The 53,588-nt window shown below is 65.9% G+C and carries 54 protein-coding genes, 3 pseudogenes and 1 riboswitch (2 of these 58 only partly in view); of the genes and pseudogenes, 36 read left to right on the top strand and 21 right to left on the bottom strand.

Features of this window, described 5'->3' with window-relative positions; translation table 11 throughout:
• Nucleotides 1–989, top strand: partial view of a ferrochelatase gene (locus ACYVD0_RS01610; RefSeq protein ID WP_460425161.1) — the 3' portion only. Its footprint begins 28 nt before the window's first position; only the last 989 of its 1,017 coding nucleotides appear in the window; the start codon falls outside the window, past its left edge; it ends in the stop codon at nucleotides 987–989.
• Between the two features lie 3 nt (nucleotides 990–992).
• Here the strand turns inward: ACYVD0_RS01610 and upp are convergent, their stop codons facing one another.
• Nucleotides 993–1,631, bottom strand: coding sequence for a uracil phosphoribosyltransferase (gene upp / locus ACYVD0_RS01605; protein ID WP_460425160.1), 639 nt, complete (start codon nucleotides 1,629–1,631; stop codon nucleotides 993–995).
• Nucleotides 1,632–1,823: 192 nt separating this feature from the next.
• On the opposite strand from upp, the gene ACYVD0_RS01600 reads away from it, so the two are divergent.
• Both ACYVD0_RS01600 and ACYVD0_RS01595 read left to right on the top strand, forming a co-directional pair.
• Nucleotides 1,824–2,381: a hypoxanthine-guanine phosphoribosyltransferase gene (locus ACYVD0_RS01600; protein ID WP_460425159.1), complete on the top strand. Its 558-nt coding sequence runs from the start codon at nucleotides 1,824–1,826 to the stop codon at nucleotides 2,379–2,381.
• A 77-nt stretch (nucleotides 2,382–2,458) separates the two neighbouring features.
• Nucleotides 2,459–2,749, top strand: a complete 291-nt coding sequence (locus ACYVD0_RS01595) for a PA4642 family protein (RefSeq protein ID WP_460425158.1) — start codon at nucleotides 2,459–2,461, stop codon at nucleotides 2,747–2,749.
• A gap of 67 nt (nucleotides 2,750–2,816) precedes the next feature.
• Here the strand turns inward: ACYVD0_RS01595 and mqo are convergent, their stop codons facing one another.
• The gene (gene mqo, locus ACYVD0_RS01590; protein WP_460425157.1) at nucleotides 2,817–4,361 is read right to left on the bottom strand and encodes a malate dehydrogenase (quinone); all 1,545 of its coding nucleotides are present in this window, start codon (nucleotides 4,359–4,361) and stop codon (nucleotides 2,817–2,819) included.
• Nucleotides 4,362–5,128: 767 nt separating this feature from the next.
• Here mqo and ACYVD0_RS01585 point away from each other — a divergent pair.
• The gene (locus tag ACYVD0_RS01585; protein WP_460425156.1) at nucleotides 5,129–5,716 is read left to right on the top strand and encodes a YajG family lipoprotein; all 588 of its coding nucleotides are present in this window, start codon (nucleotides 5,129–5,131) and stop codon (nucleotides 5,714–5,716) included.
• 120 nt (nucleotides 5,717–5,836) lie between these two features.
• Here ACYVD0_RS01585 and ACYVD0_RS01580 read toward each other — a convergent pair whose 3' ends face one another.
• Entirely contained in the window at nucleotides 5,837–6,019 is a 183-nt protein-coding gene (locus ACYVD0_RS01580; RefSeq protein WP_460425155.1) for a hypothetical protein, read from the bottom strand.
• Nucleotides 6,020–6,393: 374 nt separating this feature from the next.
• On the opposite strand from ACYVD0_RS01580, the gene ACYVD0_RS01575 reads away from it, so the two are divergent.
• Nucleotides 6,394–6,675, top strand: coding sequence for a hypothetical protein (locus ACYVD0_RS01575; protein WP_460425154.1), 282 nt, complete (start codon nucleotides 6,394–6,396; stop codon nucleotides 6,673–6,675).
• A gap of 21 nt (nucleotides 6,676–6,696) precedes the next feature.
• On the opposite strand, the gene ACYVD0_RS01570 is transcribed toward ACYVD0_RS01575, so the two are convergent.
• Nucleotides 6,697–7,860 carry a 1-acyl-sn-glycerol-3-phosphate acyltransferase gene (locus ACYVD0_RS01570; RefSeq protein ID WP_460425153.1) on the bottom strand — a complete coding sequence of 388 codons (1,164 nt, stop codon included), beginning with the start codon at nucleotides 7,858–7,860 and terminating at the stop codon, nucleotides 6,697–6,699.
• A gap of 116 nt (nucleotides 7,861–7,976) precedes the next feature.
• Between ACYVD0_RS01570 and ACYVD0_RS01565 the strand changes: the two genes are divergently transcribed.
• The 3 genes from ACYVD0_RS01565 to ACYVD0_RS01555 all read left to right on the top strand — a co-directional run bounded on the left by ACYVD0_RS01565 (nucleotide 7,977) and on the right by ACYVD0_RS01555 (nucleotide 9,840).
• Nucleotides 7,977–8,159 (top strand): CPXCG motif-containing cysteine-rich protein, encoded by a 183-nt coding sequence (locus ACYVD0_RS01565; protein ID WP_460425152.1) that lies wholly within the window; start codon nucleotides 7,977–7,979, stop codon nucleotides 8,157–8,159.
• Between the two features lie 86 nt (nucleotides 8,160–8,245).
• Nucleotides 8,246–8,863: an SOS response-associated peptidase gene (locus ACYVD0_RS01560; RefSeq protein WP_460425151.1), complete on the top strand. Its 618-nt coding sequence runs from the start codon at nucleotides 8,246–8,248 to the stop codon at nucleotides 8,861–8,863.
• Between the two features lie 155 nt (nucleotides 8,864–9,018).
• The gene (locus ACYVD0_RS01555; protein WP_460425150.1) at nucleotides 9,019–9,840 is read left to right on the top strand and encodes a M48 family metallopeptidase; all 822 of its coding nucleotides are present in this window, start codon (nucleotides 9,019–9,021) and stop codon (nucleotides 9,838–9,840) included.
• Between the two features lie 39 nt (nucleotides 9,841–9,879).
• On the opposite strand, the gene ACYVD0_RS01550 is transcribed toward ACYVD0_RS01555, so the two are convergent.
• From ACYVD0_RS01550 to ACYVD0_RS01535, 4 genes are all read right to left on the bottom strand, one after another.
• Nucleotides 9,880–10,464: a TMEM165/GDT1 family protein gene (locus ACYVD0_RS01550; RefSeq protein WP_460425149.1), complete on the bottom strand. Its 585-nt coding sequence runs from the start codon at nucleotides 10,462–10,464 to the stop codon at nucleotides 9,880–9,882.
• Between the two features lie 232 nt (nucleotides 10,465–10,696).
• Complete coding sequence (locus tag ACYVD0_RS01545) at nucleotides 10,697–11,278, bottom strand: TMEM165/GDT1 family protein (RefSeq protein WP_460425148.1); 582 nt, start codon at nucleotides 11,276–11,278, stop codon at nucleotides 10,697–10,699.
• An 89-nt stretch (nucleotides 11,279–11,367) separates the two neighbouring features.
• A riboswitch (yybP-ykoY riboswitch) is annotated at nucleotides 11,368–11,474 on the bottom strand.
• A gap of 32 nt (nucleotides 11,475–11,506) precedes the next feature.
• The gene (locus ACYVD0_RS01540) at nucleotides 11,507–12,508 is read right to left on the bottom strand and encodes a methyltransferase (RefSeq protein WP_460425147.1); all 1,002 of its coding nucleotides are present in this window, start codon (nucleotides 12,506–12,508) and stop codon (nucleotides 11,507–11,509) included.
• Nucleotides 12,509–12,555: 47 nt separating this feature from the next.
• On the bottom strand, nucleotides 12,556–13,518 hold the full coding sequence (locus ACYVD0_RS01535; protein ID WP_460425146.1) for a Rossmann-fold NAD(P)-binding domain-containing protein: 963 nt from the start codon (nucleotides 13,516–13,518) through the stop codon (nucleotides 12,556–12,558).
• A gap of 191 nt (nucleotides 13,519–13,709) precedes the next feature.
• On the opposite strand from ACYVD0_RS01535, the gene ACYVD0_RS01530 reads away from it, so the two are divergent.
• Nucleotides 13,710–15,599, top strand: a complete 1,890-nt coding sequence (locus ACYVD0_RS01530) for a DUF1302 domain-containing protein (RefSeq protein ID WP_460425145.1) — start codon at nucleotides 13,710–13,712, stop codon at nucleotides 15,597–15,599.
• Nucleotides 15,600–15,624: 25 nt separating this feature from the next.
• On the opposite strand, the gene ACYVD0_RS01525 is transcribed toward ACYVD0_RS01530, so the two are convergent.
• A complete protein-coding gene (locus tag ACYVD0_RS01525; protein WP_460425144.1) occupies nucleotides 15,625–17,238 on the bottom strand; it encodes a L,D-transpeptidase family protein in 1,614 nt (537 codons plus the stop codon).
• Nucleotides 17,239–17,387: 149 nt separating this feature from the next.
• On the opposite strand from ACYVD0_RS01525, the gene ACYVD0_RS01520 reads away from it, so the two are divergent.
• The 3 genes from ACYVD0_RS01520 (at nucleotide 17,388) to ACYVD0_RS01510 (ending at nucleotide 19,766) form a co-directional block, all read left to right on the top strand.
• On the top strand, nucleotides 17,388–18,098 hold the full coding sequence (locus tag ACYVD0_RS01520) for a murein L,D-transpeptidase catalytic domain family protein (protein ID WP_460425143.1): 711 nt from the start codon (nucleotides 17,388–17,390) through the stop codon (nucleotides 18,096–18,098).
• A 145-nt stretch (nucleotides 18,099–18,243) separates the two neighbouring features.
• Nucleotides 18,244–18,885: an MBL fold metallo-hydrolase gene (locus ACYVD0_RS01515; protein WP_460425142.1), complete on the top strand. Its 642-nt coding sequence runs from the start codon at nucleotides 18,244–18,246 to the stop codon at nucleotides 18,883–18,885.
• Between the two features lie 182 nt (nucleotides 18,886–19,067).
• On the top strand, nucleotides 19,068–19,766 hold the full coding sequence (locus ACYVD0_RS01510) for an OmpA family protein (RefSeq protein ID WP_460425141.1): 699 nt from the start codon (nucleotides 19,068–19,070) through the stop codon (nucleotides 19,764–19,766).
• Nucleotides 19,767–19,822: 56 nt separating this feature from the next.
• Here the strand turns inward: ACYVD0_RS01510 and pta are convergent, their stop codons facing one another.
• The 3 genes and pseudogenes from pta to ACYVD0_RS01495 form a co-directional block, all read right to left on the bottom strand.
• Entirely contained in the window at nucleotides 19,823–21,904 is a 2,082-nt protein-coding gene (gene pta, locus ACYVD0_RS01505; RefSeq protein ID WP_460425140.1) for a phosphate acetyltransferase, read from the bottom strand.
• 18 nt (nucleotides 21,905–21,922) lie between these two features.
• Nucleotides 21,923–23,122, bottom strand: a complete 1,200-nt coding sequence (locus tag ACYVD0_RS01500; protein ID WP_460425139.1) for an acetate kinase — start codon at nucleotides 23,120–23,122, stop codon at nucleotides 21,923–21,925.
• Nucleotides 23,122–23,384, bottom strand: a pseudogene (locus tag ACYVD0_RS01495) (DUF3565 domain-containing protein). The gene ACYVD0_RS01500 and the pseudogene ACYVD0_RS01495 overlap by 1 nt, the downstream one beginning before the upstream one ends.
• Between ACYVD0_RS01495 and ACYVD0_RS01490 the strand changes: the two are divergent.
• Nucleotides 23,383–23,868, top strand: coding sequence for an FKBP-type peptidyl-prolyl cis-trans isomerase (locus ACYVD0_RS01490; protein WP_460425138.1), 486 nt, complete (start codon nucleotides 23,383–23,385; stop codon nucleotides 23,866–23,868). The pseudogene ACYVD0_RS01495 and the gene ACYVD0_RS01490 sit on opposite strands and share 2 nt — an antisense overlap.
• An 82-nt stretch (nucleotides 23,869–23,950) precedes the next feature.
• Nucleotides 23,951–24,433 carry a glutathione peroxidase gene (locus ACYVD0_RS01485; protein WP_460425137.1) on the top strand — a complete coding sequence of 161 codons (483 nt, stop codon included), beginning with the start codon at nucleotides 23,951–23,953 and terminating at the stop codon, nucleotides 24,431–24,433.
• A 6-nt stretch (nucleotides 24,434–24,439) separates the two neighbouring features.
• Here ACYVD0_RS01485 and mscL read toward each other — a convergent pair whose 3' ends face one another.
• Nucleotides 24,440–24,850, bottom strand: a complete 411-nt coding sequence (mscL, locus tag ACYVD0_RS01480) for a large-conductance mechanosensitive channel protein MscL (protein ID WP_460425136.1) — start codon at nucleotides 24,848–24,850, stop codon at nucleotides 24,440–24,442.
• Between the two features lie 403 nt (nucleotides 24,851–25,253).
• On the opposite strand from mscL, the gene ACYVD0_RS01475 reads away from it, so the two are divergent.
• The 3 genes from ACYVD0_RS01475 to ACYVD0_RS01465 all read left to right on the top strand — a co-directional run bounded on the left by ACYVD0_RS01475 (nucleotide 25,254) and on the right by ACYVD0_RS01465 (nucleotide 27,506).
• The gene (locus tag ACYVD0_RS01475) at nucleotides 25,254–25,514 is read left to right on the top strand and encodes a YdcH family protein (protein WP_460425135.1); all 261 of its coding nucleotides are present in this window, start codon (nucleotides 25,254–25,256) and stop codon (nucleotides 25,512–25,514) included.
• 69 nt (nucleotides 25,515–25,583) lie between these two features.
• Nucleotides 25,584–26,945, top strand: coding sequence for a DNA repair protein RadA (gene radA / locus ACYVD0_RS01470; RefSeq protein ID WP_460425134.1), 1,362 nt, complete (start codon nucleotides 25,584–25,586; stop codon nucleotides 26,943–26,945).
• 99 nt (nucleotides 26,946–27,044) lie between these two features.
• Nucleotides 27,045–27,506 carry a methyltransferase family protein gene (locus ACYVD0_RS01465; RefSeq protein ID WP_460425133.1) on the top strand — a complete coding sequence of 154 codons (462 nt, stop codon included), beginning with the start codon at nucleotides 27,045–27,047 and terminating at the stop codon, nucleotides 27,504–27,506.
• 14 nt (nucleotides 27,507–27,520) lie between these two features.
• Here the strand turns inward: ACYVD0_RS01465 and ACYVD0_RS01460 are convergent, their stop codons facing one another.
• Nucleotides 27,521–28,147, bottom strand: a complete 627-nt coding sequence (locus ACYVD0_RS01460; RefSeq protein ID WP_460425132.1) for a response regulator transcription factor — start codon at nucleotides 28,145–28,147, stop codon at nucleotides 27,521–27,523.
• A gap of 53 nt (nucleotides 28,148–28,200) precedes the next feature.
• Complete coding sequence (locus ACYVD0_RS01455) at nucleotides 28,201–29,550, bottom strand: cache domain-containing protein (protein WP_460425131.1); 1,350 nt, start codon at nucleotides 29,548–29,550, stop codon at nucleotides 28,201–28,203.
• Between the two features lie 356 nt (nucleotides 29,551–29,906).
• Here ACYVD0_RS01455 and ACYVD0_RS01450 point away from each other — a divergent pair.
• Together ACYVD0_RS01450 and ACYVD0_RS01445 are read left to right on the top strand one after the other, a co-directional pair.
• Nucleotides 29,907–30,260 (top strand): annotated as a pseudogene (locus ACYVD0_RS01450) (carbon starvation CstA family protein); the annotation flags it as partial.
• A 17-nt stretch (nucleotides 30,261–30,277) separates the two neighbouring features.
• Nucleotides 30,278–31,705, top strand: coding sequence for a carbon starvation CstA family protein (locus ACYVD0_RS01445; RefSeq protein WP_460425130.1), 1,428 nt, complete (start codon nucleotides 30,278–30,280; stop codon nucleotides 31,703–31,705).
• Between the two features lie 61 nt (nucleotides 31,706–31,766).
• Here ACYVD0_RS01445 and ACYVD0_RS01440 read toward each other — a convergent pair.
• Nucleotides 31,767–31,910, bottom strand: a pseudogene (locus tag ACYVD0_RS01440) (cache domain-containing protein); the annotation flags it as partial.
• Between the two features lie 401 nt (nucleotides 31,911–32,311).
• On the opposite strand from ACYVD0_RS01440, the gene ACYVD0_RS01435 reads away from it, so the two are divergent.
• The 3 genes from ACYVD0_RS01435 (at nucleotide 32,312) to yjiA (ending at nucleotide 35,741) form a co-directional block, all read left to right on the top strand.
• A complete protein-coding gene (locus tag ACYVD0_RS01435) occupies nucleotides 32,312–34,369 on the top strand; it encodes a carbon starvation CstA family protein (RefSeq protein WP_460425129.1) in 2,058 nt (685 codons plus the stop codon).
• A 54-nt stretch (nucleotides 34,370–34,423) separates the two neighbouring features.
• Complete coding sequence (locus ACYVD0_RS01430; RefSeq protein ID WP_012702608.1) at nucleotides 34,424–34,627, top strand: YbdD/YjiX family protein; 204 nt, start codon at nucleotides 34,424–34,426, stop codon at nucleotides 34,625–34,627.
• Nucleotides 34,628–34,769: 142 nt separating this feature from the next.
• Nucleotides 34,770–35,741: a GTPase gene (gene yjiA, locus ACYVD0_RS01425; RefSeq protein ID WP_460425128.1), complete on the top strand. Its 972-nt coding sequence runs from the start codon at nucleotides 34,770–34,772 to the stop codon at nucleotides 35,739–35,741.
• A 113-nt stretch (nucleotides 35,742–35,854) separates the two neighbouring features.
• On the opposite strand, the gene glyA is transcribed toward yjiA, so the two are convergent.
• A complete protein-coding gene (gene glyA, locus ACYVD0_RS01420) occupies nucleotides 35,855–37,108 on the bottom strand; it encodes a serine hydroxymethyltransferase (RefSeq protein WP_460425127.1) in 1,254 nt (417 codons plus the stop codon).
• Nucleotides 37,109–37,425: 317 nt separating this feature from the next.
• Between glyA and ettA the strand changes: the two genes are divergently transcribed.
• Entirely contained in the window at nucleotides 37,426–39,090 is a 1,665-nt protein-coding gene (ettA, locus tag ACYVD0_RS01415; RefSeq protein ID WP_460425126.1) for an ABC transporter ATP-binding protein, read from the top strand.
• 130 nt (nucleotides 39,091–39,220) lie between these two features.
• Here the strand turns inward: ettA and ACYVD0_RS01410 are convergent, their stop codons facing one another.
• A complete protein-coding gene (locus ACYVD0_RS01410; protein ID WP_460425125.1) occupies nucleotides 39,221–39,520 on the bottom strand; it encodes a DUF6156 family protein in 300 nt (99 codons plus the stop codon).
• A 175-nt stretch (nucleotides 39,521–39,695) separates the two neighbouring features.
• Here ACYVD0_RS01410 and ACYVD0_RS01405 point away from each other — a divergent pair, with 175 nt between their 5' ends.
• The 4 genes from ACYVD0_RS01405 (at nucleotide 39,696) to ACYVD0_RS01390 (ending at nucleotide 41,950) form a co-directional block, all read left to right on the top strand.
• Entirely contained in the window at nucleotides 39,696–40,013 is a 318-nt protein-coding gene (locus ACYVD0_RS01405) for a hypothetical protein (RefSeq protein ID WP_460425124.1), read from the top strand.
• Nucleotides 40,014–40,234: 221 nt separating this feature from the next.
• On the top strand, nucleotides 40,235–40,795 hold the full coding sequence (locus tag ACYVD0_RS01400) for an OsmC family protein (protein ID WP_460425123.1): 561 nt from the start codon (nucleotides 40,235–40,237) through the stop codon (nucleotides 40,793–40,795).
• A 109-nt stretch (nucleotides 40,796–40,904) separates the two neighbouring features.
• On the top strand, nucleotides 40,905–41,342 hold the full coding sequence (locus tag ACYVD0_RS01395; RefSeq protein WP_460425122.1) for a hypothetical protein: 438 nt from the start codon (nucleotides 40,905–40,907) through the stop codon (nucleotides 41,340–41,342).
• A gap of 86 nt (nucleotides 41,343–41,428) precedes the next feature.
• The gene (locus tag ACYVD0_RS01390) at nucleotides 41,429–41,950 is read left to right on the top strand and encodes a hypothetical protein (protein ID WP_460425121.1); all 522 of its coding nucleotides are present in this window, start codon (nucleotides 41,429–41,431) and stop codon (nucleotides 41,948–41,950) included.
• 66 nt (nucleotides 41,951–42,016) lie between these two features.
• Here the strand turns inward: ACYVD0_RS01390 and ACYVD0_RS01385 are convergent, their stop codons facing one another.
• A complete protein-coding gene (locus ACYVD0_RS01385; RefSeq protein WP_460425120.1) occupies nucleotides 42,017–43,879 on the bottom strand; it encodes an Lnb N-terminal periplasmic domain-containing protein in 1,863 nt (620 codons plus the stop codon).
• A gap of 79 nt (nucleotides 43,880–43,958) precedes the next feature.
• Entirely contained in the window at nucleotides 43,959–44,447 is a 489-nt protein-coding gene (locus ACYVD0_RS01380) for a DUF3015 domain-containing protein (protein ID WP_460425119.1), read from the bottom strand.
• Nucleotides 44,448–44,636: 189 nt separating this feature from the next.
• On the opposite strand from ACYVD0_RS01380, the gene ACYVD0_RS01375 reads away from it, so the two are divergent.
• The 5 genes from ACYVD0_RS01375 to ACYVD0_RS01355 all read left to right on the top strand — a co-directional run bounded on the left by ACYVD0_RS01375 (nucleotide 44,637) and on the right by ACYVD0_RS01355 (nucleotide 49,490).
• Nucleotides 44,637–44,963 (top strand): TraR/DksA family transcriptional regulator, encoded by a 327-nt coding sequence (locus ACYVD0_RS01375; protein WP_460425118.1) that lies wholly within the window; start codon nucleotides 44,637–44,639, stop codon nucleotides 44,961–44,963.
• Between the two features lie 141 nt (nucleotides 44,964–45,104).
• Entirely contained in the window at nucleotides 45,105–47,525 is a 2,421-nt protein-coding gene (locus ACYVD0_RS01370; RefSeq protein WP_460425117.1) for a Lon protease family protein, read from the top strand.
• Between the two features lie 177 nt (nucleotides 47,526–47,702).
• Nucleotides 47,703–48,044: a PA4575 family protein gene (locus tag ACYVD0_RS01365; RefSeq protein ID WP_460425116.1), complete on the top strand. Its 342-nt coding sequence runs from the start codon at nucleotides 47,703–47,705 to the stop codon at nucleotides 48,042–48,044.
• Between the two features lie 200 nt (nucleotides 48,045–48,244).
• A complete protein-coding gene (locus ACYVD0_RS01360; RefSeq protein WP_460425115.1) occupies nucleotides 48,245–48,739 on the top strand; it encodes a YqhA family protein in 495 nt (164 codons plus the stop codon).
• A gap of 133 nt (nucleotides 48,740–48,872) precedes the next feature.
• Nucleotides 48,873–49,490: a peptidylprolyl isomerase gene (locus ACYVD0_RS01355; protein ID WP_460425114.1), complete on the top strand. Its 618-nt coding sequence runs from the start codon at nucleotides 48,873–48,875 to the stop codon at nucleotides 49,488–49,490.
• Between the two features lie 91 nt (nucleotides 49,491–49,581).
• Here the strand turns inward: ACYVD0_RS01355 and ACYVD0_RS01350 are convergent, their stop codons facing one another.
• A complete protein-coding gene (locus ACYVD0_RS01350; protein WP_460425113.1) occupies nucleotides 49,582–50,550 on the bottom strand; it encodes a polyprenyl synthetase family protein in 969 nt (322 codons plus the stop codon).
• Nucleotides 50,551–50,792: 242 nt separating this feature from the next.
• Between ACYVD0_RS01350 and rplU the strand changes: the two genes are divergently transcribed.
• The 4 genes from rplU to proB all read left to right on the top strand — a co-directional run.
• Entirely contained in the window at nucleotides 50,793–51,104 is a 312-nt protein-coding gene (gene rplU / locus ACYVD0_RS01345; RefSeq protein WP_460425112.1) for a large ribosomal subunit protein bL21, read from the top strand.
• A 43-nt stretch (nucleotides 51,105–51,147) separates the two neighbouring features.
• On the top strand, nucleotides 51,148–51,405 hold the full coding sequence (gene rpmA, locus ACYVD0_RS01340; RefSeq protein WP_460425111.1) for a bL27 family ribosomal protein: 258 nt from the start codon (nucleotides 51,148–51,150) through the stop codon (nucleotides 51,403–51,405).
• A gap of 106 nt (nucleotides 51,406–51,511) precedes the next feature.
• Nucleotides 51,512–52,729 (top strand): Obg family GTPase CgtA, encoded by a 1,218-nt coding sequence (gene cgtA / locus ACYVD0_RS01335; RefSeq protein ID WP_460425110.1) that lies wholly within the window; start codon nucleotides 51,512–51,514, stop codon nucleotides 52,727–52,729.
• A gap of 83 nt (nucleotides 52,730–52,812) precedes the next feature.
• Nucleotides 52,813–53,588 carry the 5' portion of a glutamate 5-kinase gene (gene proB / locus ACYVD0_RS01330; protein WP_460425182.1) on the top strand. It continues 343 nt past the right edge of the window, so only the first 776 of its 1,119 coding nucleotides appear in the window; it begins with the start codon at nucleotides 52,813–52,815; its stop codon lies beyond the right edge, outside the window.

The raw sequence follows: 53,588 nt of genomic DNA, 5'->3' as shown, positions 1-53,588 counted from the left end.
ATCTGGGCTCGCCCGATTCCCCCGAGGTGGCCGACGTGCGCCGCTACCTTGACCAGTTCCTCATGGACCCCTACGTGATCGACCTGCCCTGGCCACTGCGGCGTTTACTGGTCTCGCTGATCCTGCGCAAGCGGCCGGAGCAGTCGGCGCATGCCTATGCCTCGATCTGGTGGCCGGAGGGCTCGCCGCTGATCGTCCTCAGCCGCCGCCTGCAGCTGGCGGTGCAGGCCCGCTGGCATGAGGGGCCGGTGGAGCTGGCGATGCGCTACGGCGGACTGTCCATCGAGGCGGCGCTGAGTCGGCTGGCGGAGGGGGGCGTCCGCCGGGTGACTTTGGCGCCGCTCTACCCGCAGTTCGCCGACAGCACCGTGACCACCGTGGTGGAGGAGACGCGGCGGGTGCTACACGCCCGCGGCCTGGAGCTGGAGCTGGAGGTACTGGCGCCCTTCTTCGAACGGCCGGAGTACCTCGCGGCCCTGGTGCAGAGTGCTAGGCCCCACCTGCAGCAAGGCTTCGACCATCTGTTGCTGAGCTTTCACGGCCTGCCGGAGCGGCATCTGCGCAAGGCCGATCCGAGCGGCGGGCACTGCCTGGGCAGTGCCGACTGCTGCCGCCAGGCACCGCCGGAGGTGCTTGCGTGCTGCTACCGGGCGCAGTGCCTGCGCAGCGCCGAGGGCTTCGCCCGGCAGATGGGACTGGGCGAGGCGCAGTGGTCGGTATCCTTCCAGTCGCGTCTCGGCCGGGCCCGCTGGATCGGGCCCTACACCGAGGAGCATCTCGAGTCGCTGGCCGCGCAGGGGGTGAAGAAGCTGCTGGTGATGTGCCCGGCCTTCGTCACCGACTGCATCGAGACCCTGGAGGAGATCGGCCAGCGTGGTCGCGAGCAGTTCCAGGCGGCCGGCGGCGAGGACCTGCAGCTGGTGCCCTGCCTCAACGACCACCCGGCGTGGGCGTCCGCGCTGGCGCAGCTGTGCCGCACGCCGGCCTGAGACTCAGTTCGGCTTCTGCTTGGTGCCGAAGACCTTGTCGCCGGCATCGCCGAGGCCGGGGATGATGTAGCCGTTCTCGTTGAGGCATTGGTCAATGGCCGCGGTGTAGACGGTCACGTCGGGGTGGGTCTGCTCCAGCAGGCGGATGCCCTCCGGCGCGGCGACCAGCACAAGGGCGCGGATCTCCTTGCAGCCGGCCTTCTTCAGCATGTCGATGGTGGCGACCATGGAGCCGCCGGTGGCGAGCATGGGGTCGATGATCAGCGCCAGGCGCTGATCGATCTCGCCTACCAGCTTCTCCACGTAGGTGTGTGCGACCAGGGTTTCCTCGTCCCGCGACAGGCCGACGACGCTGACCTTGGCACTCGGAATCAGCCGCAGCACGCCGTCCAGCATGCCGATGCCGGCGCGCAGGATGGGCACCACGGTGATCTTCTTGCCGGCGATCTTCTCCACCTCCACCGGACCGCACCAGCCCTCGATCTGGCAGCTCTCCAGGGGCAGATCTTGGGTGGCCTCGTAGGTGAGCAGGGCGCCGACCTCCTGGGCCAGTTCGCGGAAGCTCTTGGTGCTGATGTCGGCGCGGCGCATCAGGCCGAGCTTGTGGCGGATCAGCGGGTGGCGGATTTCGTGGATGGGCATGAAGGACTCCGGCGCTCTGGGATATTGCCTGAATTAAAACACCGGCTCGGCGGAGAATGAATGGGGAACTGTCTGCTGCCAGGCTGTGGGACTTGCCCGCGGCGGGGGCGCTGGGTAACGTTCCCGCTCCGATTGCCGGGGCCGAACCGCTGTAGCGGGCTTTCAGCGCTCCATCCACCCGAGGAAAATGCCATGTCCGTTGATCTCGCCCATATCCGTCAAGTCATGGCGGAGGCCGACTGCCTGTTCAACCATACCGAAGTCGAGGCGGCGATCGGGCGCGTTGCCGCGGCGATCAATGCCGAGCTGGCCGAGCGCAATCCGGTGGTGTTCTGCGTGATGAACGGCGGGCTGGTCTTCGCTGGCAAGCTGTTGCCCCTGCTGGGTTTCCCGCTGGAGCTGTCCTATCTGCATGCCACCCGCTACCGCAACGAGACCCGCGGCGGCGATCTGTTCTGGAAGGCCAAGCCGGAAGTCTCCTTCATCGACCGTGACGTGCTGATTATCGATGACATCCTCGATGAGGGGCACACCCTGGCGGCGATCATCGACTTCTGCCGCCACGAGGGCGCCAGTGCTGTGCATTCCGCGGTGCTGGTCGACAAGCGGCACCAGCGCAAGGCCACGCCCGACCTCAAGGCCGACTATGTCGGACTGAGCTGCGAGGACCGCTATGTCTTCGGCTACGGTATGGACTACAAGGGCTACTGGCGCAACGCCGCCGGCATCTATGCGGTCAAGGGACTGTGAGGCGCGCGTTGAGCGCGGCCGGTGGCGAGGCTAAACTTCCGCCTCTTCGAAATCGGTCAGTGTCCGTGGAGCGCAACATGGGTAAAAAAGACAAGAAGCAGGTGATTGGTGAGGAAATCAGCGAGGAGAAGATCCGCCTATTCCTCGATATCGAGCCGGCGGACGCCACGCCGCCCGCCCTGCACAAGCTGATCAAGGCCTACCGGGGGCTGCGGGTGGACGATTTCGAGCGCTTCGTGGGCTTCTTCGTCGAGGCCGGCTATGACCTCTCGGCGCAGGACGTTCAGGGCCGCGACTTTATCGCGCTGATCCAGGACCAGCGTCTCGCCAAGCCCTACATCGACATCGTGCGGGCTGCCCGGCACTGACTCCGGCGATCCCCCGGAAACGAAAAAACCGCCTGTACAGGCGGTTTTTTCATGGCCGGCAGTCCGATCAGCTATCAGCGCTGACTGCAGCGGGCGCAGCCTTGGTCGGGGCGGCGGAAACCAGACCCAGACGTTGGTTCGAGGATGCCTGGATGCTGCGGTACAGCTCGGCGTCGTTCTCCAGTTCCTTGGCGGAGGCTTTGAAGATCTCCTTGAGGTGGGCGCTCCACTGTTCGGACTGCATCCGCTCGGCGAAGCAGCGCTGCAGCAAGTCGAGCATGGCCGACACGGAAACCGAGGCACCCGGGGAGGCGCCCAGCAGTGCGGCGATGGTGCCGTCCGCGGCCGCGACGATCTCGGTACCGAACTCCAGCTTGCCGCCGCGCTCGGCATCCTTCTTGATGATCTGCACACGCTGGCCGGCGATTTCCAGGCGCCAGTCCTGGGGATTGAGTTCGGGGTAGAAGCCACGCAGGGTTTCCAGGCGATCGCCCATGGACTGCTTCACTTCCTTGATCAGGTAGCGGGTCAGGTCCATGTTGTCGCGGGCCACCGCCAGCATCGGGCCGATGTTGCTCGGGCGGATCGACAGGGGCAGGTCGAGGAAAGAGCCATGCTTGAGGAACTTGGTGGTGAAGCCGGCGTAGGGGCCGAACAGCAGGGACTTCTTGCCGTCAACCACGCGGGTGTCGAGGTGCGGCACCGACATCGGCGGCGCGCCGACTGCGGCCAGGCTGTAGACCTTGGCCTGGTGACGCTCGACCACCTCGGGGTTGTCGCAACGCAGCCACTGGCCGCTGACCGGGAAGCCGCCATAGCCGTGGCCTTCCGGAATGTCGGACATCTGCAGGAGGGGCAGGGCGCCGCCGCCGGCGCCGAGGAACACGAAGCCGGCCTGGATGTGACGTTTCTCGCCGGTCTTGCGGTCCTTGACTGTGACTTTCCAGCCGCTGTCGTTGCGCTCGAGGCCGGTGACCTTGTGGTCGTAGCTCAGAGTGACGTCGGGCTTGCTACCCAGGTGCTGCAGCAGCTGGCCGGTCAGGGCGCCGAAGTTGACGTCGGTGCCGCCCTGGGAGCGGGTCGCGGCCAGGCGCTCGTTCGGGTCGCGGCCGGCCATCATCAGCGGCATCCACTCATTGAGGATTGCCTTGTCCTCGGAGTATTCCATGTCGGCGAAGCAGTGATGCTTCTTCAGCACCTCGAAGCGAGTCTTGAGGTAGCCGATGTCCTTCTCGCCACGTACGAAGCTCAGGTGCGGAACGGGACTGATGAAGGACTGCGCCGAACCGAAGGAGCCCTGCTCCAGCAGGTAGGCCCAGAGCTGCTTGGAGACCTCGAACTTGGCGTTGATCTCGATGGCCTTCTGCGCCTTGACCGAGCCATCGGCCGCCTGCGGGGTGTAGTTCAGCTCGCACAGGCCAGCGTGCCCGGTGCCGGCATTGTTCCAGGGGTTGGAACTTTCCAGGGCATCGGAGTCCTGCATTTCGATGATTTCCAGCTTGATGCCGGGGTCGAATTCTTTCAGCAGCACGCCCAATGTCGCGCTCATGATGCCGGCACCGACCAGCACCACATCGACTTCGTAGTTTTTCTGCGCCATTAACGCCTCCAAATCTGCAACATCAAATTGGCAGTACGACCTTGCGCCTGTTCCTCAGGCATCTGGCTGCGCCGTTGCACCGCGAAGATGCTCCGGCCGCCCGGTCGGCCTGTTATCCGTTGTTCTTTGATGGGCACCTGCCGAACGATCGGCCGTGCTCATACGGGATACCTGAGCGGCTGCCGGGAAAGTGGACGGGTTCCCGATCCGGCAATCAGCGACTCTCGTCGCGGCATCCATTCGGCCGGCCCCTAGCGGGTAGACCCCGATCTCTCGGTCAGTGGATTATCGATGGGCGAAGGAGGATCAATGTTCGCTCGGGACGCATCGTCGTTCATTGCTCGGCACACTCTTTTGAAGTAGTGAAAAAACCGCATCGTCACGCTCTTTTTGGGAGACATGAGCCTTGCTCGTCGTTGTCTGCGGCACGCCGATACCCCGAGGCGTAACGAGACACGCCGCGTCCTTGCAAGCGAAAGTGTTCTGCGCGATGGGCGGAAAGTAAAACCGGTGCTACCTTGCTGGCAGCGGATGGGCGACTCTCTGGGGGAGGTCCTGCCAAGCTGCACGGCTGTGCATGACGATGCCCGATCAGGAGGCGACCTTTATAATCGGGGGTCGAGTATACCGTCAAATCGGAAAGTTTGGCCTTTTGGCTTTAGTTTTATTCAGGGGGGCTCGGTGCGGGCCGAAGCTGTGCTCCAGAGCCGTGGCGTCGGCTGCGGGCGGGAGCCGCTGTCGCTATACTGCGCTTCCTTCGCGCACTTGGAGAGTCGAGCATGCTGCATCGTCTGTTGCTTGGTCTGGTCGCCGTCGCCAGCCTGGGCGTGGCCGGCTGTGCCCTCAGCCCGCAACAAATCATCCCTGAGCCCAAGCTCAACGCGCCGCTCACCGCGGTCGGCAGTGGCCAGCCCGTCGTCGTGCGGGTGGTCGACGGGCGCTCCTCGCCGAGCCTGGGCACCCGCGGCGGGCTGTATCCGGAAACCAGTGCGATCGTCGTGCGCGGGCAGGATGTGCTGCCCCGGCTGCAGACGCAGGCCGAGACGGCGGTGCGCCTGCTCGGCTTCACCCCGTCGCCCAATGCCTACAATGCACCGCAGCTGACGCTGACCCTGGCCGAGCTGAAATACCAGTCGCCGAAGAAGGGGATATATGTCACCGAGGCCGATATCGGTGCGACGTTCCGGGTCGATGTGCAAAACAGCGGGCGTCGCTACAGTGGCCGCTATGGCGCTTCGCTGAACCAGCGCTTCGGCATGGCGCCGAACCAGCAGACCAACACCAAGCTGATCGGCGACGTGCTCAGCAGCGCCCTGACCCGTGCGTTCAAGGATCCGGCCATCGGCCAGTTGCTGCTGGGGCGCTGAAGCGGGAACTCGTGCAGCCCGGTCCGCTTGCCGGAGCCGGGCTTGCTTTCAGGGGCTGGAGCCAATTGCGGCAGCCGCCCCGGCGGCGCTTGTGCCAAGTGCTTTGCTCGCTCCGCTCTATCAGGCAGCCTTGTCGTAGCGCCTTGTGGGCCGTTCGGCAGTAGGCAGTTCGTAGTGCTCGTGGCCGCCCAGTCGGCAGTAGTCCAGCCAGTGCTGGTCGTGGACGCAGAAGTCCAATCCGATTCGGTCCTCCAGGTCGTCCTGCAAATCGGTCGAGCGTTCGAGGGACTCAGGGTGCTGCATGTCGGTTCCTCCGTGGTTGATCAGGTGCCTTGCCCGATGGGCAGGGCTGCAGACTTTAGGGCAGTCGGATGATCGTTTCCCGATGGAATCAGAACTTCGGGGATTCGTTCGGCATTTAGTCGAAAGCAGCGCTTATACGGCGCTTGCTTGCGTAGAATGTGTCCGCGTCTTCTCTGCCTGCGCCAAGGCTTCATGCAAGGTGCTGGCCAGCCGCCACTGCGAGGCGCACGGAGGTCGCCAAGCCGCTCTGCGATCGGGGGGTTCCCGTCCGCAGCAGCGAACGCTGGCGTTTTCGTCCCGCCGGAGAGCGGTCCGTTTTTCCCTTTTGTGGTGCGCGCGGCTCCTGCGTGCACCTCTCCGATGCGGAGGTTTCGATGTTATTGCCGGCCCTTGGATCCCCGTTGCCGCTCCCCCCGTCACTGTTGCTGAATGCCGTGGCCCTGCTCTTCGCCCTCACCGGGAGCTGGCTGCTGCTTGCCACCCGCATCCGCGAGCAGCGTGCCTTGGCGCGTCTGGCCGGCGAAGGGGAGCTGGGCGAGGAGGAGACCTGGGCGCTGGATGCTGCGACCGGGCGGGTCAACCGGTTCTTCTACCGCTTCGGCGCCTGCACCCTGTTGCTGGCGCTGCTCCTCTCCTGGAGCAGCACCCAGCTCTGACCAGATTCGGTGCCATCGCACCTACAGTGGCAGGCCAGCCCTGACCCGATACTGGTTGCGCACCGGGTTGGCGTATTGCAGGACCAGATAGGGCCGCTGCTCCTCCGGACAGGCGGCCAGGCGCTTCTGCCACTCCGCTTCGGCGCGGGCGACTTCCTCGGCAGGAAATAGCTGCGCCGCTTCTGGCACCTGCAGTTCGGGATCGCGCTCGGCATAGATGGCGTAGGCCAGGTAGTGGACCGGGAACAGCCGGTAGTTGCCGAGGATCTGCCGATCGATCTCCGTGGCGAGTTGCTTGGCATCCTCCGGAAGTTTCTCCAGCGGCGTGCCAAAGTGGATGTGCACCCGTCCCTTGTAGCCGGTGATGCCGAGGGCGATGCTGCTGTCGTCCTCGCCCGGCGCCTTGGCGTAGCTGCCGGTGCTGGCGCGGATGTACAGCTCGGAGGCCTTGGCTTGGTCGCAGGGGTCGTATTCGTAGCTGATCGACACCGGCGTCAGGTTGAGGGCCCTGACCGCCTCGGCGAAGGGCTCGTCCTTGCAGCTCATATGAAGCATCTTGAGGATCGCCGAGTCGGTGCGGTCGTCGCCGTCCTTGGCGCGGCCTTCGGCCTGGGCGATCCAGACCGACTCGCTTTCCACCCGGATCGAATGGTTGATGTAGGCGGAGAGCAGCCGGTAGGCAGCGAGCTTCTCCCGGCGTCCGCTCAGCGAGCGATGCACAATGAAGCTCTTGTTCAGGCGCATCAGGTCGCCGACGAAGGGCCGCTGCAGCAGGTTGTCGCCGATGGCGATGCGCGGCGTGCGCATGCCGGCATGGTAGATCGCATAATTGACGAAGGCCGGGTCCATCACGATGTCGCGGTGGTTGGCGAGAAAGAGGTAGGCCTTGCCGGGCCTGAACTGTTCGATGCCGCTGTAGGTCACGCCATCCGTGGCTCGCTCGATGGTGCGGTCGACATAGGCTTCGATCTTCGCCTGCAGGGCCGCGACGCTGTCGATGCGAGCGAACTCGGCGCGCAGGTGCCGGGCGATGAGCGGCTTGAGCAGCCAGCCGAGCGGCCTGGCCAGGCGTGGAAAGCGAAAGTGGGTAAGAATGTCGAGAAAGTCGGCGTCGGCAATCAGCCGTTGCAGGACGGCAGGGACTTCGGCGTCGGCATAGGGTCGGATGGCATCGAATTCGCCCATCATGTGCTCTTGATCTGGACTGGGAGGATAAAAAGGGGGCGGAGGCGCGGGCCTGCGCCTCCTGTCGCGGGGAAAAATCGGCCGGGCATTATAGCGGCAACTCGGGAGACTCCACGATGCTGGAAACGCAGAGCTATCAATGTCCCTGTTGCGGTGAAACGGTCGAGGCGGTGCTGGATCTCTCCGCCGGCGATCGACAGTACATCGAGGACTGCCCGGTGTGCTGCCGTCCGCTGCTGTTCGAGCTGCATACCGATGGCGTCGATTGGACCCTGGAGGCCCGTCGCGAGGACGACTGAAGCGTGGCTGTCTCGTCCACAGGACGGGCGGCGCCGCTACAATGGCCTCTGCCTTTCCCGACATCCTGCTCCGAGTTCTTGCCCGCATGAGTGGACGTTACGCCCTGTTTCGCTGGCCGCCGGCCCTGGCGGCTCTGCCCGGATTTCCCGCGGATCTGGCGCCGCACTGGAGCATCGCCCCGGCTGCCCGGGTGCTGATGCTGCGCGGCGCGGCCGGCGCCCAGGAGGCAGCGCTGGCGCGCTGGGGGCTGACCCCGGCCTGGCTGACCGACCTGTCGCGCACCCCGGCCCATGCCCGGGCGGAAACCCTGGCCGAGCAGCCGATGTTCCGCGAGGCCTTCCGCGCGCGCCGCTGCCTGCTGCCGGCCAACGGCTTTTACGAGTGGCGCGGCGGTGTGCGCAAGCGTCCCTACTGGATGACCGGCGAGGCGCCGCTGCTACACTTCGCGGCGATCTGGGAGGCCTATCCGGTCGGCGGGAAAGTCTACCTGAGTGTCGCCATGATCACCCTGGCGGCGGCCAGCCAGCGCCGTCCGCTGATTCTCGACGAGGCTGACCAGGCGCTCTGGCTGGGCGCAGCCAGCCCGCTGACATCGCTGCAGGCACTGCTGCTCCGGCCCGTCCCGGCACTGCGCGAAAGGGCCTTGGCGGAGCTGGTCAACGACCCGCAGCTGGATGCCCCGGAATGCCTGACGCCCGCCTGAGCCGTCGGCGCCGCGGGAACTTTCCAGCCTGCCGGAGTTCTCTTTCGGGCTCCGCTTGTGCGGATGGCTTATTGCCATAATTCATTCCTCGGCCCCGGTTGCCGCCCCTGTGCCGGCGACCTAGCATACGGGCCGTGTTCGTCAGGAGTACCCATATGGGCAAGTCGTCTTATCTCACCGGTGTGGCTGCCGCCCTGCTGCTGGCGGGTTGCCAGTCCGTCCAGACCACCAGCGGCGGCGCCGTGGGGGTCGAGCGCAAGCAGTACATGTTCAGCATGCTCTCCACCGAGCAGGTCAACCAGATGTATGCCCAGTCCTATCAGCAGACGCTGGACGAGGCCTCCAGCAAGGGCGTCCTGGATACCAGCACCAACAATGCCCGCCGCCTAGATGCCATCGCTCGCCGGCTGATCGCCCAGGCACCGTTGTTCCGGGCCGATGCCGCGCAGTGGCAATGGGAGGTTGCGCTGATCGACAGCGACGAGCTGAACGCCAGCTGCGGGCCGGGCGGCAAGATCATCTTCTACAGCGGGCTGATCGAGAAGCTGCGCCTGACCGACGACGAGATCGCCGCGGTCATGGGCCACGAGATCGCCCATGCCCTGCGCGAGCACGGCCGCGAGGCGATGTCCAAGGCCTATGGCATCCAGATGGCCAAGCAGGGCGCCGGCGCGCTGCTCGGAGTGGGGGAGGCCGGCATGGCCATGGCGGATGTGGCGGTGCAGTACGGCATGACCCTGCCCAACAGCCGCAGCAACGAGAACGAGGCGGATCTGATCGGTCTGGAGCTGGCCGCCCGCGCTGGCTACGACCCGAACGCGGCGATCACCCTGTGGCAGAAGATGAACCAGGCGGGGAACAACGGCACGCCGCAGTTCATGAGCACCCACCCCTCGCCGGGTAACCGCACCGCGGCGCTGGAGGCGGCGATTCCCAAGGTCATGCCGCTGTACCGGCAGGCGCAGGGCGGCAACTGAGTCGCCGGATGGCCCCCCGCTTGCACGGGGGGCCGGCGCCTACAGCCAGCCGGCCAGTGTCGCGGTCTGATAGCCCGAATACACCGCCAGGCAGATGAAGGCCAGGGCGGCGATGCGGTGGATCAGCTTCAGCGGCAGGTTCTGGGCGACGAAGTTGCCGGCCAGCAGCACCACCGGTGTGTTGGAGATCACGATGCCGAGTGTCGTGCCGACCGCCACGAAGAAGGGATATTCGTACTGCGCGGCCAGCACCAGAGTGGCGACCTGGGTCTTGTCGGCCATCTCAGCGAAGAAGAAGGCCACGGTGCTGGTCAGGAAGGGGCCGTAGCGCTTGAGCTTGGAATCGTCGTCGTCGCCCCGCTGGTCCGGCAGCAGGGTCCAGACGGCGATCGCGGCGAAGGCCGCGGCGAGCATGCCGTTCAGTGCGACTTCGGAGAGAAAGCCGGCGGCCAGGTGGCCGACTTCGGCGGCGAGGATGTGATTGCCGAGAATGCCGACGAACATGCCCCAGACGATCGGCCAGGGTTTGCGGAAACGCAGGACCAGCAGCATGGCCAGCAGCTGCGTCTTGTCGCCAATCTCGGCGAGGATGGAGATCTGGGTGGGGATGAAGAGTGATTCCATCGGACTTCCTGGGGGCGGGGCGACATTCTTCCAGGACACGCACGCCTTCCCGCCCCGGGTGTGAGGAACGCGTGTCATACCTTCGGCATGTATACGACGGGCCTGGAGTGCACGCGTCATGGCCGGACCTGTCGACAGGTCCGAACGGGCGGGAGAGAACTCCCCTAGGGCGGCGGACATTGTGCCCAAGGGGCGCGCGCCGGGCAAGCGCGGCCCTGGTCGGGCGAGGAGCTTACAGCCAGCCGGCCAGTTGTATTGCCTGGTAGCCGGTATACACGGCCAGGACGGCGAAGCCGGCAGCAGCGATGCGGCGGATCAGGGTCAGCGGCAGGCGGTCGGCGGCGAAGTTGCCGGCCAGCACCACCGGCACGTTGGCGATCAGCATGCCCAGCGTGGTGCCGATCACCACCAGGACGAAGTGCGGATACTGCGCGGCCAGCATCACCGTGGCGATCTGCGTCTTGTCGCCCATCTCGGCGAGGAAGAAGGCGATCAGGGTGGTGAGAAAGGGACCATGGCGCTTGAGGCCGGATTCTTCTTCCTCGTCCAGCTTGTCCGGAATCAGCGTCCAGGCCGCCACGGCGGTGAAGGCCGCGGCGAGAATGGCACTCAGCGTGGCGGGCGAGAAGAAGCCGGCGACCCAGCTGCCGACCGCGCCGGCGGCGAAGTGGTTGGCCAAGGTGGCGGCGACGATGCCCCAGATGATCGGCCAGGGCTGGCGAAAGCGCGCGGCGAGGAGCAGGGCGAGCAGTTGCGTCTTGTCGCCGATTTCGGCCAGGGCAACGATCAGGGTGGGGACGAAGAGGGATTCCATCGAATTTCCTGCAGGGGCGGGTCGACACTCTTCCATGACACGCACACCTTCCCGCCCCCGGGTGAGGTGTACATGTCATGGGTCTTGTCAAACCCTGCGGCCTGCATGGGGCCGGGGTCGCACCCGCCATGGCCTATGGGCCAAGCATGTTGACGGGTGCCGGGCGAGCGGGAGACTACTCCCCCAGGACAGCGCGCATTGTGCCCAAGCCGCCGGCGGTGGACAAGCTCAGCGCTTCCGGCTTGCGCGGTAGACGCGAAAGCCGTGCGCCTCGGCAAGCACCTGGCAGGGGCCGAGGTGGCGCTCGATCAGCGGCGGGTACTTGAGGAAGCTGTTGGCGACCAGACGCAGCTCGCCGCCGGGGCGCAGGTGCCGGGCTGCCTCGCGCAGCAGCGCCTCGCTGGCCTGATAGTCGGTGTGCACGCCCTGATGGAACGGCGGATTACTGATGATCGCCGCCAGTCCGCCGGGCGCCGCCTGGATGCCGTCGCCGCCGATCAGCCCGGCCTCCAGGCCGTTGGCGGCCAGGGTCAGGCGGCTGCTGGCCAGGGCGAAGGCGTCCACGTCCAGCAGGCTCACCCGGCTCTGCGGATAGCGTCGCTTGAGCACGGCGCCGAGGACCCCGGCGCCGCAGCCGAAGTCGAGCAGATCGCCCTGCGGCAACCCATCGAGATGCTCGAAGAGCAGGGCGCTGCCGCGGTCGAGGCGGCCGTGGCTGAACACCCCGGGCAGGCTGACCACCTCGAGCGGGCCGTCGGCCAGCGACAGCCGGTAGCGCTGGGCGCGCTTCTCCAGCACGGGGACCGGCGGAGCCTGCTCCACCGTCACCTGCCACAGCTGGCAGTGGCGGGCGCTGTCCAGCTTGCGCGGCCGGCCGAAGGCCTGCAGCTGGCGGGCGGCACTCTCGATGCCGCCGCGCTTTTCCCCTACCAGGTACAGCTCGCCGCCGGCCAGGCGGGCGGCCAGGGTGTCGAGCAGGTAGCGGGCCAGCTCGGCGGACTTGGGCAGGAATAGCACGGCGGCGGCGAAGGGCCGCTCGCCGGGGACGACGCCGAACTGGCAGCGTCCGGCGAAGCGTGCGGCCAGCGCAGCGTGCTCCCCGGCCAGCCAGCTCCAGCCGTGGGCGGCGGGCAGCCGGCCGAGCAGGTCGTCGGCCGGGAGGCCGGCCAGCAGCAGATCGCCGCTGAACAGCTCGGCCTGGCGCAACAGCACTTCGCTACGCGGGTCCATGGAGGCTCCTCGGAAAAAGGCCGCAGCTTAGCAGAGCCGCTCCCGGCTCAGTTGACCCTGCGCTTCGGCGTGCCGGCAAAATGGGCCAAGGCGTTTTCCACCAGTTGGCCGGCAATGCGCTGGCGCGCCTCGCGGCTGCCCCAGGCGCTGTGCGGGGTGAGGATCAGCCGGGGGATGTCCGGCGTCAGCAGCGGATTGCCGTGGCGCGGCGGCTCCTCGCTGAGCACGTCGCAGGCCGCGCCGCCCAGGTGGCCGCGGCGCAGGGCATCGGCCAGCGCCTGTTCGTCGACCAGCCCGCCGCGACCGGTGTTGATCAGAAAGGCGCCGGGCTTCATCGCCTGCAGCTGCTCGGCGCCGATCAGGTTGCGGGTCTGTTCGGTCAGCGGGCAGTGCAGGGTCAGGGCGTCGACCTGCGGCAGCAGCTCGGCCAGCGGCCGGCGGTCGGCGCGCTCGGGGCGGCCCGGCAGCTGACCAAGCAGCACATGCATGCCGAAGGCTTCCGCCAGCCGGGCGACGGCGCTACCCAGCACGCCGTGGCCGAGCAGGCCGAGGGTCTTGCCCTCCAGCTCGACGATGGGGAAGTCCAGCAGGCAGAATTGCGTCGCCTGCTGCCAGCGGCCGGCGCGGATCGCCGCCTGGTAGTCGGGCAGGCGGGTGGCCAGGGCGAGCAGCAGCATCAGGGTGTGCTGGGCCACCGAGGGCGTGCCGTAGCCCTGGCAGTTGCACACCGCCACGTCGTGCGCCCGGGCGGCGGCGAGGTCGACATTGTTGGTGCCGGTGGCGGCGACCAGCACCAGCTCCAGGTCGGGACAGGCGGCGAAGGTCTCCGCGCTCAGCAGCACCTTGTTGACGATCGCCACCCGGGCGCCGCGCAGCCGCTCGGCCGCCTCGCTGGCGCTGCTGGCCTCATGCAGCACGAGCTCGTCGAAGGCCTGACGCAGCGGTGCCAGATCCAGGTCGCCGAGATCGAGGGAGGCATGGTCGAGGAAGACGGCGCGGCGTTCGTTCATCGGAGTTTCCTTGGCTAGGGACTGGGGCAAGGCGCGAGCCTAACAGAGATTTTCCGTTCGGCGCGAAGGCCGCTCCGGGCTGGCGGCAGCCCGGGACGGACAGGACAATATGATTTTTGCTCGCCGAGCCGGATCGGAGATCCACGGCCCCGGCTGTGCGGTCAATCCGCACCCCACTCTGGAGTCGCCCGATGTCATCCTTTTCCTCCCTCCGACGCCTGGCCGCCGTCTGCATCGCATCGCTGGCGGCACCGGCCGGCGCCGTGAGCTTCAATATCGGCCCGCTCGAGGGACAGCTCGACTCCTCCCTGTCGCTGGAGACGGCCTGGTCGACGGCCAAGGCGGACAAGGACCTGATCGGCGCCGGCGGCGGGCGCGGCCTGTCGCCCATCTCCGACGATGGCCGGCGCAACTTCAAGCGCGGCGAAACCTTCGCCAAGCGCCTGCGCGGCGTCCACGGCCTGGAGCTGAAGCGCGGTGACGGCGGCCTCTTTCTGCGCGGCGACTACTGGTACGACTTCGAGCTGAAAGACGAGCAGCGGCCGTTCAAGGACATCGACGACAGCAACCGCAAGGAGGGCGTCCGCTCCTCCGGAGCCCGGTTGCTCGACGCCTTCGTTTACCGCCACTACGCCTTCGGTGACCTGCCGGGCTCGCTGCGCCTCGGCCGGCAGGTGGTCAACTGGGGCGAAGGCCTTTTCCTGCAGGGTGGCATCGACGCGATCAATCCTCTCGATGCCCAGGCCTTCCGCCAGCCTGTATCGGAGATCCGCGAGGGACGCCTGCCGGTCGCCCTGTTGCACCTGTCGCAGAGTCTGAACGACGCCCTCACGATGGAGGCCTTCTACCAACTGGCCTGGGATCAGACCCTGACGGACAACTGCGGCACCTTTTTCTCCCAGGCGGACATGCTGGCCGATGGCTGCGACCGCAACCTGGCGGTCCTCGGCAGCCAGGCGGACGTGGCCGAGGCGGTGTCCACCGCGGTGCTCGAGGCGGGTGGCACGGCGGAGCAGGCTGGCGTCCAGGCTGCTGCCGCCATTGCCGCGCTGGAGTCCCAGGGCGTTGCCTGGAACGCACCCGACGAGGGCGTGCTGGTGCGCCGCAGCGCCGACCGCGACGCCCGCGACGGCGGCCAGTGGGGCATTGCCCTGCGCTATTTCGTCGAGCCGCTGGACACCGAGCTCGGCGCCTACTTCATCAACTATCACAGCCGCACGGCGATCTTCAGCACCAGCGCCGCCGCGCCGGCGGCGTTCGCAGCTAACCTGCCACAGGCGCTGCTGCCGCTGGCGGCGGCCGGCAACTCGCGCTATTTCGTCGAATACCCCGAGGACATCCGCCTGTTCGGCCTGAGCTTCTCTGCCACGCTGCCTGTCGGGACCCGCTGGCGCGGCGAACTCAGCTACCGGCCGAACGCCCCGGTGCAGCTCAACATCAACGACCTCCTCGGCGCCACCCTGACCCCGCTGGACCCCACCGCGGCGCTGCTGCAGGCGAGCCCGGGACAGGATGTCCACGGTTACCGGCGCAAGGAGATCACCCAGTTGCAGACCGGCTTCACCCATTACCTCGAGTCGGTGATGGGCGCCAGCCGTCTGACCCTGGAGGGGGAGGTCGGCTGGACCCATGTGGGTGGTCTGGAGGGGGCGAGCCGGCTGCGCTACGGCCGCGATCCGGTGTTCGGCGCCGGCCCGCTGCCGGACGGCGCCTGCCAGGCGCAGAACTCCGCCACTCTGGCGGGCGGTTCGCAGAAGAACCTCGGCCGCTACTGCGAGAACGACGGCTTCACCACCCGCGACTCCTGGGGCTACCGGCTGCGCGCGACCTGGGAGTATCTCGACGTCCTGCCGGGCATGGACCTCCGGCCGGGCATCGCCTGGTCCCATGATGTGGACGGCTATTCCCCTGGCCCCGAGGGCAACTTCGTGGAAGGCCGCAAAGCACTCGGCCTCAGCCTGGACGCCGACTACCTGGACACCTACAGCGCCGGGCTGTTCTACACCGACTTCTTCGGCGGCGAGTACAGCACCCTGGTGGATCGCGACTTCCTGATGCTGAGCCTCGGTGTGCGCTTCTAACCCGGGCGGGGCGGCCGTCCGCCGCTCAGCGCGAAGCCTTCAGCGACGCGATGATCTTCCTGTCGTGCGCGTAGATGTCCGGCCGGAAGGTCAGCTGGCCGCTGTCGTCGACCTGGGCGGTCCAGTAGGCCAGCAGGATCGGCACCGGCCGCGGCAGGTTCACATTTCGGGTCTTGCCACTGGCGAGGATCTCCTCGAAACGCTGGCGCTCGGCTGGACTGGCGCCTTCCAGCAGCAGGTCGGTGAGTTGCATCGCCCGCTCCACACGGACGCAGCCGGAACTCAGGGTGCGCGTCTCCTTGGCGAACAGATGCTGGCTCGGCGTGTCGTGCAGGTACACCGCGAAGGGGTTGGCGAAGCGGATGGCGATCCGCCCGAGCGGATTATGCGGGCCTGGGCCCTGGCGCAGCATGATGCCGCTGGGGTTGTGCCAGTCGACGCTGTGCGGGTTGACCTCATTGCCTTCGTAGTCGATCACCTTGAGGTTCTGGTTGGCCAGAAAGCCGATGTTGCGCTGGATCTGCGGCAGCTTGTCCTCGCGCAGGATGGTCGGCGGGATGGTCCAGGTCGGGTTCAGGGTCAGGTGGGTGATCTGCGACTTCAACAGCGGCGTGGGCCGGGCCGGGCGCCCGACCTGGGTGCGTGTCTGCCAGCGCGGCTCATGGTCGCGGAAGAGGGTCAGCTGGGCGCCGGCGACATCGACCAGCAGCAGGGTCGGCTCCATTTCCCGGGCGAGCCAGCGGAAGCGTTCGAGGTTGGCGCGGACCTGTTCCAGACGCGCGCCGGGCGTGACGTTCAGCTCCGCCAGAGTGGCCGGACCGACGACGCCGTCATCATCGAGGAAATGCCGGGTCTGGAAGCGCTTCACGGCCTCGACCAGTTGCGGCGTATAACGTCGGCGGTCGGTGTCGGGACGAGCCGCTTCGGTCAGATAGCCTTCATCGGCCAGACGCTGCTCGAGCAGGGGAATACGCTCGTCCGCCATGCCCGGGCGCAGCAGATCGCCTGCCGGCACGTGCCGCCAGTTGTGCGGCGGATTCTGGCGCAGCGTCGCATGGGCATGGCGCAACGCGCGATAGGGTTCGAAGGCCGGACGGGCCCTGGAGAAGGCGGCGGGCAGGTCGTCCAGGTGGGTCACGGCAAAGGCGGGAAACAGCGCGGGCGGTGCCGGCGCACGGCTGTTCGGGGAGCGCCAGAGAGGCTCTGCCTGGCTCTGGTCGAGTTGGCCGTAGACAAGATGGCGCAAGGCTTGCAGGTAGGCATGGGTGGCGAGGAGATCGGTGCAGGTGCTGTGCTGCGGATGGCTGGCTGGGTTGCCGGCGAGCTGGCGCAAGGTGGCGAGCTGGTAGCGGGCCGGGTCCAGGCCGTCGTCGACCAGTTGGGCGAGCTGCTCGAGCAGCTTCTCCAGGCGGCCATCGCCCGCCCAGACGCGCGGGTAGCCGAGCTGACGATAGAAGGCCGACAGCGCCTCCAGGCTGAAGCCGTCGAGGTCGATGGCGGGGGAGACGCAGCTCAGCGATGGCTGCGCCAGCTGCTGGCGGATCGCCTCGTCGCCGGGCAGGACCCCGGCCGGGGCAGCCAGGGCGAGCTGGGTTGCCAGGAACAGACCGGTTAACAGAGCTGTGCGCTTTTTATACAATTGCTGGCTCCCAACGCCTGCAGAACATTCGGATCGCAGGTTGCCGGCTAGACTGCAATCATCTGGCGTCCATCATCAACCCAATTGCCCGACAAGGCAAAGGGGAGCCCGGATCGTTCGCCACCCAACCCAAAAGAGGCGCGTTTTTCATGTCCACTCTTTTCCGGCTGCTCATATTGGCGGTGGCGGGTTTTGCTGTTTCCGTCCACGCGGCACCGGTCTCTCATTCCCTGCTCGACAGCCTGTCCAGGGCCGCCCCGAAACTGAGTCGCAAGGTGCTGGACAGCGCATTGGCGGCCATGCAATGCGCGATCAACAACGGCTCGGTGCCGGCCCAGCGTCTGGCGGTGATCGACTTCTCCCTGCCGTCTTCCCGGCGCCGCCTGTGGATCTTCGATCTGGAGCGCAGGAGACTGCTGCTGGAAGACTTCGTCGCCCACGGGCAGAAGTCCGGGGAGGACTACGCCACGCACTTCTCCAACATCGAAGGCAGTCATCAGTCGAGCATCGGCCTGTTCCGCACCCAGGAAAGCTACGAGGGGCAGCACGGCTACTCGCTGCGCATGGACGGACTGGAGCCGGGCATCAACGACCGGGCGCGGGATCGGGCCATCGTCATCCATGCCGCCCACTACGTCAGCCCCACCTGGATCGCTCGCGAGGGACGCCTCGGGCGTAGCCACGGCTGTCCTGCGGTGCGCCCGGAAGTGGCGCGGATGGTGGTCGACAGCCTCAAGGGCGGGCAGTTCATGTTTTCCTACTACCCCGACCAAAAATGGCTGGCCTCGTCCCTTTACCTGAACTGCCGACCGAAGCGGGTCGCCGCCATCCTGGCGTCGACGGCAGGGGTGGATGGCTGAAACCGCCTCCTGCCCCTCTTGAAAAGGGGCAGGAGGATTTGGATTCGCTTCGCTGTGCGCTTGCCGATCCTCCTCGCTCAAAATGCTCAACGTTCCTTCGTAGTGTGCCAAGATGGCGCACCGAAGCTTCCGGAGCCTCCCCCCAATGACCGCGCAAACCGCGATGATCCGCGAAACCTTCCCTGTCGGACCCCTGCAGTGCAACTGCACCATCATCGGCGATCCTGATAGCAAGAAGGCCATCGTCGTCGATCCCGGCGGCAATCCGGAGCTTATCCTGGCGCGTCTGGAGCAGCACGGGCTGCAAGTGGTGAGCATCATCCACACCCACGCCCATCTCGATCACTTCCTCGCCGCCGGACAGCTGAAGGAGCTGACCGGCGCGACCCTGCACCTGCACCAGGGCGATCGGTTCCTCTGGGACAACCTGGAGATGCAGTGCCGCATGTTCGGCGTGCCCTACACTCCGGTGCCGGCGCCCGACCATTGGCTGGCTGACGACGAGGCGCTGGCCTGTGGCTGCGGCGTCGCGCTGCACACGCCGGGGCATACGCCCGGCTCGATGAGCTTCTGGTTCGCTGAGGCCAAGCTACTGATCGCCGGCGATACCCTGTTCCACCGTAGCGTCGGTCGTACCGATCTGTGGGGCGGGGACACGGCCGCCCTCAAGCGTTCGATCAAGGAGCGGCTCTACAGGCTGGGCGAGGAGGCCACGGTGGTCACCGGCCATGGTCCCGATACTTGCCTGGGCGACGAGATGCGGGAGAATCCCTTCGTCCGGGCCTGACGATGCAGGGCAGGCAGCATGTTCGCCCTGCGTTGAAAGGGGGGCACGGAATGCTCCATCTATAATGGGTAGATTCCCTTTTCCAGAACCTTATGGATCGTGCGGGGAATTTCCCGTCGTTTTGGTGTTCTAAGCGCCTCCCTTTTCAAGGGGGCTGATGAATCTCTGAGGAGCAGTACTGCATGTTTACTCCGTCTCGCCTGTTGATTGCCGCGACTGCCATGACGCTGCTGGCCGGTTGTGCCTCCAACAATCCCTACCAGAATCAGGACCAAACCCAGACCGGGGAGCAGGGCGGCATCGGCCGCACGGCCAAGTACGGCGGTCTCGGTGCGCTGGCCGGTGCTGCTGCCGGTGCGCTGATCGACCACGACAACCGCGGCAAGGGCGCGCTGATCGGCGCGGCAGTGGGCGGTGCCGCCGGCGCCGGCTACGGCTACTACGCGGACAAGCAGGAAGCCCAGCTGCGCCAGCAGATGGCCGGCACCGGCGTCGAAGTCCAGCGCCAGGGCGATGACATCAAGCTGATCATGCCCGGCAATATCACCTTCGCCACCGGTTCAGCGGAAATCGCCAGCAACTTCTACACCCCGCTGAACGATCTGGCGACCTCCTTCAAGCAGTACGATCAGAACAGCATCGAGATTATCGGTCACACCGATAGCACCGGTTCTTACCAGAACAACCTGAGCCTGTCGCAGCGCCGCGCGCAGAGCGTGGCCAACTACCTGGTCGCCCAGGGCGTCACCGGTGCGCGGGTCTCCACCCGCGGCGCCGGTCCTGATATGCCGGTGGCCAGCAATGCCACCGAGTCCGGCCGTTCGCAGAACCGCCGCGTGGAGATCAACCTGCGGCCGTTGCCGGGCGCCCAGCAGCAGTAAGAAGCCGACAGGCTGTGCGCAGGTAAAAGAGCCCGGCAGATGTCGGGCTCTTTCGTTCAGCCTGCCGCCGCTGTGCTCTCGGCCTGGATCGCAGTGAGGGCGATAGTGAAGACGATATCGTCGACCAGGGCGCCGCGCGACAGGTCGTTCACCGGCTTGCGCAGGCCCTGCAGCATCGGTCCGACGCTGACGCAGTTGGCGCTGCGCTGTACCGCTTTGTAAGTGGTATTGCCGGTGTTCAGGTCGGGGAACACGAACACGGTAGCGCGTCCGGCCACCGGGCTGTCCGGTGCCTTCTGACGGGCGACTTCGACAATCGCCGCGGCATCGTACTGCAGCGGGCCGTCGATCAGCAGGTCGGGGCGCGCCAGGCGGGCCAGGCGGGTGGCCTCGCGGACCTTCTCCACGTCCGCGCCTTCGCCCGAAGCGCCGGTGGAGTAGCTGATCATCGCTACCCGCGGCGGGATGCCGAAGGCCTGGGCCGAGGCCGCGCTCTGCAGGGCGATGTCGGCCAGCTCCTCGGCGCTCGGGTCGGGATTCACCGCGCAGTCGCCGTAGACCAGCACCTGCTCCGGCAGCAGCATGAAGAACACCGAGGACACCAGCCGGCAGCCCGGCGCGGTCTTGATCAGCTGCAGCGCCGGGCGGATGGTGTTGGCGGTGGTGTGCACGGCGCCCGAAACCAGTCCGTCGACCTCGTCCAGGGCCAGCATCATGGTGCCCAGCACCACGTTGTCCTCCAGCAGGGCGCGGGCTGCCGGTGCGCTCAGGCCCTTGTGCCGGCGCAGTTCGACCATCGGCTCCACGTAGCTCTCACGAGCCTGGTCGGGATCGAGGATCTCCAGGCCGGCGGGCAGTGCGATGCCCTGCGCCCGGGCCACCGCCTGTACCTCCTCGGGTTTAGCTAGCAGCACGCAGCGGGCGATGCCACGCTGCTGGCAGATGGCTGCGGCCTGCACGGTGCGCGGCTCGCTGCCTTCCGGCAAGACGATGCGCCGGTTCGCCGCCTGGGCGCGCTTGACCAGTTGGTAGCGGAACGCTGGCGGCGACAGGCGCGCGGTGCGCGGCGTGCCACAGCGCTCGGCGAGCCAGGCGTGGTCGAGATGGCTGGCCACGTAGTCGCTGATCTGTTCGGCGCGCTCCAGATCGTCCAGAGGGGTCTCTCGGTCGAGCCGGGCCACTTCCAGCAGGGCCTCGTGGGGATCATGCTCCACTGCCAAGAGCGGCAGGCCCCTGTCCAAGGCCGGGCGGCACAGCTCCAGCACCCGGGCATCGGGCGGCAGGTTGCCGCACAGCAGCAGCCCGGCCAGTGGTATGCCATTGAGGCTGGCCAGGGCGGCGGCTAGGATCACGTCGTGGCGGTCGCCCGGGGTTGCCAGCAGGGTGCCGGGCCTGAACTGCGCCAGGAGGCTCGGCGCACTGGCGGCGCACAGCAGGGTGCGCAGTACCCGCCGCTGGCGGCACTCGCCGGCGTTGAGCAGGCGCGCGCCGAGCAGCTCGGCGATGTCGCTGGTGCGCGGCGTGGCGAGTTCGTCGCGCCAGGGTACGCAGCCGAGCAGGCGCAGGGTCGGACCGAGTGGCTCGGGCTGGCACAGGCGCTCGGCCAGCGGGCCGGGGTGCACCTTGTTGAGGATAGCGCCGACCACCGGCGAATCCTGGCCGCCGCCGAGCAGGCGGACCTGGATTTCCAGGCGGTCACGCAGCTCCTCGAGACTTTCCTCGGCCGGGGTGGAAATCAGCAGCATATCGGCGTTCAGGCAGCGCGCCAGCTGCCCGTTGAAACGCATCGCATAGCCGACCTGGGGGCTCGGCACCAGGCCTTCGACGATCAGCACGTCGTGGCCGTTCTCCAGCTTCTGCAGGCGGCCGACGATCTCCTCCAGCAGTTCGTCCAACTGGCCGTCGCCGAGGCGCCGCTCCACCTGGCTCAGCGGCAGCGGCTCCGGCGGAGTCAGGTGGTGGGTACGGGCGATCAGCGCGGTGCTGCGCTCCGGGCCGGCATCGCCGGGGCGTGGCTGGGCGACCGGCTTGAAGAAGCCGACCTTCAGGCCGTGGCGTTCGAGGGCGCGCAGCAGGCCGAGGCTGATGGAGGTGAGGCCGACGCCGTAGCTGCTGGGGGCGATGAGGAAGGTCTGCATGGGGCGGTCCTTGTCCGATTAGTGGGCATGGGAATCGAGCAGCGCAAGGGTGTCCTGGGCGATCTGCTTTTCCTCGTTGGTGGGGATCACCAGCAGGCGCGGATGGCCGGGGGCGTTGATCGCGCCGGTGACGCCGCCGACGCAGCGGGCGTTGGCGGTCTTGTCGAGGGCCAGGCCGAGCAGAGAAAGGTAGGCGATGGTCTTGGCGCGCACCAGCGGTGAGTTCTCGCCGATGCCGCCGGTGAAGACGATGCCGTCCAGGCGCGGCAGGGCGCAGGAGAGTGCGGCTAGCGATTTGGCCAGGCGGTAGCAGAACACCTCGATGGCCAGGGTCGCCTGGCGGTGGCCCTGGCTGCGCGCCTGCTCCAGGCTGCGCATGTCGTTGGATAGCCCGGACAGGCCGAGCAGGCCGCTCTCGCTGTTCAGCAAGTGGTCGATCTCCTTGAGGCTCCAGCCCAGGGCGCGGGCCAGGTGGCCGTGCAGGTTGGGGTCTACGTCGCCACTGCGGGTGCCCATCACCAGGCCCTCCAGTGGGGTCAGCCCCATGCTGGTGTCGCGGCTCTGGCCGTCGACGATGGCGCAGGTCGAGCAGCCGTTGCCCAGGTGCGCGGTCAGCCAGCAGCTGTCGCCAACCGCCAGGCCGCTGATCTCCGCGGCGCGCTGGCCGACATAGCGGTGGCTGGTGCCGTGGAAGCCGTAACGGCGCACGCTGTGCTCGCGGTAGAGGTGCTCGGGTATGGCGTAGCGGTAGGCGTGCTCCGGCATGCTCTGGTGGAAGGCGGTGTCGAACACGGCGACCTGCGGCAGGTCGGGGAACAGCTGCATGGCCGTCTTGATGCCGAGCAGGTTCTCCGGGTTGTGCAGCGGTGCCAGCGGCACCGTGGCGCGGATCGCCGCTAAGGTCCGCGCATCGATCAGGGTCGACTGGGTGAACTGCTCGCCGCCGTGGACCACCCGATGGCCGATGCCGTGCAGCCTGCCGCCGCAGGCTTCCTCGACCAGCGGCAGCAGTGCTTCCAGCGCGGCGTGGTGATCGGCGCCAGGCAGTGCGCGCTGCTGGTGAATATTGGCAGCATGCCACCAGCGCAGCACGGCCTCCGGGCTGTCCAGACGTTCGGCCTGGCCGGCGAGCAGGGGCGCGGAGTGCGCCTGGCTGATCAGGGCGAACTTGAGCGACGAGCTGCCGCAGTTGAGCACGAGTATGTTGCGTGTGGCCATCAATCCTCCCGGAGTCGTTTCTTCAGGCACCAGCCGCAGGGAAAGGGTTGACCGAGCAGGCGCCGGCGATGTTCCGGGTGCGAGCACCCAGGGGCGGTTCTGCCAGGGCGGCTGGTGACGCAGATACTGGGGTATGTCCGCAGGACAGCACGTCCGCCCGGGGGGCGTCCTGGTCCGCTCGTCCTCACCCGGTTCGCTTTCCCGCGAGGCGACGGTTACACTCGAATCTTCATTCTTCTTTTGCAAGAGGTTGTTTGCCCATGCTGATTGCCGCCAACAAGGCTGTCTCTATCGACTATACCCTGACCAACGATGCCGGGGAGGTGCTCGACAGCTCTGCCGGTGGCGCGCCGCTGGTCTACCTGCATGGGGCCGGGAGCATCATCGTCGGCCTGGAGAAGGCCCTGGAAGGCAAGCGGTCCGGTGACGAGCTGAAAGTCGCCATCGAGCCGGAGGAGGCCTACGGCGAGTACAGCCCCGAGCTGGTCGCCACCCTCAACCGCGGCATGTTCGAAGGCGTTGACAAGCTGGAAGTGGGCATGCAGTTCCACGCGTCCGGCCCCGATGGCAGCATGCAGATCGTCACCATTCGCGATCTGGAGGGCGACGACGTGACCGTCGACGGCAACCATCCGTTGGCCGGCCAGCGGCTGAACTTCCAGGTCAAGGTGGTCGACGTGCGCGATGCCAAGCCGGAAGAGATCGCCCACGGCCATATCCACGGCGAGGGTGGTCACCACCACTGAAGCTGGCCACCGGCCGACTGAAAACAAACCGAAAAGGCGCCTGTTGGCGCCTTTTGCCTGTCAAGCACGGGGAGTCGATAAGATGAGTGCATTCCATGATCTGACCTTGCGCGGGCTGGACGGGCAGGATCTGCCGCTGGCGCGGTTCCGCGACAAGGTGGTGCTGGTGGTCAACGTCGCTTCCAGGTGCGGTCTGACGCCCCAGTATGCCGGCCTGGAGAAGCTCCACCAGCAGTACCGGGAGCGGGGCTTCAGCGTGCTCGGCTTGCCGTGCAACCAGTTCGCCGGGCAGGAGCCGGGCAGTGAGGCGGACATCCGTGAGTTCTGCTCCCTCAATTACGGCGTGACCTTCCCCCTGGCCGCCAAGCTCGAGGTCAACGGCCCCGGCCGCCATCCCCTGTACCGCCTGCTCGCGGGGGAAGGGGCGGAGTTTCCCGGGGACATCGGCTGGAATTTCGAGAAGTTCCTCGTGGGCAAGGATGGCCGCTTGCTGGCGCGCTTCTCGCCGCGCACCGCTCCTGACGACCCGGCTTTGCTGCGGGCCATCGAGAAGGCGCTGGACTGAGCTGGATCAGGAGGGGCTCTGCGCCTTGAGCAGGTCGCGGATCTCCTCCAGTAGCATCTGGTCGCGGGTCGGTGCCGATGGCAGGTCCGGCGCTGCGGCCTCCTTGCGCTTGAGCTGATTGAGCGCCTTGACCCCGATGAAGATGGCCATGGCGACAATCAGAAAATCGATCACCGTCTGGATGAACTTGCCGTAGGCCAACACCACCGCGGGTACGTCGCCCTGGGCCTGCTTGAGGGTGATGGCCAGGTCGGAGAAGTCCACCCCGCCGATCAGCAGGCCGAGCGGCGGCATGATCACGTCCCCGACGAAGGACGAGACGATCTTGCCGAAGGCCGCGCCGATGATGATTCCGACGGCCATGTCCATTACATTGCCTTTGACGGCAAACGCCTTGAATTCACTGAGCAGGCTCATGGGAAAAATTCCTTGAATGGCAGTTTTCGAGGGAGTGCCTGCTGTGCGGAGAGCCTTGCGCCGAAGTGGGTTGCTCATCGGCCGGACAGGCACCTCTGGGAGATTAGCTCCCCGGAATCTGCCAGGCCGACAGCGTGCGCTACAGCCAACCTGCCGCTGGCCGGCAGCACCGGACCGCAGAAGATCCGGTACGAGCCGAGCTTTAGGCAGGCCGGCGAGCTGTTCCGCTCCTGACGGCCGGAAGATGCAGGGCGAACTGATCGCCAGCCTGGGCACCGATCTGGCGGTCAGCGATCCTTTGGGCAACCCGGTGAAGAGCCGGGGGCGAGGCGAGATCCGCACGCCGTGAACTGCCGGCTGCTAAGGTGAAGAAGTCCGGCCATGACCACAGGAGGAGCGCTACATGCACGTCGATCCCCACTCCCTGACCAAGGATTTTCCGGACAAATGCGAGGAATTGCGGCGCCTGCGGCAGATGGACGCCAGCTTCGCCCGCCTGGTCGAGGACTATGAGGCGCTGGACAAGCGCATCTGCCGTATCGAGGGCGGCACGGAGAACATGGACGATCTGCAGTTGAACGCGCTGAAGCAGGAGCGGGTGGTGATGAAGGACGATATCGCCCGCCAGCTCAGGAGGGCGCTCGACAACGGCGGCGGAGGCTGATTCGCTGCGCGTCGAGCGCAGGTCTTCGCCCGGCCGCTATCATGGGGGCTTTCCTGGAGCGGAGTTCCCATGGCCAAGGCCAAGCGCATGTACGGCTGCACCGAGTGTGGCGCCACCTTCCCCAAATGGGCCGGCCAGTGCGGCGAGTGCGGCGCCTGGAACACCCTGGTGGAAACCCTGCTGGACGGCGCGGCGGCACCCGGCGGTCGCGGCGGCTGGACCGGCCAGCAAGCCAACGTCAGGACCCTTGCGGAGGTCAGCGTCGAGGAGCTGCCGCGCTTCTCCACCGCCTCGAAGGAGCTCGACCGGGTGCTCGGTGGCGGTCTGGTGGATGGCTCGGTGGTGCTGATCGGTGGCGATCCCGGGATCGGCAAGTCAACCATCCTTCTGCAGACCCTGTGCAATATCGCCGAGCGCTTTCCGGCGCTCTACGTCACCGGCGAGGAGTCCCAGCAGCAGGTGGCGATGCGCGCCCGCCGCCTGGATCTGCCGCAGGACAAGCTCAAAGTGATGACCGAGACCTGCATCGAGGCGATCATCGCCACCGCCCGCCTGGAAAAGCCCAAGGTGATGGTGATCGACTCGATCCAGACCATCTTCACCGAGCAGCTGCAGTCGGCCCCCGGCGGCGTCGCCCAGGTGCGCGAGAGCGCGGCGCTTCTGGTACGCTTCGCCAAGCAGAGCGGCACGGCGGTATTCCTGGTCGGCCACGTGACCAAGGAGGGCGCACTGGCCGGTCCCCGGGTGCTCGAGCACATGGTCGACACCGTGCTGTATTTCGAGGGCGAATCCGACGGCCGTCTGCGCCTCTTGCGGGCGGTGAAGAACCGCTTCGGTGCGATCAACGAGCTGGGTGTGTTCGGCATGACCGACAAGGGCTTGAAGGAGGTCACCAACCCGTCGGCGATCTTTCTCACCCGCGCCCAGGAAGAAGTGCCCGGCAGCGTGGTAATGGCCACCTGGGAAGGCACCCGGCCGATGCTGGTGGAAGTGCAGGCGCTGGTCGATACCAGTCACATGGGCAACCCGCGACGGGTCACCCTGGGCCTGGACCAGAACCGTCTGGCCATGCTGCTGGCCGTGCTGCACCGCCACGGCGGCATCCCCACCTACGATCAGGACGTGTTTCTCAACGTGGTCGGCGGGGTCAAGGTGCTGGAAACGGCCTCCGATCTGGCGCTGCTCGCCGCGGTGATCTCCAGCTTGCGCAACAAGCCGCTGCCCCACGATCTGCTGGTGTTCGGCGAGATCGGTCTGTCCGGCGAGATCCGCCCGGTGCCGAGCGGCCAGGAGCGCCTCAAGGAAGCCGCCAAGCACGGCTTCAAGCGCGCCATAGTGCCCAAGGGCAACGCGCCGAAGGAGGCGCCGGAGGGGCTTGCGGTGATTTCGGTGACGCGCCTGGAGCAGGCGCTGGATGCGCTGTTCGAGTGAGCGTCGGCCGGCACCTGGCAGGGAAGGGCGCGGCGGATCGGTTTCGTCGGCGGCGGGCGCTACAATCGGGGTTTCCCGCCAAGGAGTAGGAGTGCCGCCATGTCCAGCCGATCCGCCCGCATCATCCTGCCGCCGCCGGTCATCTATCTGCTCTTCGTCGGACTTGCCTGGGGCCTGGATGTCCTGCTGCCGGTGCCGCTGCCGGACAACGACTGGACGCACTGGGTCGGCTGGGGACTGATCGATGCCGGGCTGGTGCTGATGCTCTGTACAGCGCTGCAGATGGCCTGGGAGCGCACTACCATCAACCCCTACGGCACCCCGGCGAAGCTGCTCGACCAGGGGGCGTTCCGGCTGTCGCGCAACCCCATCTACCTGGCCGACACCCTGGTCTACGCTGGCATCGCCCTGCTGCTGGCCAGCCTTTGGCCCTGGCTGCTGCTGCCGGCGCTGATCCTCTGCATGAACCGCGCGGTGATCCGCCACGAGGAGGCATTGTTGATAGAACTGTTTGGTGACAGCTACCGGGCCTACCAGGCGCGGGTGCGGCGCTGGCTCTGAGGGCCCCGCATCCGTCAGGGCCGGGAGGCAGTCAGGGCGTACTTGATCAGGGCCGCCGATCCTTCGATGTTCAGCTTGCGCCTGATGCTCAGTCGATGGGTTTCCACCGTGCGCACGCTGATATCGAGTTCGCGGGCCATGGCCTTGCTGTCCAGCCCCCGGGCCAGCATTTGCAGGATCTGGCTCTCTCGCGGGGTCAGGTAGGCCTGCTCCAAGCTCCGGTCGGCCAGCTTCCTGGCAATTTCGGAACTGTAGAAGCTGCCGCCGGCGGCGATGGCCTCGATGGCGGCGATGATTTCCCGCGACGAGGCATCCTTGAGGACATAGCCGCGAGCTCCAGCCCTGATCGAGCTTCTGACGTATTCGTTATTGTCATACATGCTCAGGATCAGGACCTTGATGTCCGGATACTGTCGGCACAACGTCTGGGTCAATTCTAGGCCGTTGGTATCCTTCAGGCCGATATCGACCAGCAGCAAATCCGTTTGCACCCGGCCAAGCAGCTTGAGCGCCTCGGCTCCGCTTTCCGCTTCCCCCACCACCTCGATCTGCGGCATGACGGACAGCAGCGCACGAATGCCGTCGCGCACCAAGGCGTGATCGTCGACCAGGGCGATCCGTATAGGATTGGCGGAGCTCATGCTGCACCTCTTCTTGTTCTTGTTTTCTTGATAGTGAGTGAGATACCGGCCGTTCAGGCGGCCGGCACCGGCAATATTACACACATCCCGGTCTGGCCAGGGGTGGACGATAGGCTGAAGTGGCCGCCGAGGTGTTCGACCCTTTCGCGGATGTTGCGCAGGCCGATGCCGCCCTGCGCCTGTTCGATTGTCCTCGGGTCGAAGCCGATGCCGTCGTCCTGCACCTGCAGCTGTACGCTCTGTACGCCGTGCTCGAGGTCGATCTGTACCGTGCTGGCCCGAGCATGCCGTTCAATATTGGTCAGCGCTTCCTGCACGATCCTGAACAGCGCCACCGCCATTCCAGCGGGAAGCTGGACGTCATGCAGGCTGTTCCGGTACTCGACCGACAGACCGCAGCGCTGCTCGAATTCCGCGGCCAACTGGCCGATGGCGGCGGGCAGCCCTAGGGTATCGAGCAGCGAGGGATGCAGGTCGTGCGAGATGCGGCGCACCTCGCCGATGGCGCTACCCAGCCGCTCCGTGGCCCGTGCCAGGGTCTCGAGGCCTATGGGCTGGCCCGCCTCCAGTTCGTGGCCGGCCAGCTCGAACTGAAACTTGATGGAAACCAGCAACTGGCTGATGCCGTCGTGCAACTCCCGGGAAACCCTGGAGCGCTCCTCCTCCTGCAGGTAGACGATGCGCTGGTTGAGCGATTGCAGCTTGCTGTCGGCCAAGCGATGCTCCCTGACGCTCAGGGTCAGGCCACCGGCGAAGACCAGCAGAACCGCCACCAGCGCGATGGTCGCGATGGCGACCATCGTGGCATGTATCCCGCCGGCCACCTCTTCGCGAACCTGGCGGGTCGCCTGCTCCATATCCTCGAGGTAGATCCCGGTGCCGAGCATCCAGCCCCAGGGCTCGAGCATCACCACATAGGCCAGCTTGTCGGTCACCTGGCCGGTCGAGGGCTTCTGCCAGGCATAGCGCTGGAAGCCATCCCCATGGGTGGCGCTCTCAATCAGCGCCTGGACGGCGAGCAGGCCGTGGGGGTCGGTCAGATTCCACAAGTCCCGCCCCACCAGGTCGGCCTGCCGAGGGTGCATCAGGTTTCGGCCCTTTTCGTCATAGACGAAGAAATAGCCGTCCTGACCGAAGTTGATCTTGGCCAGGGTTTCCAGCGCTTGCTGCCGGGCTCGGGCATCGCCCTGGCCGCCGGCGTGCAGCGGGGCGATGATGCTCAGCGCCATGGCGATGTAATTCTTCAGCTCGGCCCGCTTGCTGGACAGGATGCCATTCTCGATCAGCCGTGCCTGCTGTTCCCCCAGCTTCTGGTTCTGGACGATGACCAGGGCACAGATGACCGCCACGGCCAGCAGCAGCGGCAGGATGCTGAGGGCGACGATCTTGTGTTTGAGCTGCATGAGGTCTTCTCGTGAAATGCGGGGCTGCCGTCAAGATTCCTCGCAGCGGACGTTGCGGGCCGGGAAGGGGAGGCCACCGGGCCTGGCGATTCTGTCCTGGGATTTTCGGCAGGAGCGTTTCTGCCGCCCGGCTGCCTGCCATCTGGCGCCAGGCACCGTGCCAGAACCGTCCGGGGGATGGGGCGTGGCACGCCGTCCTTTCCGCGTCTGCGTAGTTCTACGTAGTGGCTCTGAGTAGTACTGCGAATATCGGCGCGGGCGATATCTGGGGGATAGTAGCAAGGCCCCCCCTCCGGGGCACAGACAATCATAACAATGACGCCGCAGGCCCATGGCCGATGGCAGGAGGATCCCATATGACCCGATTGGTCAGTCATATCGCTTGGTCAGCCCTTGCAGTGCTGGGCGCGTTTGCATTAGGCATCGTGGCTTTGCGCCGCGGTGAACCCATCAACGCCCTGTGGATCGTAGCCGCATCCGTCTCTCTCTACCTGGTCGCCTACCGCTACTACAGCCTGTTCATCGCCACCCGGGTGATGCAGCTCGATCCGCACCGCGCCACCCCGGCGGTGCTCAACAACGACGGCCTGGACTTCGTGCCGACCAACAAGCACGTGCTCTTCGGCCATCACCTCGCCGCCATCGCCGGCGCGGGACCGCTGGTCGGTCCGGTGCTGGCCGCGCAGATGGGCTACCTGCCCGGCACCCTGTGCTAAGGAGTAGTTTTATGTTATGGCTTCTACTTTGTATCGGCCTTTTGATCGCCGGTTATTTTACTTACGGTAAATTTATTGAACGCCTGTTCGGGCCACGTCCGGAGTTGGACACACCAGCCATCACCATGGCTGATGGGGTCGATTATGTGCCCATGTCCGATAAAAAAATCTACCTGGTTCAATTACTCAACATCGCCGGCCTGGGTCCTATTTTCGGCCCCATACTGGGTGCCCTCTATGGCCCTGTCGCCATGATCTGGATAGTGCTCGGCTGTATTTTCGGCGGCGCCGTGCACGATTATTTCTCCGGTATGCTGTCCGTTCGCGCCAAGGGAGCCTCGGTGCCGGTAGTGGTTGGCCAGCAGCTTGGCAGCTTTGCCAAGCACTTCATGAATATCTTCGCCGTGATCCTGCTGCTGTTGGTAGGGGTAGTGTTCGTGCTCGGCCCGGCCAAGCTGCTGGGTGACCTTTCGGGCGTTACCGTCACCTTCTGGGTTGCGGTTATCTTCGCCTATTACATCATCGCGACCCTGGTACCCATCGACAAAATCATAGGCCGCCTATACCCCATTTTCGGCGCCTTGTTGGTATTCATGTCGGTGGGCCTGTTATTGGGTCAGTTCTCCAGCGGCAATGGTTTCCACCTGAGTGGCCTCGACACCAGCAACCTGCACCCGGATGAACTTCCTCTCTGGCCCCTGCTGTTTATCACCATCGCCTGTGGTGCCGTCTCAGGCTTTCACGCCACCCAGTCGCCGTTGATGGCCCGCTGCATACAGAATGAGCGTTCCGGCCGCTTTATCTTTACCGGCGCCATGATAGGCGAAGGCGTCATTGCTCTGATCTGGTGTAGCCTGGGTATTTCCTTCTACGAAAGCCCCGAGGCCCTGAACTCGGTGCTGGCCAACGGCGGCCCCGCGGCGGTCGTGCACCAGGTTTCTACCAGCCTGCTGGGTACAGTGGGCGGTATTCTGGCGATTTTGGGCGTGGTGGTACTGCCGATCACCTCGGGTGATACTGCATTTCGCAGCGCCCGCCTTATCGTGGCCGACTTTCTTAAACTACCCCAGCAGCCTTTGCCAAAGCGCCTGCTGATCGCCATTCCCATGTTCGTGGTCGGCTATCTGATCACCCAGGCCGAGTTTGGTGTGATCTGGCGTTACTTCGGCTGGGCCAACCAGGCCACCGCCATGATCATGCTATGGGCCGCCGCCGCTTATCTGGCTGGAGAAGGAAAACTGCACTGGGTGTGTACCCTGCCGGCCATCTTTATGACGGCGGTGACCTTCACCTACCTGGCGAATGCGGAAATTGGCTTTAGATTGGATATGCAATTATCCACCCTGATAGGGCTCGCCATCTCCCTGGCCTTTACCGTCGCCTTCCTGGTGAAATACCGCCCTCTCGGCATCGCTGCCACCCTAGAAGAAAAGTCCTGAAACGGCGAATAATACCAAGCAAAAAGCCCCGGAATTCCGGGGCTTTTTTGTTTCAGGTATTTCTCCAGCGTGCCCCGATGCCATTCTCGATCAGCCGTGCCTGCTGTTCCCCCAGCTTCTGGTTCTGGACGATGACCAGGACACAGATGACCGCCACGGCCAGCAGCAGGATGCTGAGAGCGACGATCTTGTGTTTGAGTTGCATGGATCTCCTCGTGGGGAGTGGGGGCGGTTGTCGGCTGGCGGACAGGCTCAATCCCGGCAAGGCGGGCGTTCGCTAACGGGATCGTCTGCGAAAGGCGCTCCCAAGCGGACGAAGGGGGCGGAAAGTCGCATTCTGGCTAGGACTTTCGGTAGGAGCGTGTCTGGCGGACCGCTGCATCTGCCTGCGGCCTCTCGCCAGAGGGCGGCCAGACCTGGCCGGGGAGGGGGCATGGACATGCCGTCCTTCCCGCGTTTACGTAGTTCTACGTAGTGGCCCTGAGTAGCACTGCGAATATCGGCGCGGGCGATATCTGGGGGATAGTAGCAAGGCCTCCCCTCCGGAGCACAGACAATCATAACAATGACGCCGCAGGCCCATGGCCGATGGCAGGAGGATCCCATATGACCCGATTGGTCAGTCATATCGCTTGGTCAGCCCTTGCAGTGCTGGGCGCGTTTGCATTAGGCATCGTGGCTTTGCGCCGCGGTGAACCCATCAACGCCCTGTGGATCGTAGCCGCATCCGTCTCTCTCTACCTGGTCGCCTACCGCTACTACAGCCTGTTCATCGCCACCCGGGTGATGCAGCTCGATCCGCACCGCGCCACCCCGGCGGTGCTCAACAACGACGGCCTGGACTTCGTGCCGACCAACAAGCACGTGCTCTTCGGCCATCACTTCGCCGCCATCGCCGGCGCGGGCCCGCTGGTCGGCCCGGTGCTCGCCGCGCAGATGGGCTACCTGCCGGGCACCCTGTGGCTGATCGCCGGGGTGGTGCTGGCCGGCGCGGTGCAGGACTTCCTGGTCCTGTGCATCTCCACCCGCCGCAACGCCCGCTCGCTGGGCGACATGGTGCGCGAGGAAATGGGCCGGATTCCCGGCACCATCGCGCTGTTCGGCTGCTTCCTGATCATGGTCATCATCCTCGCGGTGCTGGCGCTGATCGTGGTCAAGGCCCTGGCCCACAGTCCCTGGGGCATGTTCACGGTGATCGCGACCATCCCGATCGCCATGTTCATGGGCCTGTACATGCACTACATCCGCCCCGGACGCATCGGCGAGATTTCGCTGATCGGCATCGTCCTGCTGCTCGCCTCCATCTGGCTGGGCGGCGCGATCTCCACCGATCCCTACTGGAGCGCGGTGTTCACCTTCAGCGGCGTGCAGATCACCTGGATGCTGATCGGCTACGGCTTCGTCGCCGCGGTGCTGCCGGTGTGGCTGATCCTCGCCCCGCGCGACTACCTGTCGACCTTCCTGAAGATCGGCACCATCGTCGCCCTGGCAATCGGCATCCTGATCCTCAACCCCGACCTGAAGATGCCGGCGGTGACCCAGTTCATCGACGGTAGCGGCCCGGTGTGGAAGGGCGCGCTGTTCCCCTTCCTGTTCATCACCATCGCCTGCGGCGCGGTATCGGGCTTCCACGCGCTGATCGCCTCCGGCACCACGCCCAAGCTGCTGGCCAACGAGACCCAGGCCCGCTACATCGGCTACGGCGGCATGCTGATGGAGTCGATGGTCGCCATCATGGCCATGGTCGCCGCCGCGGTGATCGAACCCGGCGTGTACTTCGCCATGAACAGCCCGCCGGCCATCGTCGGCGCCGACGCAGCCAGCGTGGCGGCGGCGGTCAGCAACTGGGGCTTCGCCATCACTCCCGAAGCACTGGAAGGCGTGGCCCGCGACATCGGCGAAACCACCATCCTGGCGCGTGCCGGCGGTGCGCCGACCCTGGCCGTGGGCATCGCGCAGATCCTCCATCAGGTATTGCCGAGCGCCGGCTCCATGGCGTTCTGGTATCACTTCGCCATTCTGTTCGAGGCGCTGTTCATCCTCACCGCCGTGGACGCCGGCACCCGCGCCGGGCGCTTCATGCTCCAGGACCTGCTCGGCAACTTCGTGCCGGCCCTGCGCCGCACCGACTCCTGGGGCGCCAACATGCTGGCTACCGCTGGCTGTGTGGCGCTCTGGGGCTACCTGCTGTACCAAGGCGTGGTCGACCCGCTGGGCGGCATCAACACCCTGTGGCCGCTGTTCGGTATCTCCAACCAGATGCTCGCCGGCATCGCCCTGATGCTCTGCAGCGTGGTATTGATCAAGATGAAGCGGCAGCGCTACGTCTGGGTCACCCTGCTGCCGGCCGCCTGGCTGCTGATCTGCACCACGGTGGCGAGCCTGATCAAGCTATTCGATCCGAACCCGGCGGTCGGCTTCCTCGCCCTGGCCAGCAAGTACGCCGCGGCGATGGATGCTGGCCAGGTGCTGGCGCCGGCCAAGGACATCGGCCAGATGCAGAACGTGATCATGAACGCCTACACCAACGCTGGTCTCAGCCTGCTGTTCCTGGTAGTGGTGTTCAGCATCCTGTTCTACTCGCTGAAGGTCGGCCGTGCTGCCTGGGTCGTCGAGGAGCGCACCGACAAGGAAACGCCCTTCCAGGCGATTCCCGGCGCCTGATCCAGCTCCGGGCTCCTTCGGGAGCCCGGTCTTGAGCAAGAGAGGAGAGGTTCCGTGTTCAACGATCTCAGCCGCATGGGCAAATATCTCGGCCAGGCCGCCCGCATGCTGGTCGGCATGCCCGACTACGACACCTACGTCGAGCACATGCGCAGCAAGCATCCGGACCAGCCGGTGATGAGCTACGAGGATTTCTTCCGCGAGCGCCAGGACGCCCGCTACGGTGGCGGCAAGGGACGGCCGGTGCGTTGTTGTTGACTTTGGCGTAGGGTGGACAACGCCGCAGGCTTGTCCACCATGGTGGATGGCTTCGGCCATCCACCCTACATTAGATCGTTGCACCTGATTGAATCCCCGCGCCACGCTCCGCCGTGGCGCGTTTCGTTTCGAGGAACGCTTCATGTCCCAAGCCCCCATCCCGGTCACCGTGCTCAGCGGCTTTCTCGGTGCCGGCAAGACCACCCTGCTGCAGTACTTGCTCAAGGCCGAGCACGGTCTGCGGATCGCGGTGATCGAGAACGAATACAGCGAGACGCCGATCGACGGCCAACTGCTCGGCTCCGCGCCGGTCGAACTGATGACCCTGGCCAACGGCTGCGTCTGCTGCTCCATCCATGTCGAGCTGGAAAAGGCCCTGCTCCTCCTGCTGGAGCGCCTGGATGCTGGCGAGATCGACTTCGACCGCCTGGTCATCGAGTGCACCGGGCTGGCCGACCCGGCGCCGGTGGCGCAGACCTTCTTCGCCGACGACGAGCTGTGCGACCGCTATGTACTGGACGGCATCATCACCCTGGTGGATGCCGCCAATGCCGAACGCCACCTGCAGGAAGCCATCGCCCAGGCCCAGGTCGGCTTCGCCGACCGCATCCTGCTGAGCAAGACCGATCTGGTGGCGGACACCAAGGTCGAGGCGCTGAGCCAGCGTCTGCAGCGCATCAACCGCCGTGCGCCGATCCGCATCGTCGAGCACGGGTGCATCGACTTGAGCGTGCTGCTCGACGTGCGCGGCTTCAACCTCAACGCCGATTTCAGCCAGGCCCTGACCCTGCGCCCGCTCGTCCCGGCCGCCAGCAAGGACCGGATCGCCACTCTGGTGCTGCGCACCGAGCAGGCGCTGGACCTGGAACGGCTCGGCCTGTTCATGGAGGGTCTGCTGGCGCGCTACGGCGACTCGCTGCTGCGCTACAAGGGCGTGCTGAGCCTGGCCGGCGAGTCGCGGCGCATGGTGTTCCAGGGTGTGCTGCGCCTCTACGGCTTCGACTGGGCCGAGGAGTGGGGCGCGGACGAGCCGCGCGAGAGCGTGCTGGTGTTCATCGGCGACGATCTGCCGGAGGAAGAGATCCGCACGGGGTTTGCCGAGGTGCAGGGCTGACTCCGCAGGACTCGTAGGGTGGGTTAGACCGCAGGTCGTAACCCATCCCGCAATTTCAGAACTCACAAAAAAGCCCGGCACTTGGCCGGGCTTTTTAGTTACAGCGCCGAGGCTTACTTGCCGTACACCGGCAGGTGGGCGCAGATCGCCTTGACCTTCTCGCGCACGGCGTCGATCACCGCCGTGTTGTTCAGTTCGGCGAGGATGTCGCAGATCCAGCCGGCCAGCTCGCGGCATTCGGCTTCCTTGAAGCCGCGGGTGGTCACCGCCGGGGTGCCGATGCGCAGACCGGAAGTGACGAACGGCGAGCGCGGGTCGTTCGGCACGCTGTTCTTGTTCACGGTGATGAAGGCACGGCCCAGGGCGGCGTCCGCATCCTTGCCGGTGATGTCCTGCTTGATCAGGCTGAGCAGGAACAGGTGGTTCTGGGTGCCACCGGACACCACGTCGAAGCCGCGCTCGATGAACACCTGGGCCATGGTCTGGGCGTTCTTCACCACCTGCTGCTGGTATTCCTTGAATTCCGGCTGCAGGGCTTCCTTGAAGCACACCGCCTTGGCGGCGATCACGTGCTCCAGCGGGCCACCCTGGGCTCCCGGGAAGACCGCGGAGTTGAGCTTCTTCTCGATCTCCTCGTTCTTGCGGGCGAGGATCAGGCCGCCGCGCGGGCCGCGCAGGGTCTTGTGGGTGGTGGTGGTGACCACGTCGGCGAAGGGCACCGGGTTCGGATACACGCCGGCGGCGACCAGGCCGGCGACATGGGCCATGTCGACGAACAGGTAGGCACCGACCTTGTCGGCGATGGCGCGAAAGCGCGGGAAGTCCAGCACCTGGGAATAGGCGGAGAAGCCGGCGACGATCATCTTCGGCTGGTGCTCGACGGCCAGGCGCTCGACTTCGTCGTAGTCGATCAGGCCGTTGCTGTCGATACCGTACTGCACGGCGTGGTACAGCTTGCCGGAGGAGGACACGCTGGCGCCGTGGGTCAGATGGCCGCCGTGGGCCAGGCTCATGCCGAGGAGGGTGTCGCCGGCATTCAGCAGAGCCAGGTAAACCGCGGCGTTGGCCTGGGAGCCGGCATGCGGCTGGACGTTGGCGTAGTCGGCGCCGAACAGCTGCTTGGCGCGGTCGATGGCCAGTTGCTCGACGATGTCGACGTATTCGCAGCCGCCGTAGTAGCGCTTGCCCGGATAGCCTTCGGCGTACTTGTTGGTGAGTACCGAACCCTGAGCCTCCATCACGGCGGGGCTGGTGTAGTTCTCGGACGCGATCAGCTCGATGTGATCTTCCTGACGCTGGGCTTCTTGCTCCATGGCGGCGAACAGTTCGGCATCGTAACGGGCGAGGGTCAAATCACGGCTGAACATGGCAATCCCCTGGGTTCGGCTGGGCGGTAAATTAAAGAGGGCGCGAATTCTACCCTATCCGCAGCGGACCGGCACATGAAACACGATCAACTGTGGACGAGCCGGGCTCATCCGGCGGGCTGCGACGCCTCCCTTCAGTAAAGCCGCTCGCCGCCGGCGATGCCCCCTCGGCTGGTTTGCCTGGCGCATTTCGGGTAGCTTTGCCGGCACGCGCGGGGGGGGCCGGGCAGCCGGTGTCACCGAGCTGTCGCGGATCGCCGTTCGGCCGCACCCCCGTCTTCCATGCTTCCACTTTCTGGTCGAAACCAAGGTCATCCATGGCTCAATACGTCTACACCATGCATCGGGTCAGCAAGGTCGTGCCCCCGAAGCGTGAAATCCTCAAGGACATTTCCCTGTCGTTCTTCCCCGGCGCCAAGATTGGCGTGCTCGGCCTCAACGGCGCGGGCAAGTCGACCCTGCTGCGGATCATGGCCGGGGTCGACACCGAGTTCGACGGCGAGGCCCGGCCGATGCCCGGCATCAAGGTCGGCTACCTGCCGCAGGAGCCGCAGCTCGATCCGGAGAAGACCGTGCGCGACATCGTCGAGGAGGCGGTGGGCGAGATCAAGCAGGCCCAGGCCCGCCTCGACGAGGTCTACGCCGCCTACGCCGAGCCGGACGCCGACTTCGACGCCCTGGCCGCCGAACAGGCCAAGCTGGAGGCGATCCTCCAGGCGTCCGACGGCCACAACCTCGAGCGCCAGCTGGAGGTCGCCGCCGACGCCCTGCGCCTGCCGCCGTGGGAGGCGAAGATCGAGCACCTCTCCGGCGGCGAGAAGCGCCGCGTGGCGCTGTGCCGCCTGCTGCTGTCGGCGCCGGACATGCTGCTGCTGGACGAGCCGACCAACCACCTGGACGCCGATTCCGTGGCCTGGCTGGAGCACTTCCTCCACGGCTTCCCGGGCACTGTGGTGGCGATCACCCACGACCGCTACTTCCTTGACAACGTCGCCGGCTGGATCCTCGAACTGGACCGCGGCCACGGCATCCCCTTCGAGGGCAACTACTCGCAGTGGCTGGAATCCAAGGCCGCCCGTCTGAGCCAGGAAGCCAAGGCCGAAGCCGCCCACGCCAAGGCGATGAAGGCCGAACTGGAATGGGTGCGCCAGGGCGCCAAGGGCCGCCAGGCCAAGTCCAAGGCCCGCCTGCAGCGTTTCGAGGAGATGCAGTCCCAGGAATTCCAGAAGCGCAGCGAGACCAACGAGATCTACATCCCGGCTGGTCCGCGGCTGGGCGACAAGGTCATCGAGTTCGGCCACGTGCGCAAGGGCTATGGCGACCGCGTGCTGATCGACGACCTGTCCTTCGCCGTGCCCAAGGGCGCCATCGTTGGGGTGATCGGCGGCAACGGCGCGGGCAAGTCGACCCTGTTCCGCATGATTCTCGGCAAGGAAACCCCGGACGCCGGCAGCATCGACATCGGCGATACCGTGCAGGTCGCCAGCGTCGACCAGAGCCGCGACAACCTGGACGGCAGCAAGACCGTCTGGGAGCAGGTGTCCGACGGCCTCGACATGATCCGCATCGGCAACTACGAGGTGCCCTCGCGCAGCTACGTGGGCCGTTTCAACTTCAAGGGCGCCGACCAGCAGAAGTTCGTCAAGGACCTCTCCGGCGGTGAGCGCGGTCGCCTGCACCTGGCGCTGACCCTGAAGCAGGGCGGCAACGTGCTGCTGCTCGACGAACCGTCCAACGACCTCGACGTGGAGACCCTGCGCGCCCTGGAAGAGGCGCTGCTGGACTTCCCCGGCTCGGCCATCGTGATCTCCCACGACCGCTGGTTCCTCGACCGCATCGCCACCCACATCCTCTCCTACGAGGACGATTCCAGCGTGGTGTTCTTCGAGGGCAACTACACCGAGTACGAGGCCGACCGCAAGAAGCGCCTCGGCGACGCCGCCGCCCAGCCGCACCGGGTGCGCTACAAGAAGCTGGCGTAACCGTCGCGATACGCCGTACAGCAAAAAGCCCCGTACCGAATGGCCGGGGCTTTTTGCTGGTGCCTGCGGGAGGGGACAACCCGCCGGGCGGCGGCGTAGCCCGGCCTCCGATGGCGGGTTACAACCCGCCCTACGCCGGCTGCCCGTTCTCGTCGAAGTTCAGCAGCGTGACTTCGTCGTCGGCGTCGGTGATCTCGGCCTGACGCAGGGCACCATTGGCGTGGTAGCTGTAGACGTGCTGCAGCTCCAGTTCGCCATAGACGATCTTCTCCATCTTGATCAAGCGGTCCTGTTCGTCGAAGTGGCCGCGGAAGAAGGTGTTGCGGTTGTGGAGACCGGCCTCGTCGAGTTCGTTCATCAGCTTCAGCGGCAGCTTGATGCCGCTGTAGGTGACGAAGTGGCGGCAGGTGCCGGAAGCTTCGCTGCTCATGTTCACTCTCGTTCGTGTGGTTTTTCGGAGGGCGCGATGATCGCACAAAGCGCGGGCCGGGCGGCATGGTGGCGCAGGTCCGGCATTCCATCGGGAGCGGAGCTTTCGCCTACCCGTGGTTGGTGATATCGACGAGCAGGCATGAAGCAATCAATCGATAGACAGAGCAGTGATGATGAAAACAGCGGTATTCGCAATCTCCCTGGTAATGCTCCTCGGCCTCGGCAACCGCGTGGCTGCCCATGACGATCACCATCATCATGACTGGCGGCACTGGTGGGGCGGCGAGCGAAAGGAGGAGTTCCGGGACGGTCCGTGCGAGGTGAAGATCGAGTCGAAGCGCGGAGAGTACAAGCGGGAGGTGAAATGCAAGGACGGGATCGGGGCCCGCTGGCGTGGCGAATGGAAGGAGGAGTTCAGGGATGGCCAGTGTTGGGTCAAACAGGAGGCGAAGCGCGACGAGTTCAAGGAAGAGGTCAAGTGCAATGACTGAGGTCCGTGCGTTCCTCCCTGGAAAACGGCGACCGGACGAGCCCGCCTGGCCGGGCTGCGAAAAAGCGGCTAATACCCAATAGGGTCGCCTCGCGACCCTTCGCTAGCTGGCTGCCGCGAAAGGAGGTGAGGTTTCGCAATGGACGATTGCCGAGGGTTTTCGAGAGCTCTTGACCCTCCGGGGCTGCTGGCCAGTCCACTGTTGAAACGGAGGAGAAAACGATGGCAGCGGAAAAGAGCGTCAGCCGCGTGAACGGCGTCGACCTGGAGGTACTCAAGGCAACTATCGGCGCCATCCAGAAGGATCCCGCCCTGGGGGCCTGCAGGTTTCGGGCGCGCAACAGGTGGCTCGGCGCCACGCGCAACTGCAGCACGATTGCCGGATTCCACGGCGCCGGACAGGAGATCGCCCACGGGCAGCCGTTCGAGCTGCACGCGGACGAGCCCGCCGTCCTGGCCGGCGAGGATCGGGCCGCCAATCCGGTCGAGCATCTGCTCAATGCTCTGGCCGGCTGCATCACCACCAGCATGGTCGCCCATGCGGCCGTGCGCGGCATCCCCATCGACGAGCTGGAGTCGGAGCTGGAGGGCGACATCGACCTGCGCGGTTTCCTTGGGCTGGACCCCGAAGTGCCCAAGGGCTACACGCACATCCGCGTGAAGTTCCGGGTGAAGACCGCCCCGGAAAACCTCGGGCTGCTGAAGGAGCTGGCAGCGTTCTCGCCGGTATACAACACGCTGATCCACGGTGCTCGGGTGGATATCGACATCGAGGCGCGCTGAGGTCCGGCATGCGGAGATTGCGCACCAGGCTGCGCTTCGGGCAAGCTGCGACGCCGGCGGGCCGGGCTTTTTCCGGCCCCATGCGGATATTTTCGGAGCGAGACGGCACATGCTTTCCAAACTCCTGATCGGCCTGCTCGGGCCCGTGGTCAAGGTGCTCGTCGGGAAGGTCCTGGATGAGCTCTCCGACTGGCTGTTCGAGCGGATCGGGGAAGTTCTCCGCCGACGCCGGGCGGAAAACCTCGACAAGGCCGAGGCCAGGGCCGCGCAGGCGGATGAGCGGGTGCGCCAGGCCAGTACGCCGGACGAGGCGCGCGAGCAGGAGACGGTCGCCCGGGTCTGGCGCGAGGTGGCGGAAATGCTCCGCGAGGAGAACGAGGCCCTGAGGGCGGAGCTGGAGGTCGTGCGGCGCAGCGCCGACCGCCAGGCGCAGCAGGCAGTCGCTGCCTTGCCCCTCGACCAGGTCGTCGAGCCGGGCGGAGAGGCGCTCAAGAGCGACAAAGGCGGGCGGCTGCTCCGGCTCGATAGACCCTCCGCCAATCGATAGGAGCGAAGCCGGAGGCGAGAGCTTTCGGGGATCTTCTGTACCGTGCAGCGATATCCGGTAACGAGCGCGAGAACGAACAGCGAACCATGATTGTCACCAAACAAGAGGCATCCGCCTTCATCCAGGGTTATACGGGGCTCATGCTGGAAGTCCTTGGGCTGGAGGCCGCCGACTCCGATCTGGCACTTTCCGAGCTGATCGCGGCCGGCCGTGCGAAATATCTGGCCGGCCCTTCCCGGCTCGACAGTGCCCTGCGTGGGTTGGCAGGCAAGTCGCAGGCGGTGCCGCCGGAGGTGGTGGCCGCCGTGCGCAGCCTCGAAGTCAAGGCGTGGGTCTACCTCAGGGATACGCGGGCCTATTCCATCTTCATCGATCCAGACGGTCAGGCTGCCTATGGCGTGCTTGGTCTGACGGAGCGGTTTCGCAACATCCTGGGCGATTCGGGCGCTGTCGTGGAGACCGGGCTCATGTGCTATGGAGGCCGCTATGTGTCCGACGGCATCGTGACCTCGGTGGCCTGGCTCGGGCGCAACTACAGGCAGGAGTTCACCGCCCTGCTGGGTGAGCTGCGGGCACAGGGAAAGTTCCACACCCGCTGTCCGGCCTGACGCCACCCCCGGCGTGGGCGTCGAGGTCCGGCCGGCGCAAGGTCGTCACAGCCTGTCGTTTCGTCTTCAGTAGTGATACCAGCGCAGTTGCAGGCTCACCTCGCTGGCCGGCGCGCCTTGCTGGCTGAATTCGCGGCGGGCGGACAGGCGCAGGCCGAGATTGCCGGCGATTTCCCACTGCTGGGCGAGACTCAGTTCGCGGCGCACCTCGCCGTTGTGGAAGTAGTCGGCGCTGGCCTCGAGGCCGAGGTTGCCCAGCCGGTTGCGCCATAGCAGCCCGGCGTCGAAGCCGGCAGCCGGGCTGAGGAGGGCGGCGAAGTCCTCGTTCTGCTCCAGCCTGGCGGTGGCCAGGGCGAAGCCGAGCAGTTCATCGTCGAGCTGCCAGGTGAAGCCGGCGCCGCCGCTCAGATGGCCGACCAACTGTTCGTCGTCGTGGCGGCCCTTGCCGATGACCCGCTCCAGCCCACCGCCGACCTGCCAGGACCAAGGGGAGAGCAGGGCGCTGCGCGGGGTCAGCGAGCGGATGTTGGCCACGTCCAACTGCTGCAGCTGCCAGTGGTTGCCCTCGTACTGGCGCAGCTTGAGCTGGGCGATCTCGATCTGCGCGCCGAGGGGGAAGCCGTCGAGGTTGTCCTGCAGGTCGTGATAGGCCATGCGCAGGCCGTACTCGGCGAAGCTGTGCTGCTCGCGGTTGCCGAGGCCGAGCTGCCAGGTACGTGACGGGTGGCCGTTTTCCGGCTGCACGGGGCGCTCCTCGGCGAGGCGCGGCGGCGGGTTGCGGTTAATCGCCTGCAACAGGCGGTAGCTGTCGCGGGCGCTGGCTTCGTCGCGCGCCTCGCCGCTCTTGCGGTAGCGGATCAGCCGGTAGGCGGCGTCCTGGACCAGCGCCCGGCGCTCGGCCGGCAGCGCCTGGAAGGCCGGGCTGGCGAGCGGGGCGCTGTCCGCGGCCAGACGCTGCGTCCAGTCCTGCTCCGCGCGGCTCAGCGGCTTGGCGCGTGAGAGCAGCTCCTTCTCCCGCGAGGGGCGATAGTCGGCGCGCTCGATCAGTCCGGCCTGCTCCACCGCACGTACGGTGTCGGCGGGGATGGCGGTGAGGGGGAACTGGTCGGTCAGTTCCAGGCCCGGGCGGGCGATTTCCAGCAGCTCAAGCAGGCGGTAGGAGCAATTCTCGTCGAAGAAGAAGTAGTCGAACTGGATCTGCTGCAGTTCCCAGACGTGCTCGACCATTCGCCCGCTTTCCTCGGCACTGAGGTTCAGCCGGTACTCCCAGAGGTCACGGTTTTCCAGGCGGCTGTATTCGGCGAGCTTTTCCCGGTAGGGCAGCAGGGCGAAGAGGCCGGGATAGCCGCCCATCAGGCCCTTCCAAGCATACAGGATGCTGTTGTCGCTACCCTCGATGTAGGCGCCGAAGTTCAGCGCATAGCTGAGTAGGACGCTGCCCTGGGTGTCGATGTCGGGCGGGTCGATGCGCAGCAGGGTGTGGCCGAACATCGACGAGGGACTGTTCAGGTAGGCGGCGGGAAACACCAGCACGGTGCTGTGCGGGGCGATGTCTGCATACCAGTCGGCATATTCGCGGCACTGCGGCTGTGGCAGGTCGTCCAGGCCCAGCCGCTCGCGCAGCCAGCGGGTACGTGCCGGGAAGCGGCACTGGGAATGGCGGTCGGCAAGGGCCGGTTCCCGGTAGAGGGCGGCCAGGGTGGCGGCGAGCTCCGCCGTCGGGTCGTGCTCGCCCCGTTCGGCCAGGAAGAATGCATCGTCGTCGACATGGCTGCGCCAGCCGCCCAGCCGGTCGTGCTGGTAGTGGCCGAGGGCGAGCCAGAAGGGGTCTGCGGCCAGCTCGTGCAGGCGCGCCGCCGGCAGTTGCGGCGCGGCCTGGAGCGCGGCGCAGGCGCCGCCCAGCAGAAGGGGAAGCAGGCGTTTGGGCATGAAGGGATGGGGCGATCGAAGAGGAGGGTGCCCGCCGGAGCGGGCACGAGGCGGCGCCGGGCCAGCGGCCCGGCCAGGATCAGGCCTGCTCGGCGTATTTGGCCAGGCGGGCGTCCTTCTTCAGCACGGCGAGGGTGGCGCTGTGCACGTCCTCGGCGGTGACGTCGGCGGAGCTGAAGATTTCCGCGAAATGTTCATGGGTCACGGCAGCAAAGTGGGCACGGTCTTCCGGCTGCACGCCGAGCACCACGGCGTAGGTGCTCAGGGCTTCGCCTTCGCCCTTGGCCATGTCCTCGGAAAGCTCGTCCATGATGCCGCCCAGCACCAGCATCGGCTTGCCATGGTAGGCCAGGGCACCGTCGGTACGGCAGCCGTTGGTGCCGGAGGTCATGCCGAAGGTGGCGTTGCCCGAGGAACCGTTGGTGGTCGAGGCGACCAAGTGCGAGGCCATACCGCGTTGTCCTTTGAACAGCATGTTGCCCCAGCCGCAGCCCGGACCGCCCGGTGCCTCGGCGAAGGCATTGAGGGAAGCGACGGCGAACAGGGAACCCAGCAGAATCCTTTTCATTGATGATCTCTTCTTCTTCATGTGGAGAAACGGGCCGGTCCTTGCCGGCGCGGTGCGCAGCATTTTGCAATGCCGTGAGGCTGTCAAGGTGGTCGCCCCGGTGGTGGCAAGGCGCTTGATGCAGATCACTGCATATCGCCCAGTCTGGGCCACACTGAACATGAGTATGGTTGATTCTCGGGAGCGAACATGTCCGACGCCTTCGATCCACAGGGTACCCTGGAGCGCCTGTATTGGGAGTATCGCCAGCGGGTCGAGGCCATTCGCGGCGATCTCGGCCAGTCGCATGACGCGGACGCCGTCGAGCAGGCTGGCGAGCGGCAGAACGACGATGTCCTGCATGCCCTGCTGGCCGAGGCAGAGGCGGGCATGCACCAGGTCGAGCGGGCCCGCCGGCGGCTGGTGGAGGGCCGCTATGGCATGTGCCGGCGCTGTGGCCAGCCGATCGAGCCGGCACGGCTGGCCGCGCTGCCGGTCGCCGAGCTCTGCCTGCACTGTGCGGGGCTGGAACACTGAAGCTTGCCTGAAGCTTGCCGTGGCTGGTCGCCTGCCTCGCGGCATCCGGGGGGTGCCTTGCAGCTGGCTGGTGTGAAGGCCAGAATGGCAACTGTTTTTCCCCTCTCCGCGGCCCCAGGCCGCCCGATGTAAGGACTCCCGATGCCCGACTCCGTTGCTGCCGGCCTGCGCCTGGCACCCAATGAGCTGACCCGTCCCTTCGACTCCGCCCAGTTCGTCTTCGCCAGTACCGACGAGCTGGAGCCCTTCCGCGGTGTGCTCGGTCAGGAGCGAGCGGTGGAGGCGCTGCAGTTCGGCGTGGCGATGCCGCGTCCGGGATACAACGTCTATGTCATGGGTGAGCCAGGCACCGGCCGCTTCTCCTACGTCAAGCGCTATCTCCAGACCGAAGCCAAGCGCCTGGAGAGCCCCTCGGACTGGGTCTACGTCAATCACTTCGAGGAACCCCGCGAGCCGCGTTCGCTGCAGCTCGCTGCAGGCAGCGCCAGCGAGTTCATCACCGACATCAATTTGCTGATCGACAATCTGCTGGCGACCTTTCCGGCAGTGTTCGAGACGCCGACCTACCAGCAGAAGAAGAGCGCCATCGACCGTGGCTTCAACCAGCGCTACGACCGCGCCCTGGACTGCATCGAGCGACTGGCGCTGGATAAGGGGATTGCCCTGTACCGCGACAGCACCAATATCGCCTTCACTCCAATGAAGGACGGCAAGACGCTGGACGAGGCCGATTTCGCCTTGCTGCCGGAGATCGAGCGCGAGCGTTTCCACAAGGACATCGGCAGTCTCGAGGAGCGCCTCAACGAGGAGCTGTCCAGCCTGCCGCAGTGGAAGCGTGAGTCGAGCAACCAACTGCGCCAGCTTAACGAGGAAACCATCACCCTGGCCCTGCAGCCGCTGCTCGCGCCGCTCTCGGAGAAGTACGCCGAAAGCGCCGGCGTCTGCGCCTATTTGCAGGCGATGCAGGTCAATTTGCTGCGCACCGTGGTCGAGCTGCTGGGCGACGAGAACGCGACGGATGCACAGCGGCGCGCGCTGCTGGTCGAGCAGTACTGCCCGAGCCTGGTGGTCGGCCACCACAGTCAGGGCGGCGCGCCGGTGGTGTTCGAGCCGCATCCCACCTACGACAACTTGTTCGGCCGCATCGAATACGGCACTGACCAGGGCGCGCTCTACACCAGTTATCGACAGCTGCGTCCGGGCGCGCTGCACCGCGCCACCGGCGGCTTCCTGATCCTCGAGGCGGAGCGGCTGCTCGGCGAGCCCTTCGTCTGGGATGCCCTCAAGCGAGCCCTGCATTCGCGCCAGCTGAAAATGGAGTCGCCGCTGGCCGAGCTGGGTCGCCTGGCGACCGTGACCCTCACCCCGCAGGTCATTCCGTTGCAGGTCAAGGTGGTAATCGTTGGCTCGCGGCAGCTCTACTACGCGCTGCAGGAGGTAGATCCGGACTTCCAGGAGATGTTCCGTGTGCTGGTGGATTTCGACGAGGAGATTCCCCTCGCCGACGACAGCCTCGAGCAGTTCGCCCAACTGCTCAAGACGCGCACCTCGGAGGAGGGCATGGCCCCCCTGACCTCCGCGGCGGTGGCGCGCCTGGCGACCTACAGCGCGCGTCTGGCTGAGCACCAGGGGCGGCTGTCGGCGCGCATCGGCGACCTCTTCCAGCTGGTCAGCGAAGCCGACTTCGTCCGCCAGCTGGCCGGCGAGGCGCTGACCGACGTCGGCCACATCGAACGCGCCCTGAAGGCCAAGGAGACCCGCACCGGACGGGTTTCGGCGCGCATTCTCGACGACATACTCGCCGGGATCATCCTGATCGACACCGAGGGCGCGGCGATCGGCAAGTGCAACGGGCTCACCGTGCTGGAGATTGGCGACTCCGCCTTCGGTGTGCCGGCGCGGATCTCCGCCACTGTCTATCCGGGCGGCTCGGGAATCGTCGATATCGAGCGCGAGGTCAACCTCGGGCAGCCGATTCACTCCAAGGGGGTGATGATCCTCACCGGCTACCTGGGCAGCCGCTATGCTCAGGAGTTTCCACTGGAGATCTCCGCGAGCATCGCCCTGGAGCAGTCCTACGGCTATGTCGACGGCGACAGCGCCTCCCTCGGCGAAGTCTGCACGCTGATCTCGGCGCTGTCGCGCACGCCGCTCAAGCAGTGCTTCGCCATCACTGGCTCGATCAACCAGTTCGGCGAGGTGCAGGCGGTCGGTGGGGTCAACGAGAAGATCGAGGGCTTCTTTCGTCTGTGCGAGGCGCGTGGCCTGACCGGCGAGCAAGGGGTGATAGTCCCGCGCGCCAACGTCACCAACCTGATGCTCGACGAGCGTGTGCTGCAGGCGGTGCGTGCCGGACGCTTCCATGTCTATGCGGTGCGCCAGGTGGATGAGGCGCTTAGCCTGCTGCTCGGCGAGCCGGCCGGCGCGCCGGACGAACAGGGCCGCTTCCCGGCGGGCAGCGTCAATGCCCGGGTGGTCGAACGGCTGCGGGAAATCGCCGAAATGGGCATGGAGGAAGATTCCGGCAAGGCGAAGGAGCCGCAGATCGGTATTCAGGAGTGAGTGCGCTCCGCCCGTCTGGCGGACTTGAGTGGCCGAATGCCGCATGTCAGCTCCCCTGCTCCCGGATTCGTTCACAGATTTATCCACAGGTTCCACTGGTTGGGTGGAAGCAAAAAGTTTTCTGGGTGGCTGTGTGGAGTGTAGGCTGAAAGCATGACCCTAAAGGGGGATTGCCCTATGTCACGCACACTCTGCCTGACCCGGAACTGTCTGGGTCTGATCGTTCGCATTGAATTGGCAACACGTCCGCTGGCGGGAGAGCAGGGGCTGTGGACGCTGCTCTTCGCCGCCGGTTTATCCGGGGCACAGCCGTCCTCGGTCAAGGCGCAGGGGCCGTTCCGCGGGCCGCTGGCGGCACAGCGGGTGCTCGACGAGGTCGCTACGACCCTGGCCGGGGTAGGCTATCAGGAATGCGCCGACCCGCTCATCTGGCGCCTCCATCTGCAGGCCGAGCTGCGTCGGCTGAACGGTCCGCGGCGCTGTCATCCGGGGAGCTGCGAATCCCGACCGGAGGCCTGAGGGCGCTGCTGCTCGATACTTTTACGGCGGAAGTGGAGATGCCGTCCGCTGGTCTCCAGAGGAATTCTCTGCTTTCCGTTCATAAGGTTATCCACAGTGGATGGGGATATGTTGCCGGGCATTTCGGCCGCCGGGGACGTCTTTGTCCCGCTCCTGGCCATGGGTATACTCGCCGCCGGTTTTGGCTGAGTGGATGTTCCATGGAACGCTTTATCGAAAATACGATGTATACCTCCCGCTGGCTGCTGGCACCGATCTATCTGGGTCTGTCCCTGGCCCTGCTGGCGCTGACCTTGAAATTCTTTCAGGAGGTCTATCACCTGCTGCCGCATGTGTTCGAAATGGCCGAGGCGGAGCTGATCCTGGTACTGCTCTCGATGATCGACATGTCGCTGGTCGGCGGGCTGCTGGTGATGGTGATGATCTCTGGCTACGAAAATTTCGTGTCCCAGCTGGACATCGACGAGGGCAAGGAAAAGCTCGACTGGCTGGGCAAAATGGATTCTGGTTCGCTGAAGCTGAAAGTAGCCGCCTCCATCGTGGCCATTTCCTCGATCCACCTGCTGCGCGTGTTCATGGATGCGCAGAAGATCCCCAACGACAAGCTGCTGTGGTACGTGATCCTCCACATAACCTTCGTCGTTTCGGCCTTCGTCATGAGCTATCTGGAGAAAATGACCAGGCACGCCCATTGAAGCGGCCGTTTTCGGGACGCCCTTCGCTCGTGGCGGTGGCGTACTTGCGGATGTGTCCCGGCCATCATCCTTTCAGCCCCGCTCCTGCGCTTGTGCTAGTCTGTCGGGCCTTTTCAGAGACTGGAGCTGCGGCATGACCGAACTCAACCTTTCCACCGACGAGGCCCGCGTCAGCTACGGTATCGGGCGCCAGTTGGGCGACCAGATCCGCGACAATCCGCCACCGGGGGTCAGCCTCGAGGCGGTGCTGGCCGGCCTGGCCGATGCCTTCGTCGGTCAGCCCAGTCGCGTCGAGCCGGCCGCGCTGTCGGCCAGCTTCAAGGCGATCCGCGACCGCATGCAGGCCGAAGCCCAGGGCAAGGCCGAGGCGGCTGCCGCCGAGGGTGTCGCCTTCCTCGCCGAGAACGCCAAGCGCGAGGGCGTCACCGTGCTGGCCTCGGGCTTGCAATACGAAGTCCTGACTGCCGGCGAGGGCCGCAAGCCGGGTCGCGAAGACCATGTGCGGACCCACTATCACGGGACCCTGATCGACGGCAGCGTGTTCGACAGCTCCTACCAGCGCGGCCAGCCGGCCGAGTTCCCGGTCGGCGGCGTGATCGCCGGCTGGACCGAGGCCCTGCAGCTGATGAACAGCGGCAGCAAATGGCGTCTCTGTGTGCCGAGCGAGCTGGCCTATGGCGATCAGGCCATCGGCAGCATTCCGCCGCACAGCGTGTTGGTGTTCGACGTCGAACTGCTGGACGTGCTGTAAGACGCGAGCCCTGCGGGTTGCGCAAGCGAAAACGAAGAAGCCGGGCCATCGAGGCCCGGCTTCTTCATTCTGGCCGGTGCTGGAGGGGCTGTCAGTGGGTGCGTGCCACGGCGAAGCGGCTCAGTTCGATGAGGGCGTCGCGGTATTCGCCGTGCGGCAGTAGGTCCAGGCTGGCGATGGCGCGCTCGGCGTGTTCGCGTGCCAGGCGGGCGGTGTAGTCCAGGGCGCCGGCGGCTTCCACGGCAGCGACGATGGCCGCCAGATCCTCGATGCCGCCTTTCTGGATCGCCCGGCGTACCAGGGCGGCCTGCTCCGGGGTCCCTTCGCGCATGGTGTAGATCAGCGGCAGGGTCGGCTTGCCTTCGGCCAGGTCGTCGCCGACGTTCTTGCCGAGGGTCTCGGCATCGCCGCGATAGTCGAGCAGGTCATCCACCAGTTGGAAGGCGATGCCGAGCGAATCGCCGAAGCGGCGCAGCGCCTCGGTCTGGTCGGCGCTGGCGCCGGCCAGGATGGCAGCGCCGTGGCTCGCGGCCTCGAAGAGCATCGCAGTCTTGCCGCGTATGACTTCCATATAGGTCTCTTCCGTGGTGCTGGCATCGCGCACCTTGGACAGCTGCAGCACCTCGCCCTCGGCGATCACCCGGGTGGCCTGGGACATGATGCGCATCACCGGCATGGAGGCCAACTCGATCAGCATTTCGAAGCAGCGGGCATAGAGGAAATCGCCAACCAGTACGCTCGGCGCATTGCCCCACAGGGCGTTGGAGGTGGAGCGGCCGCGACGCAGATCAGAGTCGTCGACCACGTCGTCGTGCAGCAGGGTGGATGTGTGCAGGAACTCGATGGCGGCGGCCAGCAGGCGCATCCGATCGTCGCACTTGCCGAGGGCGTTGCCGCAGAGTAGCACCAGCAGCGGACGCAGGCGCTTGCCGCCGGCAGAGATGATATAGTCGCCGATCGTTTCCACCAAAGGGACACGCGATGTGAGCTGTTTGCGGATGATGCCGTCAACAGCGCTGAAATCGTCCGCGACCACGCGGTAAAAGGCCTGGGGTTGCATCAACGCCTCGAGCTCCTGATCAGTTGCCGCGGCATGCTAGGTGGCGGGGTATGGGCTGTCAAGGCGAGGGCTGACGGCGCTTGCGTGGCTTCTGCCGCTTGCGTACAATCGCTGGCCCTAACTTCCCTGGGTATTTCCCTGTCTTACGCAATTGCGCGGGCGGTCATCCAGTCTGCGCAGCCATGCCGGTCAATGACTCCTTCTATAAAGCACCGGGTGAGCAGGATTAACGGAGACATACCATGTACGCAGTAATCGTGACCGGCGGCAAGCAATACAAGGTTGCCGAAGGCGAATTCCTCAAGATCGAAAAGCTCGAAGTCGGCACCGGCGACGCGGTGACCTTCGATCGCGTGCTGCTGGTCGGCAACGGTGACGACGTGAAAATCGGCGCGCCGCTGGTCGACGGCGCCAAGGTGACCGCCGAGGTCGTGAGCCAGGGCCGCCACGACAAGGTGAGCATCATCAAGTTCCGCCGCCGCAAGCATCACATGAAGCACCAAGGCCACCGTCAGTGGTTTACCGAAGTCAAAATCACTGGCATCCAGGCCTGATTGCTGTTCTTGCCTGAATCCTTGAATCTGGAGTACTGAACTCATGGCACACAAAAAAGCTGGCGGTTCTACCCGCAACGGTCGCGACTCGGAAAGTAAACGCCTTGGCGTGAAGATCTTCGGCGGCCAGGCCATCAAGGCCGGTAGCATCATCGTGCGTCAGCGCGGCACCCAGTTCCACGCCGGTTTCGGTGTCGGCATGGGCAAGGATCACACCCTGTTCGCGAAAGTGGAAGGTGTGGTCAAGTTCGATGTGAAAGGTGCCTTCGGTCGTCGCTACGTGAGCGTCGTATCGGCCTGATCGCGGCATTGCCGGAAAAGCCCTGTCATGCGACGGGGCTTTTTTGTTTCTGTATCCTGTATTCCTCGTTTCATTCAGCCCGTCCCATTGGCGGGAGGCGTACCTCATGAAATTCGTCGATGAAGTTTCGATTTTTGTAAAGGCCGGTGACGGTGGAAACGGCATGATGAGCTTTCGTCGCGAGAAGTTCATCGAAAAGGGCGGCCCCAATGGCGGCGACGGCGGTGACGGCGGCTCCGTGTACATGGAGGCCAGCGAGAGCCTTAATACCCTGGTGGACTACCGCTACACTCGTCGCTTCGAGGCGCAACGCGGCGAGAAGGGGGGCAGCTGCGACTGCACCGGGGCCAAGGGCGAGGATCTGATCCTGCCGGTGCCGGTCGGCACCACGGTGATCGATGCTGGCACTCAGGAAATCATTGGCGACCTGACCCGGGCCGGGCAGCGCCTGCTGGTCGCCCAGGGGGGCTGGCATGGTCTGGGCAATACCCGCTTCAAGTCCAGCACCAACCGCGCGCCGCGGCAGACTACGCCGGGCAAGCCGGGCGATGCGCGGGATCTCAAGCTGGAGCTGAAGGTGCTGGCCGACGTCGGTCTGCTCGGCTTGCCGAATGCCGGCAAGAGCACCTTCATCCGTGCGGTGTCGGCAGCCAAGCCTAAGGTCGCCGAGTATCCCTTCACCACTCTGGTACCGAACCTGGGGGTGGTCAGCGTCGGGCGCTACAAGAGCTTCGTGGTCGCCGACATTCCCGGCTTGATCGAGGGTGCGGCGGAGGGGGCGGGGCTGGGCATCCGCTTCCTCAAGCATCTGGCGCGTACCCGCCTGCTGCTGCATCTGGTGGACATGGCGCCGCTGGACAGCAGTGATCCGGCCGATGCGGCGGAAACCATCCTGTGCGAACTGGAGAAGTTCAGCCCGGCGCTGATCGAGCGCGAGCGCTGGCTGGTGCTGAACAAGGCCGACCAACTGCTCGACGCGGAGCGCGAGGAGCGGCTGCGCGCAGTGGTCGAGCGGCTTGACTGGCGGGGGCCGGTGTACGTGGTCTCCGCGCTGGAACGCGAGGGCACCGAGGCGCTCTGCCAGGACATCATGCACTACCTGGACGAGCGCGCCCTGCGCATCGTTGAGGAGCCGGAATATGCCGAGGCGCTGGCTGAACTGGACCAGCGCATCGAGGACGAGGCACGCGCGCGTCTGCAGGCGCTGGATGATCGGCGGGCGCTGCGCCGCGCCGGCCTGAAGAGCGCCGATGCGTTGGAGGACGAAGATGACTTCGACAATGAAGATGACGGCGACGGGCCGGAAATCTTCTACGTGCGATGATCCTGTGGGGCGGGCGGGGTCCGTCCGTAATTGGCGGCGGGTCGGGCTCGCCGTCTGACTGACAGAGCGGAAAGGCGGAGATGATGCGCGATAAGGTAACAGGTGCGCGGCGTTGGGTGGTAAAGATCGGCAGTGCCTTGCTGACTGCCGACGGTCGCGGTCTGGATCGCTCTTCGATGGCGGTCTGGGTCGAGCAGATGGTGGCGCTGCAAGAGGCCGGCGTGGAGCTGGTGCTGGTGTCCTCCGGCGCGGTGGCGGCCGGCATGAGCCGGCTGGGCTGGAATGTCCGGCCGAAGGCCATACATGAGCTGCAGGCAGCGGCCGCGTTGGGGCAGATGGGGCTGGTGCGGGCCTGGGAGTCGAGCTTCGCCGAACACGGCCGGCATACCGCGCAGATCCTGCTGACCCATGATGACCTTTCCGATCGCAAGCGCTACTTGAATGCCCGCAGCACTCTGCGCACCCTGCTGGATCTTGGTGTTATCCCGGTGATCAACGAGAACGACACCGTAGTCACCGACGAAATCCGCTTCGGCGACAACGATACTCTGGCAGCGCTGGTGGCCAACCTGGTAGAGGCGGACCTGCTGGTCATCCTTACCGACCGCGACGGCATGTTCGATGCCGATCCCCGCCACAATCCTGATGCCCAACTGATCTTCGAGGCGCGCGCTGACGATCCGCGTCTGGATGGCGCGGCCGGCTCCATTGGCGGCGCCCTGGGTCGCGGCGGCATGCAGACCAAGCTGCGCGCGGCGCGGCTGGCGGCCCGCTCCGGCGCCCATACGGTGATCATCGGTGGGCGTATCGCCAGGGTTCTGGACCGGCTCAAGGCCGGTGAGCGACTCGGCACCCTGCT

The organism is Azotobacter armeniacus (assembly GCF_054779355.1).
This window is presented reverse-complemented; position numbering and strand designations above follow the sequence as displayed.

Bases quoted from the DNA above. Each gene is read 5' to 3' on its own strand.
- ACYVD0_RS01550 (WP_460425149.1), bottom strand. From the start codon at position 10,464: ATGGAATCACTCTTCATCCCCACCCAGATCTCCATCCTCGCCGAGATT.
- ACYVD0_RS01490 (WP_460425138.1), top strand. From the start codon at position 23,383: ATGCTGATTGCCGCCAACAAGGCTGTCTCTATCGACTATACCCTGACC.
- ACYVD0_RS01460 (WP_460425132.1), bottom strand. From the start codon at position 28,147: ATGAGCTCCGCCAATCCTATACGGATCGCCCTGGTCGACGATCACGCC.
- rplU (WP_460425112.1), top strand. From the start codon at position 50,793: ATGTACGCAGTAATCGTGACCGGCGGCAAGCAATACAAGGTTGCCGAA.
- rpmA (WP_460425111.1), top strand. From the start codon at position 51,148: ATGGCACACAAAAAAGCTGGCGGTTCTACCCGCAACGGTCGCGACTCG.
- ACYVD0_RS01465 (WP_460425133.1), top strand. From the start codon at position 27,045: ATGTCCAGCCGATCCGCCCGCATCATCCTGCCGCCGCCGGTCATCTAT.
- ACYVD0_RS01575 (WP_460425154.1), top strand. From the start codon at position 6,394: ATGTTATTGCCGGCCCTTGGATCCCCGTTGCCGCTCCCCCCGTCACTG.
- ACYVD0_RS01560 (WP_460425151.1), top strand. From the start codon at position 8,246: ATGAGTGGACGTTACGCCCTGTTTCGCTGGCCGCCGGCCCTGGCGGCT.
- cgtA (WP_460425110.1), top strand. From the start codon at position 51,512: ATGAAATTCGTCGATGAAGTTTCGATTTTTGTAAAGGCCGGTGACGGT.
- ACYVD0_RS01485 (WP_460425137.1), top strand. From the start codon at position 23,951: ATGAGTGCATTCCATGATCTGACCTTGCGCGGGCTGGACGGGCAGGAT.
- ACYVD0_RS01455 (WP_460425131.1), bottom strand. From the start codon at position 29,550: ATGCAGCTCAAACACAAGATCGTCGCCCTCAGCATCCTGCCGCTGCTG.
- ACYVD0_RS01390 (WP_460425121.1), top strand. From the start codon at position 41,429: ATGATTGTCACCAAACAAGAGGCATCCGCCTTCATCCAGGGTTATACG.
- pta (WP_460425140.1), bottom strand. From the start codon at position 21,904: ATGCAGACCTTCCTCATCGCCCCCAGCAGCTACGGCGTCGGCCTCACC.
- ACYVD0_RS01595 (WP_460425158.1), top strand. From the start codon at position 2,459: ATGGGTAAAAAAGACAAGAAGCAGGTGATTGGTGAGGAAATCAGCGAG.
- ACYVD0_RS01510 (WP_460425141.1), top strand. From the start codon at position 19,068: ATGTTTACTCCGTCTCGCCTGTTGATTGCCGCGACTGCCATGACGCTG.
- ACYVD0_RS01600 (WP_460425159.1), top strand. From the start codon at position 1,824: ATGTCCGTTGATCTCGCCCATATCCGTCAAGTCATGGCGGAGGCCGAC.
- upp (WP_460425160.1), bottom strand. From the start codon at position 1,631: ATGCCCATCCACGAAATCCGCCACCCGCTGATCCGCCACAAGCTCGGC.
- ACYVD0_RS01515 (WP_460425142.1), top strand. From the start codon at position 18,244: ATGACCGCGCAAACCGCGATGATCCGCGAAACCTTCCCTGTCGGACCC.
- ACYVD0_RS01445 (WP_460425130.1), top strand. From the start codon at position 30,278: ATGTTATGGCTTCTACTTTGTATCGGCCTTTTGATCGCCGGTTATTTT.
- ACYVD0_RS01545 (WP_460425148.1), bottom strand. From the start codon at position 11,278: ATGGAATCCCTCTTCGTCCCCACCCTGATCGTTGCCCTGGCCGAAATC.
- ACYVD0_RS01580 (WP_460425155.1), bottom strand. From the start codon at position 6,019: ATGCAGCACCCTGAGTCCCTCGAACGCTCGACCGATTTGCAGGACGAC.
- radA (WP_460425134.1), top strand. From the start codon at position 25,584: ATGGCCAAGGCCAAGCGCATGTACGGCTGCACCGAGTGTGGCGCCACC.
- yjiA (WP_460425128.1), top strand. From the start codon at position 34,770: ATGTCCCAAGCCCCCATCCCGGTCACCGTGCTCAGCGGCTTTCTCGGT.
- ACYVD0_RS01405 (WP_460425124.1), top strand. From the start codon at position 39,696: ATGAAAACAGCGGTATTCGCAATCTCCCTGGTAATGCTCCTCGGCCTC.
- ACYVD0_RS01370 (WP_460425117.1), top strand. From the start codon at position 45,105: ATGCCCGACTCCGTTGCTGCCGGCCTGCGCCTGGCACCCAATGAGCTG.
- ACYVD0_RS01350 (WP_460425113.1), bottom strand. From the start codon at position 50,550: ATGCAACCCCAGGCCTTTTACCGCGTGGTCGCGGACGATTTCAGCGCT.
- mscL (WP_460425136.1), bottom strand. From the start codon at position 24,850: ATGAGCCTGCTCAGTGAATTCAAGGCGTTTGCCGTCAAAGGCAATGTA.
- ACYVD0_RS01400 (WP_460425123.1), top strand. From the start codon at position 40,235: ATGGCAGCGGAAAAGAGCGTCAGCCGCGTGAACGGCGTCGACCTGGAG.
- ACYVD0_RS01570 (WP_460425153.1), bottom strand. From the start codon at position 7,860: ATGGGCGAATTCGATGCCATCCGACCCTATGCCGACGCCGAAGTCCCT.
- ACYVD0_RS01360 (WP_460425115.1), top strand. From the start codon at position 48,245: ATGGAACGCTTTATCGAAAATACGATGTATACCTCCCGCTGGCTGCTG.
- ACYVD0_RS01555 (WP_460425150.1), top strand. From the start codon at position 9,019: ATGGGCAAGTCGTCTTATCTCACCGGTGTGGCTGCCGCCCTGCTGCTG.
- ACYVD0_RS01410 (WP_460425125.1), bottom strand. From the start codon at position 39,520: ATGAGCAGCGAAGCTTCCGGCACCTGCCGCCACTTCGTCACCTACAGC.
- ACYVD0_RS01565 (WP_460425152.1), top strand. From the start codon at position 7,977: ATGCTGGAAACGCAGAGCTATCAATGTCCCTGTTGCGGTGAAACGGTC.
- ACYVD0_RS01375 (WP_460425118.1), top strand. From the start codon at position 44,637: ATGTCCGACGCCTTCGATCCACAGGGTACCCTGGAGCGCCTGTATTGG.
- ACYVD0_RS01385 (WP_460425120.1), bottom strand. From the start codon at position 43,879: ATGCCCAAACGCCTGCTTCCCCTTCTGCTGGGCGGCGCCTGCGCCGCG.
- glyA (WP_460425127.1), bottom strand. From the start codon at position 37,108: ATGTTCAGCCGTGATTTGACCCTCGCCCGTTACGATGCCGAACTGTTC.
- ACYVD0_RS01585 (WP_460425156.1), top strand. From the start codon at position 5,129: ATGCTGCATCGTCTGTTGCTTGGTCTGGTCGCCGTCGCCAGCCTGGGC.
- ACYVD0_RS01520 (WP_460425143.1), top strand. From the start codon at position 17,388: ATGTCCACTCTTTTCCGGCTGCTCATATTGGCGGTGGCGGGTTTTGCT.
- ACYVD0_RS01355 (WP_460425114.1), top strand. From the start codon at position 48,873: ATGACCGAACTCAACCTTTCCACCGACGAGGCCCGCGTCAGCTACGGT.
- ACYVD0_RS01475 (WP_460425135.1), top strand. From the start codon at position 25,254: ATGCACGTCGATCCCCACTCCCTGACCAAGGATTTTCCGGACAAATGC.
- ACYVD0_RS01540 (WP_460425147.1), bottom strand. From the start codon at position 12,508: ATGGACCCGCGTAGCGAAGTGCTGTTGCGCCAGGCCGAGCTGTTCAGC.
- ACYVD0_RS01380 (WP_460425119.1), bottom strand. From the start codon at position 44,447: ATGAAAAGGATTCTGCTGGGTTCCCTGTTCGCCGTCGCTTCCCTCAAT.
- ACYVD0_RS01535 (WP_460425146.1), bottom strand. From the start codon at position 13,518: ATGAACGAACGCCGCGCCGTCTTCCTCGACCATGCCTCCCTCGATCTC.
- ACYVD0_RS01395 (WP_460425122.1), top strand. From the start codon at position 40,905: ATGCTTTCCAAACTCCTGATCGGCCTGCTCGGGCCCGTGGTCAAGGTG.
- ACYVD0_RS01365 (WP_460425116.1), top strand. From the start codon at position 47,703: ATGTCACGCACACTCTGCCTGACCCGGAACTGTCTGGGTCTGATCGTT.
- ettA (WP_460425126.1), top strand. From the start codon at position 37,426: ATGGCTCAATACGTCTACACCATGCATCGGGTCAGCAAGGTCGTGCCC.
- ACYVD0_RS01435 (WP_460425129.1), top strand. From the start codon at position 32,312: ATGACCCGATTGGTCAGTCATATCGCTTGGTCAGCCCTTGCAGTGCTG.
- ACYVD0_RS01500 (WP_460425139.1), bottom strand. From the start codon at position 23,122: ATGGCCACACGCAACATACTCGTGCTCAACTGCGGCAGCTCGTCGCTC.
- ACYVD0_RS01530 (WP_460425145.1), top strand. From the start codon at position 13,710: ATGTCATCCTTTTCCTCCCTCCGACGCCTGGCCGCCGTCTGCATCGCA.